We start from the raw sequence: 53,752 nt of genomic DNA, 5'->3' as shown, positions 1-53,752 counted from the left end.
GCGTCGCGGTCCGTGGCGACCACCGCGGCGCCCTCGCGCGCATAGGCGAGCGCCGCGCAACGCCCGATCCCCTGCCCCGCCGCCGTGACGAAGCAGCGCCTGCCCTGCAGCCTTCCGGCCATCCTTCCTCCTCCCCGCCGCGTTTCAACGCCTGCCGCGCTTCAATGATTGTGCCGGCTCTCGCCGCGCGTCTCCAGGATGTTGAGATAGAGCGTCGCCGGCTCCAGGCAGCCGCCGGTGCCGAGCTGCCCAACCATGGAACGGTAGATCTCCTCCCATGGCGTCTTGTGCTGCAGCTTCGGCGGCGTCCAGGCGGCGCGGCGGGCCTCCAGCTCCTCGGCCGGGATGAGCACGTCCACCTTGCGGGTCTTCAGGTCGATGCGGATCGGGTCGCCGGACTTCAGCAGCGCGAGGCCGCCGCCGACGGCCGCTTCCGGCGAGACGTTGAGGATGGAGGGCGATGCGGAGGTGCCGCTCTGCCGCCCGTCGCCCATGGTCGGCAGGCTCTGCAGCCCCGCCTTGATCATGGCGCCGGGGGGCTGCATGTTCACCACCTCGGCGCTGCCCGGATAGCCCACGGGGCCGCAGTTGCGGATCACCAGCACGGTGCGCTCGTCCACGCCGAGATCGGGGTCCTCGATGCGGTCGTGGTAGTCCTCCGGCCCCTCGAAGACGATCACCTTGCCCTCGAACACGTCCTCCGGGTTGGAGAGGAAGCGCTTGCGGAACTCGGCGTCGATGACGCTGACCTTCATCACCGCGCTGTCGAAGAGATTGCCCGAGAGCACGACGAAGCCGGCCTGCTCCTTCAGCGGCTCGGCATAGGGGCGGATGACCTCGCGGTCGGGCAGCGGAGCGCGCTTCAGGTCCTCCGCCAGCGTCTGCCCGGTGACGGTCTTCACGCCGGTATGCAGCTTGCCGGCATCGGCCAGCTCCTTCATCACCGACTGCACGCCGCCGCCGCGATAGAACATCTCGCCCAGGAAGCGACCGGCGGGCTGGCAATCCACCAGCAGCGGGACCTCGGCGCCGATGGTCTGCCAGTCCTCCGTGGTCAGCGCCACGCCCATGTGGCGCGCGATGGCGACGAGGTGCGGCGGGCAGTTCGAGGAGGCACCGATGGCGCTGGCCAGCACGATGGTGTTCTCGAAGGCCTCGCGCGTCATGATGTCGGAGGGGCGCAGGTTCTCGCGCACCATGTCGACGATGCGCATCCCCGTCGCATGCGCCATCTGCCCGCGTTCGCGATAGGCGGCGGGGATGGAGGCGCAGCCCGGCAGCGACATGCCGAGCGCCTCGGCCAGCGAGTTCATGGACAGTGCCGTGCCCATGGTGTTGCAGTGGCCGACCGAGGTGGCCGAGGAGGCCACCATCTGCATGAAGCCGTCATAGTTGATCTCGCCGGCGGCGAGCAGCTTGCGCGCCTCCCAGACGATGGTGCCGGAACCGGAGAGCCGCCCCTTCCAGTGCCCGTCCAGCATCGGCCCGCCGGAGAGGACGATGGCGGGGATGTTCACCGTCGCCGCGCCCATCAGGCAGGCGGGGGTGGTCTTGTCGCAGCCCGTGGTCAGCACGACGCCATCCAGAGGATAGCCGTGCAGGATCTCGACCAGCGACAGATAGGCCAGGTTGCGGTCGAGCGCCGCCGTCGGGCGCTTGCCGGTTTCCTGGATCGGGTGGATGGGGAATTCCAGCGGGATGCCGCCGGCGTCGCGGATACCGGCCTTCACCCGCTCCGCCAGCGCGAGGTGGTGGCGGTTGCAGGGGGCGATGTCGCTGCCGGTCTGGGCGATGCCGATGATCGGCTTGCCCGACTGAAGCTCGCCGCGCGTCAGGCCGAAATTCAGGAAGCGCTCGATGTAGAGCGCCGTCATGCCCGGATCCTCCGGGTCATCGAACCAGCGCTGGCTGCGCAGCTTGAAAGGCTTCTTGGTCTGATCCATGGCGTCCGGTTCCGCTTCTCCCGCTGGGTGAAGCGTCCGTCGCGGCCCTCGCTATGTCAATCGTGGGCTGGAGGGGCGTGGGCTGGAGGGGCGTGGGCCGGAGGCGGAATCAGCGCCGGGGCGGCTTGGCGGGCTTGGGCTGCGGCGAGCGCTGCAGCGTCGCGATCACCGGCCGGGGCAGGCCCGAGGCCTTGGAGATCTCCTCGTCCTGCGCCTCGATGTAGCGGCGCGCCGGCAGGTCGCCGTCCAGGCCGCCGAGCAGCTCCGTCGGGACCTTGCGGTTGGAGCGTCGGCTGCCATCCTCGTACTGGACGTCGAAAAAGACGTAGGTGCCGTTCTGCTTCGCCATGCCGCGATATCCTGCCATGCCACGGGCCATCAGGGCCCCGGCCAGGGCCTATCGCTCCTCGCGGCCGGAGGTTTCATCCTCCGCGTCGAGTGTGACGGGTTCGCCGAGATCGGGGTCCAGCCCGGCGTCGATCGCGGCCTGGCGACGGGCGCGTTCGGCCTCGCGCCGCTGCGCCTTGGCCTCGGCCTTGTCCTGCTTCGAGCGGTTCCGGTCAGCCCGGGCAAGGCCGTAATTGGGGGTGCGTGCCATGGTCGCGTCTCCGCTTTGGCGCCCGGTATCCTGACGGCACCATGACGCGGCCGGAAACCGACCCACGGGGGCGACGCGACGATCCGGGAAGAGGTACGCCCAGGGGTGGATGCCACCCGCGCGGGGCGGAAGAGAACCGGCCACGCCACCGGTCGGCGGCGGGCCGGAGGGTCGGGCCGGGCCAGCTCTGCCCCGGCCCCTTCCAGGCTCAGACCTGCTTCAGATTGCCGGCCGAGAGGCGGCCCTCACGGCCCCGCTGCATCTCGAACTCCACCCGCTCGCCCTCGTTCAGGCCCTGCAGGCCGGCGCGCTGGACGTCGGAGATGTGCACGAACACATCCTTCGAGCCGTCTTCCGGCTGAATGAAACCAAAACCCTTGGTCGGGTTGAACCACTTCACGGTACCGATGGGCATCGCGGTGCTCCGTCAGAATGCGTTGCCACCGCGCAACATGCACGGCGGATCAACTTCGAATGGGAACGGGCACCAGGCACGCAGTGCCCCACCCCGAGGGGCGGGGATAGGCGAGCTGGGACAGCAAGCCGAACCAAAACAGTCGACACCTGCAATGTAGGGGCGCCCGGGGCGATCCACAAGACAATTCCCGCCCCTCTATCCGGGCCCGGCCTCCTCCAGGAACAGCTGCACCGCCTGGAACAGGGCGCCGCGGTTGCGCTCCAGCATGATGCCGTGCGTCCCCTCGCCCAGCAGGACGAGCCGCTTGCCCGGGCTGCGCGTCAGCAGGGGAAACAGCGCCAGGGCCATGGAGGGGGGCGTGTCGCGGTCCCATTCCGCCAGCACGATCAGGGTGGGGGCGGTGATGGCGGCGGGGTCGTACCAGGGCCGGCCGGCCTGCCAGAAGGCCCGGGAATCCGCCAGCACGCCGTTCGGCGCGCGCAGCACCGAGGGCACCTCCCGCATGCCCTCCGGATCGGTCGCGAAGGTCGCGTCCGCCCAGTGCTCGTACCAGCCCGCGGGGAACAGGGCACCGCGCCGCGCCTCCGGCACGCCGTTCAGCCACCGCTCGCGCGCCTGCGCCCGGGTGACGCGACGATAGGCGCCCAGGGCCTCCGCGGCCCCCGCCGCCGCCGGACTCGGCCCCTCGCGCAGCCATTGCGGCGCGTAGAGCACGAGCCGCTCGACCAGCGCCGGATTCTCCGCCGTGAAGCGCGCCATCAGCGAACTGCCCCAGGACCAGCCGAGATGCACCAGCTTCGGCACGCCTCGCCTTTCGCGGATGAAGGCCGCGGCGGCGGCGATGTCGCGCAGCGCCACCTCGCCCGGGGTCAGCGGCGCGGCGCCCTCCGCCGGCTGGGCCATCGCCGCCTCGCGCGTCGAGCGGCCATAGTTCCGCAGGTCCAGGCACCAGACGTCGAAGCCGCGCGCGGCCATGTAGTCCATCCAGGAGACGCCGCCGAGCGGCAGGTCGAAGCCGGTGCTGGCCGGATAGGTGGCCCCGTGCACGCAGAGCACGGTGCGGTCCGGCCGCGCCGGTGCCGAGGCCCCGCGCTTGTTGCGCAGATAGAGCTGGATGCCCGGATCGCCGCCCGGGACCAGCATCTCCTCGAAGGTGACGCCGGCCGGCTGCGCGGCGGCGGGATGCGGGCCGCGCAGCGACGGCGCGGCCAGGAGCGCGGGGGCGGCAAGCACGGTACGGCGAAGCATGGCACAGACCTCCCGAATCGGCCGCCTCTCCGGGGGCGGTCGTGTGGCGCAGGCTAGAGCATCGCCGGCGGGACCGGGGAGCCCCGGCGCGGCGCGGGTGCCTCAGGACTGCTCGTAGCGCGTGTCGAGCCAGGTATGGATGGCCTGATAGGCCTCCGCCCTGCGGGGGAAGCGCCCGGCGTCATAGAGGCAGACCAACAGCCCGCGCGAGAGATGCTTGATCGGCACCTCCTCCAGCCGGACGGGGTTGCCGGCCTCGCGCAGCGCGTCCTGCAGGGCGCCGCAATGCCCCGCCACATGCGCGCCGGGCGGGACGAAGTCATGCTCGTCGGTCAGGAAGCCGGTCCGCGCCAACTCGTCGCCAGCGGCCCTGAGGAAATCCTTCGTCAGCAGTTCGCTCTCGGTCATGTTCGGTGTCTCCTTCTGGCCGTCGGGGAAGCCCACGATCACAGGCTAACGCCGCAGGCACGACAGGGGCTGCCTTCGCCATGGACACGGGAACGTCGCGAGCCTTCGCCTCAATCCTGTGCTACTCGCCCACGCATTATGCAGACGACTCCGAAGCCCCCCCGCCCGCGCGACAGCTGGGCGGGAGAGGCCCGCGCCATGCTGGCGCTGGCCTGGCCCCTGGCGCTGACCAACCTGTCGCAGATCGCGCTGGTGCTCACCGACACCTTCTTCCTGGGCCAGCTGGGCGAGATCCCGCTCGCCGCGGCCACGCTCGGCGGCAACCTCTACTTCATCGCCATGTCGCTGCCCTTCGGCCTCGCCTTCGCCGCCTCGGCCATGCTGGCGCAGGAGCGCGGGCGGGTGACGCGGCATATGCGGGAGATGCGGCGCACCGTCCGTCAGGCCTTCTGGCTGATCGTGCCGATCTTCGTCCTGCTTGGCTTCGGCCTCTGGCACACGGGCGCCATCCTGCTGGCCAGCGGACAGGACCCGGACCTGGCCGCCGCGGCCCAGATCTACAACCGCGCCTTCCTCTGGGGCATGCCCTTCTTCTTCGGCTTCATGCTGCTGCGCGGCTTCCTGGCGGCGCTGCAGCGGCCGGCGCCGGCGCTCTGGATCTCCGGTGCCGCGATCCTGCTCAACGGCCTGCTCGACTACGGGCTGGTCGCCGGCGGCCTCGGCATGCCGGCGCTCGGCGTGCTCGGCGCCGGCATCGCCTCGGCCACCGCCAATGCCAGCATGTTCCTGGGCCTGGCGCTCTGGATCGGCCTGGACCGGCGGCTGTCGCGCTTCCGCCTCGCGGGCCGCTTCTGGCGCGCCGACTGGCGACGCATGCGCGAGATCGTGCTGGTCGGCCTGCCCATCGCCGGCTCGATGCTGCTCGAGATCGGCATCTTCAGCGCCACCGCGCTGGTGATGGGCTGGTTCAGCCCGCGCGCCGTGGCGGCGCATGCCGTGGCGCTGCAGGTGGCCAGCGCCTGCTTCATGGTGCCGATGGGCATCGGGCAGGCCGCCACGGCCCGCGTCGGCCTCGCCACCGGGGCCGGCGACGCCGCGGGGGCCTGGCGCGCCGGCTGGACCGCCATCGGCCTCGGCGCCGGCTTCATGGTGCTGACGGCGCTGCTGCTGCTGACGTTGCCGGAGGCCATCGCCGGCCTCTTCCTCGCCGCCGATCTGGCGGAGACGCGCGCCCTCGCCGTCACCCTGCTGATGATGGCCGGCCTGTTCCAGCTGGCCGACGGGGTGCAGGCCGTGGCCGCCGGAGCCCTGCGCGGGCTGAAGGACACCCGCATGCCGATGCTCTTCGCCGCCCTCGGCTACTGGGGGCTGGGCCTGCCGATCGGCCTCGGCCTCGGCTTCCCCGCCGGCTGGGGGCCGCTCGGCGTCTGGATCGGCCTGGCCTCGGGGCTGGCGATGGTGGCGGTGCTGATGACGCTGCGCTGGTCCCGCATGGCGCGGCGGGGCGGCCTGCGGGCCCGCCACCTGGCACCGCGCCCGGCCTGACGCCCTCTTCCGGCCCCGCCCCGTCCGGCCTACAGCTTGGCTCTGTCTCCGCAGCCAGGATGCCGGATATGACCGCTACCGCCCCCAAGCCCAAGGTCGCCTTCATCGGCACCGGCGGCACCATGGCCTCGCTCGGCCGCGATCCGCTGGACATCCAGGACTACGGCGTGCTCGGCAAGGTCATGGGGGCGGAGGAGATCCTGGCGCGGGTGCCGGAACTCGCCATGGTCGCCGAGGTGGTGGCCCGCCCCTTCAGCGCCCTGATCTCCAGCCGGATCGGCTTCCGCGAGTGGCAGGGCATGGCGCGGGAATGCGCCCGCGCCGTGGCCGAGATCCCGGACCTCGCCGGCATCGTCATCGGCCATGGCACCTCCTCGCTGGAGGAGACCGCCTATGCCCTCTCCCTCGGCCTCCGGGTCGCGGTGCCGGTGGTCATGGTCGGCGCGCAACGCCCGGCCTCCGGCCTCTCCACCGACATGCCGATGAACCTGCTGAATGCCGTCCGCACCGCGGCCAGCCCGGAGGCGCGCGGCCTCGGCGTGCTGACCCTGCTGAACGACGAGATCCACGCCGCGCGCGACGTCTCCAAGACCTCGACCTGGCGGATGCAGACCTTCCGCACCCCGGATTTCGGCGCCCTCGGCCAGGCGGATGGCGACCGGGTGGTGTTCTACCGCAAGCCGCTGCGCCGCGCCGCGCCGGACACCGAATTCGACCTGGCGGGCCTGGCCGCCCTGCCGCGGGTGGACATCGCCTATTCCCACGCCGATGCCGACGGCACGGCGATCCGCGCCTTCGTGGCGGCCGGCGCCCGGGGCATCGTCAGCGCCGGCTTCGCGCCGGGCGCGCCCACCCCGGCCGAGGCCGAGGCGCTGGCCGAGGCGGTGAAGGAGGGCGTGGCCGTGGTGCAATCCACCCGTGTCGGCAGCGGCCGCGTGGTGCGCGGCCACAGGATGCGCGAGGGCGGCATCCTGGCGGCCGACAACCTGACGCCGCAGAAGGCGCGTATCCTGCTGGCCTATGCGCTGACCGTGACGCGCGACCCGGCGGAGATCGAGCGGATCTTCGCGACCTACTGAAGGCGCCAGGGTGTCGGGGGCTCCCCGGCGCCGGACCTCAGCAGGCGGCCGGCACCGGGTCCAGGCTCTGCATCAGCGCGTCCACGGCGAAGTCGCCGAAATCCATCTTCATCTCGTCGGCCACGCCATTGGCGAAGTAGCGCAGCCCGACCTCGTATTCCGGCGCGCTGGCGCCTGCCGCCGCCTCGCGGGAGAAGAAGGCGATGCGCATCCGGGCGCTGTCCTGGCCCTTCAGCAGGGCGAAGCGCGGCTCGGCGAGCGGCTTCGTCCAGGGCGAGAGCAGGGTGGTGCTGTCCTGCGCGCCGTCCTCGCTGGTGCCATCGAAGAGCGGCGCCACCAGCATCCGTTGGCCTGAGCGCGCCATCTCGAGCGCCCGGATGGTGTGCGACATGGGCAGCAGCGTGCCGGGGGGCAGCGCCACCTGCTGCGCGGCCGGCGATTCGTAGCGGGCGGTGCCCCCCTTCTCGCCGTCCAGCTCGGCCTCGCCGGAAATGCGCTGCGTCACCGCCCCCTGCGCCGACTGCGTCAGGGTGTAGCGCAGGCGCCGGCCATCCTTGCTCTCCCAGGTGGAGTAGTCGGAGGCGGTCTCCACCGTCTGGCCGGCGCGGTCGATCACCGTGAGCTGCAGGCGCTGGCGCGTGGTCCAGCCGTCGCAGGCGTCCAGCACCTCGAAGAGCATGGCGCCATCGGCCTGCACCACCTCCCTCCCCTGCCGCGCCCTGTCGAGCGACAGGCGGTAGGCGGCACGGTGCGGCGCCATGGCCTCACTGCCGGGCAGAGCGGCGGCGGCGGCCGCCACGGCCGGTGGCTGCGCCGCCGCGGGGGCCGCGGGCAGGGCCGCCAGCGCCAGGGCCAGCAAGGCCGGGGCGGAGACGGGGGCGGAGAGGAAGGTGGCCCCGGCCAGGGCGTCGCTCAGCCGCATCTGCAAGTCCTTCTCGGGCTGGCCCGGCGGGGGTGCCGCCGGGCATCGTCAGGCAGGCCACGCGGCGGGTGCCGCGCGGGCGTCATGCAGAGTTAGGAAGCCTTCGGCACCGCGGCACCCTTGGCCGGCGGCAGATCGAGCTTGATGGACAGTTCTTTAAGCCGCGCCGGCTCGACCGGCGAGGGCGCGCCCATCATCAGGTCCTGCCCCTGCTGGTTCAGCGGAAACAGGATGACCTCGCGGATGTTCGGCTCGTCGGCCAGCAGCATCACCATGCGGTCGATGCCGGGGGCCGAGCCGCCATGCGGCGGCGCCCCGTAGCGGAAGGCGTTCAGCATGCCGCCGAAGCGGGCCTCGACATCGGCCGCCGTGTAGCCGGCGATCTCGAAGGCGCGGACCATGATGTCGGGGCGGTGATTGCGGATGGCGCCGGAGGAGAGCTCGATGCCGTTGCAGACGATGTCGTACTGGAAGGCCTTGATCTCCAGCGGGTCCATCGTGTTCAGCGCCTCCAGCCCGCCCTGCGGCATGGAGAAGGGGTTGTGGCTGAAATCGACCCGCCCGGTTTCCTCGTTCAGCTCGTACATCGGGAAGTCGACGATCCAGCAGAAGCGGAACTCGCCCTCCTCGATCAGCTTCAGCTCCTCGCCCAGCTTCGTCCGCACCTTGCCGGCGAATTTCGGCGTCTCGTCCGCCTTGCCGGCGGCGAAGAAGACGGCATCGCCCGGCTTCAGGCCGCAGGCGCTCCGGATCGCCTCGACGCGGTCGGCTTCCAGGTTCTTGGCGATCGGGCCCTTCGGCCCGTCCTCGGCGAACTGGATGTAGCCGAGGCCGCCGGCGCCCTCGGCGCGCGCCCACTCGTTCAGCTTGTCGAAGAAGCCGCGCGGGTTGGCGGCGGCGCCCGGGGCCGGAATGGCGCGGACGATGCCGCCCGAGGCCACCACCCTGGCGAAGAGGCCGAAGCCGGATTCGCGGAAGCTCTCGGTGACGTCGGTGATCTTCAGCGGGTTGCGCAGGTCGGGCTTGTCGGAGCCGTAATCCAGCATGGCGGTGTCATAGGCGATGCGCGGAAACGGCGCCTGCGTCACCTTGCGCCCGCCGCCGAACTCCTCGAACACGCCCTGCATCACCGGCTCGATCGCCGCGAAGACGTCCTCCTGGGTGACGAAGCTCATCTCGAAGTCGAGCTGGTAGAACTCGCCCGGGCTGCGGTCGGCGCGGGAGGCCTCGTCGCGGAAGCAGGGCGCGATCTGGAAGTAGCGGTCGAAGCCCGCCACCATCGCCAGCTGCTTGAACTGCTGCGGCGCCTGCGGCAGGGCGTAGAAGGTGCCGGGGTGGTTCCGCGAAGGCACCAGGAAGTCGCGCGCGCCCTCCGGGCTGCTGGCGGTCAGGATCGGCGTCTGGAACTCGGTGAAGCCCTGCTCGATCATCCGCCGCCGGATCGAGGCGATGACGCCCGCCCGCAGCATCATGTTGCGGTGCTGCTTCTCCCGCCGCAGGTCGAGGAAGCGGTACTTCAGCCGCAGCTCCTCGGGGAACTCCTGCTCGCCCGCCACCTGGATCGGCAGCACCTCGGCCGGGCTCTGCACCTCCAGCGCCTTCACCCGCAGCTCGATGGCGCCGGTCGGCAGCCTGTCGTTCACCGTGCCCGCCTCGCGCGCCACCACCTCGCCGGTGACGGTGATCACGCTCTCGGGCCGCACCGCGTCGGCCGCCGCGAAGACTTCCGAGCCGGAGGGAAAGACGCACTGGGTCATGCCGTAATGGTCGCGCAGGTCGATGAACAGCAGCCCGCCATGGTCGCGCTTGCGGTGCACCCAGCCGGAAAGGCGGGCGGTCTGCCCCGCGTCGCTGGCGCGCAGCGCGCCGCAGGTGTGGGTGCGGTAGGCGTGCATCGGTCGGTAAACCCCAGGCTGGATAAGGACGCGGCGTCAGTCGGAAAGGGCCGCAGAAGGGGCGCCGGGCGGCCCCCTGTCAAGGGCGAGTTGCGCCGCCTGGCGAATCGGTCCGGCCAGGGCCGGACTTTGCGCCGCCCGCGCGCTTCGCTAGAACGCTGACAATGAGCCGACGCAGCCAGGCCCAGGACGCCGACCCCGTCCTGATCACCCGTACCGAGGACCTCGCCGCGCTCTGCGCGCGCCTGCGCGAGGAGCCCTTCGTCACGGTCGACACCGAATTCATGCGGGAGAAGACCTATTGGCCGGAGCTCTGCGTCGTGCAGCTCGGCGGCGCCCGGGATGTCGCCGTGATCGACGCCCAGGCCGAGGGGCTGGACCTCGCCCCCCTCGGCGAGCTCCTGGCCGATCCGAAGGTCACGAAAGTGTTCCACGCGGCGCGGCAGGATGTGGAGATCTGCATCCTCCGCTTCGGCGCCCCGCCCCGCCCCCTCTTCGACACGCAGATCGCCGCCATGGTGGCCGGCTTCGGCGACCAGGCGAGCTATGACAGCCTGGTGCGCGGCCTCGCCAATGCCTCGATCGACAAGGCGCACCGCTTCTCCGACTGGTCGGCGCGCCCCCTCTCCGCCGCGCAGATCGCCTATGCGGCGGCCGATGTCACCCACCTCCGCCGGGTCTATACGGCGCTGGTCGAGCGCCTGACCGAGGAGGGCCGGCTCTCCTGGGTGGCCGAGGAGATGGCGGAGCTGACCGACCCCGCCACCTACCGCCAGGACCCGGAGAGCGCCTGGGAACGGCTGAAGCCCCGCAGCGGCAACCGCCGCTTCCTCGCCGCCGTGCGCGCCGCCGCCGCCTGGCGCGAGCGGGAGGCCCAGCGGGTGAACATCCCGCGCCAGCGGCTGGTGCGGGACGAGACCTTGCTGGAGATCGCCGCCACCAGCCCCGCCTCCCCCGCCGAACTGTCCCGCGCGCGGGGCATCAGCAAGGGCTTCGCCGACGGCAAGGCCGGGGCCGGTCTGCTGGCCGCGCTGGCCGCGGCCCGCGATTTGCCGGAGGCCCAACTGCCCGAGGCGCAGCGCGACAACCGCCAGGGTCCGCCGGCCTCGCCGGCGCTGATCGCGCTGCTCAAGGTCCTGCTGGCGGCCAAGGCCGAGGAGCATCATGTCGCCCCGCGCCTGATCGCCAGCAGCGACGAGCTGGAGCGGCTGGCCACCGAGGCGGAGCCGCAGATCCCCGCCCTGCATGGCTGGCGGCGCCAGATCTTCGGCCAGGCGGCGGTGTCGCTGAAGAGCGGGCGGCTGGCCCTGGGCGTCGAGGGCCGCAAGGTCAAGCTGATCCCGAGCTAGAGCGGAACCCGATCCGGTGGAATCACCGGATCGGGTGAGGACGCTCGAGAAAAACAGACGCTCCAGGCCGGGACTGCCGCGGGGCCTCGGCCGTGAGGGGGGAATCCGTCAGGCCGCCGGCGGCGCCGGCTCCAGAGGGTCGGGCCCATAGCGGTTGGGGCCGCGCTGGCCATCGCGGCAGAACAGGCTGACGAAGACCCAGATCCAGCCCAGCACCGGCACCAGCAACAGCAGGCTCCACCAGCCGCTGGCGCCACGGTCGTGCCAGCGCTTCGTCATGCCGGCGAAGCCGGGCACCAGCGAGACCCACCACCAGAGACCCGAGAGGGGTCCTTGCAGCGTCAGCGTGGTGGCGTGGAGCCGATAGGTCCCCTCCAGCGCCGCACGGGCCGTCGGCACGATCTCCGGCCCCAGGCTCCGCACGTTCCAGCCGAACAGCAGGATATCGGCCAGGATGGCGGCGAGCTGGAGCGCGGTCAGGGGCAGCACATAGGTCAGCCAGTAGCGGCCGAGCGGGATCCGGCCCCGGAAGCTGATCCAGTCTCCGAGCGCCCCTCCGAGCCCCCGGCCGATCCGCGCCATCATGACGCCCTCCGCCCGCGCCTCAGGCCGCCAGTTCCACCACCGCGGTCAGGCCGAGCGCCGCCGCCAGGGCCTCGACGCGGCGTTGCACACTGTCCCCGGCGAAGACGCCACCCCCCTGCACCAGCCGCAGGCGAAGCTCCTCGCCGGTCATCTCCAGCCGCGCCTCGCCCAGCAGCGCCGGCGTGCCGCCCGAAAGCGTATAGGCGAGGCGCAGCGCCGCCCCCAGCACCTCCGCCCGGCGCAGCGTCACGCTGTCCAGCAGGATGCGCGCCGTGGCCAGCCAGGGGGCGGCCAGCTCGGGCTCGTAGCGCAGCGCCACCACCAGGGCGAGAAAGGCGCGCTCGTGGTGGTCGAGGCCGATGCCCGGCTGGCGCAGCACGCGCAGGAAGGATTGCTCGGCGCGATAGTCCGGATGGTCGTGGCTGCCGATGTCGGACAGCCAGCAGGCGGCCTCGCGCAGCGCCGCCTCGGCCGGGCGCTCCTCGGGGAAGAGCGGCGCGGTCCAGGCGGCGAGCGCGAGGGGCAGGGCCGTGTCGCGCCCGTAGCGCGCCGCCATCTCGCGCCCGGCGGCCAGCAGCGGGTCCTCGCGCCGCACCTCGGGCGCCAGGTGGCGGGCATACCAGCCTTCCCGCAGCCCGTTGGCGCTGAAGACGACGCGGCAGGCGCCGGTGGCGCGCAGCAGGCGGCGCAGCGCCACGGCGGCGAAGGGCAGGTCCTGGAGCCGCTTGGAGGGAACCCCGGGCAGCTTCTCGAGGGTCCGCCGCGTCGCCGCCGCCACCAGGCCGCAGAGGTCGCGCGCCTCCTCCCGCCGCAGCACGTAATGATGCACGATGGACAGCGGATAGGAGGTCTGCGCGATGTGGATCTTGGCCAGCGCGCGCCAGGCGCCGCCCACCAGGTAAAGGTCGCGGTCCTTGCCATGCGCCAGCCAGGGCAGCCGGCCCAGCTCGGCCTCGGCGATGCCGCGCGCCCGGCCGACATCGCCGCCGGCGCGGTCGGAGAGGCGGATGGCGCCGAGCGGCAGGGACTCGCTGGCCCCGGCGCGGCCCTGGGTCAGCTCCACCACCTCCAGCGAGCCGCCGCCGAGATCGCCCAGGATGCCGTCCGCCTGGGGAAAGCCCAGCAGCACCCCCTCGGCGGAATAGGCCGCCTCCTCCTGCCCGTTCAGGATCTTGACCGGCACGCCCGGCATCCGCTCGGCCAGGGCGGCGGCGAAGGCGGGACCGTTCTCGGCATCGCGCACCGCGGCGGTGGCCAGCACCTCCAGCGGCGCCGCCCCCATGGCGCGCGCCACGGCGTGGTAACGCTCCAGCACCATCAGCGCCTGCGGCACCGCCTCCTCGTTCAGCCGCCCCGTGGTCTGCAACCCCCGGCCGAGACCCAGGACCGCCTTCTCGTTGAAGATGGCGGCCGGGTTCCGCCCGCGCCCCTCGAAGACCACCAGACGCACGGAATTCGAGCCAAGGTCGACGATGCCGCAGCGGGCATCCGGCCCCATTCCCACGGCGGCGGCGATATGCGGCAGATCCAAACGCGGGCTTCCTTCTGTGGAGTCAGTCCTGGGAGACACGGTCCTGCCGCCGGCGCGCGCGGGCGGCGGTCCGCTGCAGGGCGCTGCCCCGGCCGGACAGCGACGGGTTGGTCATGAAATACTCGTGGGCGGACACCGGTTGCGCCCCCGGATGCAGGCGCCGCCAGGAACCGTCCGGCCTCAGCTGCCAGGATTGCTCGGTGTCCCGCAGATTGGTCACCATGATCTGATCGAGGATCTGCGCATGCACGGTCGCGTTCTCGACCGGCACCATGGTCTCGACCCGCCAGTCCATGTTGCGCGCCATCCAGTCGGCCGAGGAGATGAAGACCCGCGCCCGGCGCGAGGGCAGCCGGTGGCCATTGCCGAAGACCAGGATGCGCGAATGCTCCAGGAAGCGGCCGACGATCGACTTCACCCGGATATTGGTGGAGAGGCCCGGCACGCCGGGGCGCAGGCAGCAGATGCCGCGCACCACGCAGTCGATCCTGACCCCCGCCTGGCTGGCGCGGTACAGCGCGTCGATCAGCTGCTGGTCGACCAGGGAGTTCATCTTGAGCCAGATCTGCGCCGCCTTGCCCTCCCGCGCGAAGGCGATCTCCTGCTCGATCAGGCCGAGGATCGAGGGGCGGATGGTCAGCGGCGAGAAGGCCAGCTTCTCCATCGTCTCGGGGCGGGCGTAGCCGGTCATGTAGTTGAACAGCTTCTGCGCGTCCCGCGTCAGCGCCGGGTCGGCGGTGAAGTAGCTGAGGTCGGTGTAGATGCGCGCCGTGACGGGGTGGTAGTTGCCGGTGCCGAAATGCGCGTAGGAGCGCAGCGAGCCGCCCTCGCGCCGCACCACCAGGCTGACCTTGGCATGGGTCTTGAGATCGACGAAGCCATAGACGACCTGCACCCCGGCCGCCTCCAGCTCGCGCGCCAGCGCGATGTTGCGCTCCTCGTCGAAGCGGGCCTTCAGCTCCACCATGGCGGTGACGGACTTGCCCATCTCGGCCGCCTCGATCAACGCGCGGGCGATCGGGCTGACGCGGCTGGTGCGGTAGAGCGTCTGCTTGATGGCCACGACATTCGGGTCGCGCGCCGCCTGCCGCAGGAACTGCACCACCACATCGAAGGATTCGTAGGGGTGGTGGACGACGATGTCCTTGGCGCGGATCGCCGCGAAGCAGTCGCCGCCGAAATCCAGGATGCGCTCGGGGAAGCGCGGCGTATAGGGCGTGAACAGCAGATCGGGCCGGTCGTCGACGATCAGCTGCTTGAGGTCGGCCATGCCGAGCAGCCCGTCGACGACGAAGATCTCGGCGCGCGGCGCGTCCAGCTCCTCGACCACGAAATCCACCAGATCAGCCGGCATGCCGGCATCGACCGAGAGCTGGATGGCGCGGCCGCGCCGGCGCCGCTTCAGCGCGCTCTCATAGGAGCGGACCAGATCCTCCGCCTCCTCCTCGAATTCCACGTCGGTGTCGCGGATCAGCCGGAACAGCCCCTGCTCGGCATTGATGAAGCCTGGGAAGAGGCGCGGCAGGAAGAGGGTGATCAGGTCCTCGAGCACGACGAAGCGGATCGGCCCGGTGCCGGGGGTGATCTGCGGCGCGTCATCGGCCGGCGGCAGGCGGACGAAGCGCTCGATCTGCGGGGGCAGCGGCAGCAGGGCGCGCATGGTGCCGCCATCCTCCTCCCGCACCAGCTTCAGCACCATGCAGAGCGCCAGGTTGCTGATGAAGGGAAAGGGATGCGCCGGATCGACGGCCAGCGGCGTCAGCACCGGGAAGACGCGCTCCAGGAACCAGCTCTCGAGCCAGGCGCGGTCCGCTTCCGACAGCTCCTCGATGCCGGCGACGCTGATGCCCGCCTCGCGGATGCGGGCGCGCAGCTCGCGCCAGGTCGCCTGCTGCTCGTCGATCAGCGCCGCGGCGCGGGCATGGATGGCGACCAGCTGCTGGCCCGGCGTCAGCCCGTCCGGGGAAGCCGGCAAGATGCCCGAGCGCTCCTGCCCGACCAGCCCGGCGACGCGCACCGAATAGAACTCGTCCAGGTTCGAGGCCGAGATGGCGACGAAGCGCAGCCGTTCCAGCAGCGGGTGCTGCGGATTGGCCGCCTCCTCCAGCACCCGGGCGTTGAAGTCCAGCCAGGAGAGCTCGCGGTTGATGAACCGCTCGGGCGAGGTGGCGATGGCGGCGGCCTCGGCGGGCGGTTCCGCATCAGCGGGGAGGGTGGCGTCTGGGGCGTCCATGGGGCGAGACTACAACAGCGCCGGCGTGTCGAGGGAGCCGGCCTCGCCGGATTCCATGGAAACGTCATCGAGAGGCTCGAAGCCGGGCCAGTCGGCGAGCGCGGCGCGGGCCAGGGCCCGGGTCACGGCGCCCCCGGCGGCCAGGGCGGCGCGGTCCAGCCGGGCGGCGGCGGCGGCGATGGCCGCGGCCTCGCGCGGCAGGCGGGCCAGCAGCCAGTCCTGCACCGCCTCGGGCACGCGCAGCTGGCGCTCGGCGAAATGCCGCGCCAGCAGGGTCGCCAGCAGGGCGTCCGACGGCTCGCCGATGCCGGCCGCGGTGGTGGCGCGCAGCCGCGAGCGCAGGTCGGGCAGCGCCACCGCCCAGCGGGCCGGCGGCGCGCGGCCGGCCAGCAGCAGCGGCAGGCCCTGCGCCGCGCAGGCGTTGATCAGATGGAACAGCGCCGTCTCCTCGGCCACGCAGTCGGCATCGTCCAGCACGCTGGGGGCCGGCTCGGGCACGCCGCGCAGCAGCGGGCCCTGCAGCAGCCGCCAGCCGCGCTCCGCCGCCACCCGCCGCAGCAGGTGCGACTTGCCCACCCCCTCGGGCCCGAAGACCGCCAGCCGCCCGGCCGGCCAGGCCTCGTGGCGCGCCAGCCAGGCGCGCGCCGTGGCATTGGAGGGATCGGCCAGCAGCTCGCCGCGGAAGGCCTGCGGCAGATCCAGCGGCAGGGCCAGCTGGCGGGTCGGGGTATGGCCGGGGGCGGACATCACGGGCCGGTGCGGGGCGGGTCCAGGTAGAGCGGACTTTCCAGATACCGCCGCAGCCAGTAGCGCGCCAGCACGCCGAGCGTCGCCGCCATCGGCACCGCCAGGAGCACGCCCAGGAAGCCGAAGGCGACGCCGCCGGCGAAAAGGGCGAAGATCACCCAGACCGCGTGCAGCTCCACCCGGTCGCCCAGCAGCCTGGGATAGATGATATAGCCCTCGACGATCTGCCCGGTGACGAAGACCGCCGCCACCAGGCCGACCCCGTTCCAGGTGCCGAACTGGCCGACCGCCAGCAGCAGCGCGGCGGCCAGGCCGGTCATCGAGCCGACATAGGGGATGAAGGTCAGGAAGCCCGCCGCCAGCCCGACCATCAGCCCGAGCTCCAGCCCGACGGCGGAGAGCGCCATGGCGTAGTAGGCGGCGAGCAGGGCGCAGCAGATCAGCTGCCCGCGCAGCCAGGCGGAGAGTACGCGGTCGGTGTCCATGGCCAGCTGGCGCAGGGTGGCGGCGGAGCGGCGCGGCAGCCAGCTCTCGAGACGCAGCATGATGCGCGGCCAGTCGCGCAGCAGGTAGAAGGCGACCACCGGCGTCACCACCACCAGGGTGAAGACATTGACCAGGGCATAGCCGCCGCCGATCAGCCGCGTCGCCGCCGTGCCGAGATAGGAGAGAATGGCGCCGAGCTGGCTGACCGCGAGGTCGCGCAGCCGGGCGTCGAAGACCTCCGGCCCGAACCGCGTCTCCAGCGCCGTCATCGCCTCCTGCGCCGCGGCGCCGACGCCGGCGATGTAGCTCGGCAGCCGCGCCAGCAGGGTGCCGACCTGGCCGATGATCAGCGGATAGAGCAGCAGCAGGCCGAGCAGCGCCAGGGCCATCAGCCCGGCGATGAGCAGCAGCGAGGCGAAGCCGCGCGGCAGGCCGAGGCGCGCCATGCGCGTCGCCACCGGGTCCAGGAAATAGGCGATGCAGCCGGCCAGGACGAACGGCGTCAGGATGGCCGAGAACAGCCAGAGCAGGAACAGCCCCGCCGCCAGCAGGCCCAGCACCAGGCCGAGGCGCTGGTTGCGCGTGGCGCTGCGTGGCCCCGCCGGCGCCGGCGGGGGCGTCGTCAGGCGCGGCGGCTGCCGCAGGTCCGGGGGCGAGATGGGGGGCACGGCGGGCGGCAGCTTCACGGCGACGGCCTCGCGGTGACACTCTGAGGCGGCACTCTCACGGGGGCGCTCCGGGTCGCAGGGCGTTGAGGAGATAGGCGATGCCGGAGGCGAGCGTCAGCCCGGCCACCAGCCAGCACGCGACCAGCAGCAGGCCCGGCGCCGGCAGGCCGAAGCCATGCAGGAAAAGGGCCAGCCCGGCGAGCAGGATCTGCCCCAGGGTATTGACCTTCGAGATCAGCAACGGCCGGATCGCCGGCGGCGGGCCGAGCAGGCTGAGCAGGGCGACGCCGCCCAGGATCAGCACGTCGCGGAACACCACCAGGATGGCCAGCCAGTCCGGCAGCACGCCGATGACGGCCAGGGTGACATAGGTGCAGACCAGCAGGGCCTTGTCGGCCACCGGATCGAGCATGGCGCCGAGCGCCGAGCGGCTGTTCGTGCGCCGCGCCAGCCAGCCGTCGATGCCGTCCGACAGGCCGGCGGCGGCGAAGACGTAGAAGGCGATGTCCAGCCGCGCGTGCAGGATCAGCCAGACGGCGGCCGGCACGGCGCAGAGCCGCGCCAGGGTGATGGCGTTGGGAAGAGTGAGGGCGCCGGCGTCCCGGGGCGGAGCAGCCCCTTCCCCGGGCCCGCCGCGGCCCGTCTCCGCCGGCGGGAGCGGCTCCGGCTCAGGCGCCGCCGGCAAGGCCGATGTGCCACATCCCCGCCGCGCCGCCCGCGGTGGCGCCGGGCGCCGCCGGGACGGGCAGCGCCGCCCCGCCGATCGGCACCGGGGGGGCCAGCATCCCGGCGGGCCGCGCCGGCACGGTGACGGCGGGGGGCACCAGCGCCAAGCCGGTGGCGTTCAGCGCCTGCTGCGCCTGCTCGGCCCCCTGCCGCAGGCCGATGCGCAGCCGGGCGCCATCCACCGCGATGGCCTGGATCTGCACCGAGGCGATCTCCGGGCTGGCGGCCAGCCGGCGGCGCAGCTCCAGCCATTCGCTCAGGCCGAGGAAGCGGGCCCGGGCCTCGATATGGCTGGCGGCCGGGCCGCTGTGCGGCATGACCGGCGGCGCCGCGTCGCTCGGGGCCGCGCCGGCGGTGCCGCCGCTGGCGAGGCTGCGGCCCGGGCCGCCCGCCCGGTTGGGATTGAAGTTGACCGTCAGCCGGCCGGTATAGCCGGTGCGGGTGGTCCGCTCCTGCTCCACCACGATGCTGCTGACCATGCTTTCGATCTGCGAATCGCTGACGCCGCGCGGCAGGCCGAGCTCGCTGGCCATCCGCTCATAGGCCAGGCGCTGCGCCGAGGCGATGGCGCGGGTGCGGGCCACCACGGCGTTCTCCGCCGTGGCCTCCGCCGGAACGCCGCGCTGGGTGTAGGCGGCCATCGGGTCGGCCATCGGCGCGGCGCCGGCCGCCGCCGTGTCCGCCGGCAGGGGAGAAGGCGGATTGGGCAGCTGGGCGCCCGCCGGGGCAGCACCGATCCCCGCGCCGATCAGGGTTCCCAGGACAATGGTTGCGGCGAGACGCCGAAAGTGTTGCATTCCGCCCCCTTGGATGGCCCGGCATAGCGGTCTGACTGCGTCCGGGTCTTTTGCGCATAGCCGATCGGGCCCCCTGATGACCAGTCTGACCTACCGTGATGCCGGCGTGGATATCGAAACCGGCGATGCCCTCGTGGACGCCATCAAGCCGCTGGCCCGCTCCACCGACCGCAGCGGCACGATGGGGGGCCTCGGCGGCTTCGGCGCGCTCTTCGACCTGAAGGCGGCGGGCTTCGCCGATCCGGTCCTGGTCTCCTCGACCGACGGCGTCGGCACCAAGCTGCGCCTCGCCATCGACGCCGGGCTGCACGACACGGTGGGCATCGACCTCGTCGCCATGTGCGTCAACGACCTCGTCGTGCAGGGTGCCGAGCCGCTGTTCTTCCTCGACTACTTCGCCACCGGCAAGCTGCGGCTGGAGCAGGCCAGCGCCGTGGTGTCCGGCATCGCCGAGGGGTGCCGCCAGGCCGGCTGCGCGCTCGTCGGCGGCGAAACGGCCGAGATGCCCGGCATGTACGCCAAGGACGACTACGACCTCGCCGGCTTCTCGGTCGGCGCCGCCGAGCGCGGCGCGCTGCTGCCGAAGCCGGATGTCGGCCCCGGCGACGTGGTGCTGGGGCTGGCCGCCTCCGGCGTGCATTCCAACGGCTTCTCGCTGGTCCGCCGGGTGCTGGCCGGGACCAACCAGGGCATCGACACCCCCGCCCCCTTCGCCGCCGGCCAGACCGTCGGCCAGGCGCTGCTGGCGCCGACGCGCATCTATGTGAAGTCGGTCCTCGCGCTGCACCGCGCCGGGCTGCTGAAGGCGGCGGCGCATATCACCGGCGGCGGCCTGCCCGGCAACCTGCCGCGCGTGCTGCCCCGCGGCACGGTCGCGGTGCTGGATGCCGGCGCCTGGACGGTGCCGCCGGTCTTCGCCTGGCTGGCGCGCCAGGGCCATGTCGCGCCCGAGGAGATGCTGCGCGTCTTCAACTGCGGCATCGGCATGTGCCTCGTGGTGCGCGAGGCCGATGCGGCGGCGGCGACCGAGCTGCTGGCCGGGGCCGGCGAGACGGTGTTCCGCCTCGGTGCCATCGCCGCCGGTGCGGCGGACGCGGCGCCCGAGGTGCGGATCGACAATTTGCCGGCCGGCTGGCCCCTCCCCCGGTCCACCCCGTGACCGGCGGCGCCCCCGCGCGGCGCCGCACCGCGATCCTGATCTCGGGCCGGGGCAGCAACATGGCCGCCCTGCTCGCCGCCGCCGCCGACCCGACCTATCCGGCCACCATCGCCCTGGTGCTGTCGAACCGCGCCGACGCCGCCGGCCTGGCCCGCGCCGCCGAGGCCGGCATCCCGGTGGCGGTGGTGGAATCCCGCCCCTTCGGCCGCGACCGCGCCGGCTTCGAGGCGGCGATGGAGGCGGTGCTGGCGGAGCACGGCGTGGAGCTGATCGCCCTGGCCGGCTTCATGCGCGTGCTGACCGAGGGTTTCACCGCCCGGTGGGAGGGCCGGTTGCTGAACATCCACCCCTCCCTGCTGCCCGCCTTCCCGGGCCTCGACACCCATGCGCGGGCCCTCGCCGCGGGCGTCCGCCTGCATGGCTGCACGGTGCATCTGGTGACGCCGGGCGTGGATGAGGGACCGATCCTGGCCCAGGCCGCCGTGCCGGTTCTGCCCGGCGACGGCGAGGCCGAGCTCGCCGCCCGCGTCCTGGCCGAGGAGCACCGCCTCTACCCCGCCGCCCTGGCCTGGCTGGCGGCGGGCCGGGTGCGGCTGGAGGGCGGCCTCGCCCGGCTGGAGGCGGCGCCGGCGCCGAGTGCCGTGGCGCTGCGCAACCCCGGCTGAGCCGCTCCCGTCCCGGAAGGCCCTGAGCGGCGGCCCCCGGCGGCGAATGCCAGCTATCCGTTGCCTCCCCGTCGGAAATGCCCTAATGGCCCGCGCTGCGCTGGCACCCCTGGAGGCCGGCGCAACTGTTTTCGGGCATGGGTCCGGGAGCGGTGGGCGGGGCGCCCCGGTGCGAGCCGGCGCGGTGCCCGACGAGCCCGAGAGACAAGCGGAGCACGGACAGATGGTCCAGACGATTCGGATCGAGGCCGAGGCGCGCGAGTTGGCCGGTAAGGGGGCGGCGCGCGCGACTCGGAGGGCGGGGCTGGTTCCCGCCGTCATCTACGGCGCGAAGGAGGAGGCGACGCTGATCGCCCTCGACCCGCGCGACGTGATGAAGGAGCTGCACAAGGGCGGCTGGCAGTCGCACCTCTACGAGGTGGCGGTGAAGAACGGCCCGACCGTGCGCACGCTGATGCGCGACGTGCAGTTCCACCCGGTGAAGGACAGCCCGCTGCATGTGGACTTCCAGCGCCTGGCGCCGGGCCAGCTGATCCGCGTCAAGGTGCCGGTCGTGTTCCTCAACGAGGAGACCGCGCCGGGCATCAAGGAAGGCGGCGTGCTGAACGTCGTCCGCCGCGAGCTCGAGGTGCTGTCCGATCCCGACCAGGTGCCGGACCAGTTCGAGATCGACATGGGCGCCGCCGCCATCGGCGACAGCCTCCGCTGGTCCAACGTGCTGGACCACAAGGGCACCAAGCCGGTGATCGTCGGCCGTGACTTCGTCGTGGCGACCATCGCGCCCCCGACGGTCGAGGAAGAGGTCATCGTCCAGGCCCCCGCCGCGCCGGCCCCCGAGGCCAAGGGCAAGGGCAAGGGCAAGAAGTAAGGAGGCCGCACGGTGCTGCTCTGGGTCGGCCTCGGCAATCCGGAGCCGGGCCAGGCGCGGCACCGGCACAATATCGGCTTCATGGCGCTCGACGCCATCGCGCGGCGCCATGGCTTCCCGCCATGGCGCAGCCGCTTCAAGGGGCTGGTATCGGATGGCGTCATCGCCGGGCGGAAACTGCTGCTGCTGAAGCCGCAGACCTACATGAACCTTTCCGGCGAGGCGGTGCAGCCGGCCGCCGCCTTCCACAAGATCCCCGTCTCCGACATCACCGCCTTCCATGACGAGCTCGACCTCGCCCCCGGCCGCATCCGGGTGAAGCAGGGCGGCGGCGCCGCCGGCCATAACGGCCTGCGCGACATGGATCGCAGGCTCGGCACGCCGGACTACTGGCGCGTCCGCCTCGGCATCGGCCATCCGGGGATGAAGGAGAAGGTCACCGGCCATGTCCTTGGCAACTTCGCCAAGGTGGACACCTGGCTGGAACCGATGCTGGATGCGGTGGCGGAGGCCGCGCCGCTCCTGGTCCAGGGCGAGCGGGAGGCCTTCATGACCCGCGTGGCCTTGCTGACCCAGGAGAGTTGATACCATGGCGATCGAAGACGCCGCCGCCGATCTGGCGGCCGAGTTCGGCGGCCCCGGCCCCGAGGATCTGGCGAACGGCGCCGCGGCGCTCGCCGCCGCCCTGCTGGCCCAGGCGCAGACCCTGGCCAGCACCGCCGCCGCCCTGGAAGCCAGCGACACCGGGCATGGCGGGGCGATCGAGGCCGCCGCCGCCCGCGCCGCGCTGGCGCTGGCCATCGCCCAGGCGGTGTCGGAGGCCAAGGGCCCGGCCCGGGCCGGGCTGATCCGCGCCGCCGCCGGGACGCTGGATGTCTCGCAGGCCGGCGCCGTGACGCAGCTCCGCGCCGCCGCCCTCAGCCTGCCCACCGACGACGCGGCCGCCCGCATCGCCGCCGCGCAGATCGCCCAGGACATCGCGGCCGCCCTGGCCGGCGAGGGCTAGCGTCCCACCGAGCTCCACCACTGGCCGGGCGACAGCCGCGCCCGGCCGGCTTCTCCTGCCGTTCCGAGGACTGTCATGGGTTTCAACTGCGGTATCGTCGGGCTGCCGAATGTCGGCAAGTCCACCCTGTTCAACGCGCTGACCCAGACAGCCGCCGCCCAGGCCGCGAACTACCCCTTCTGCACCATCGAGCCGAATGTCGGCCGCGTGGCGGTGCCGGACCCTCGCCTCAACGAGATCGCCCGCATCGGCAAGAGCCAGAAGATCGTGCCGACCAGCCTGGAATTCGTCGACATCGCGGGCCTGGTGCGCGGCGCCAGCCGGGGCGAGGGCCTGGGCAACCAGTTCCTGGGCAATATCCGCGAATGCGACGCCATCGTTCATGTGCTGCGCTGCTTCGAGGATGGCGACGTCACCCATGTCGAGGGCAGCGTCGATCCGATCCGCGATGCCGAGACGATCGAGACCGAGCTGATGCTGGCCGACCTCGACAGCCTGGAGAAGCGGCAGACGGGCCTGCAGAAGCGGGCGCGCGGCGGGGACAAGGAGGCGGCGGCGCAGATGGCGCTGATCGAGCCGATCCTGGCCGGGCTGCGCGAGGGCCGGCCCGCCCGCGCCTCGATCCCGAAGGGCGAGGAGGAGGCGGTCCGCCGGCTCCAGCTGCTGACCTCGAAGCCGGTGCTCTACGTCTGCAACGTGGAGGAGGAGAACGCTGCCAGCGGCAACGCGCACAGCGAGAAGGTCTTCGCCCGCGCGGCGCTGGAGGGCGCCAAGGCGGTGGTGGTCTCCGCCGCCATCGAGGCCGAGATCAGCCAGATGGACGAGGCGGACCGGGGCGAGTTCCTGGAAGGGCTGGGCCTGGCCGATTCCGGTCTCGACCGCGTCATTGCCGCCGGCTACGGGCTGCTCGGCCTGATCACCTATTTCACCGTGGGACCGAAGGAGGCCCGCGCCTGGACCATCGTCAAAGGCATGAAGGCCCCCCAGGCCGCCGGCGTGATCCATGGCGATTTCGAGCGCGGCTTCATAGCCGCCGAGACCATCGCCTATGAGGACTATATCGCGCTGGGCGGGGAGCAGGGCGCCAAGGAAGCCGGCCGGATGCGCGTCGAGGGGAAGGAGTACCTCGTCAAGGACGGCGATATTATGCTTTTTCGATTCAACGTTTGATTGCATTCAACCTGTCATTGCAATTTACGGTGCCGATTCTCGCTCTTTCCTCTAGTTGAGAGCGGCACCGCCACGTAGAATGGCCGCTTCGGAAAAGGGTTCCGGAACACAGCGGGAAACCGGGCGGCCAGCACATCCGTGGCGTTGGACAGTAAAACACTTCTGCTCCTCAGCACGCTGATCTGCCTCGCCCTGGGCATCGGCTGCATGTTGCTGTCGCGCGCGCGCAACCACGTCGAGGGCTATGGGGAATGGGGCGCGGCGCTGATCGCGCTGGGTCTCGGCAGCGCCCTGGCCGGGCTGCGCGGCTTGCTGAGCGACGCCCTTTCAATCTCGCTGGCCAATGCGCTGGTGCTCGGCGGCTGCGGCCTTTGCTGGGTCGGCGCCCGCCGCTTCAGCGGCCGCACGGCGCGGCTCTGGATCGTGCTTCCGGCGCCGCTGCTCTGGCTCACGCTGCGGCAGTTCCCCGGGGCGATGGACACGGTCGAGGCGCGGGTGATCCTGGCCTCCCTGCTGTGCGGCCCGCTCCTGCTGGCGGCCGGCTTGGCCTTCTGGCGGGCGGCCGGCATCCGCTGGGGCCTGCGCCTGTTCCTCTCCCTCTCCTTCACCTTGCACGGCCTGCTGGTGCTGGGCCGCGTGCCCTTCGCCCTCCTCCGCCCGCAATGGCAGGCGGGCAGCCAGCTGCCCAGCGACATGGCGGTGCAGCTGGTCATGCTGCTGACGGCGCTGCAGGGCATCGGCACCACCATGGCGCTGCTCCTCGCCACCCGCGAGCGGCAGGATGAGGAGATCCGCCTCGCCCTGGCCACGGCCCGCGACGCCGCGCAGCAGGCCAATGCCGCGAAATCGCGCTTCCTCGCCCGCATGTCGCACGAGCTGCGCACGCCCCTGAACGGCGTGCTGGGGCTGTCGCAGGCGCTGCGCGAGAACGGCGCGCTGCCGCCCGCCGCCCGCGAGCAGGCGGCGGTGATCGGCCGCGCCGGGCAGCACATGCTCTCCCTGGTCAACGATGTGCTGGACATCGCCCTGGTCGAGGCCGGCCGCCTGACCCTGCGCGAGGAGGCGGTCGCGGTGCGGCCGCTGCTCGAGGAGGCGCTGGAGCTGCTGCGGCCGGAGATCCAGCGCAAGACCCTCACCGTCGAGACCGAGGTCGCGGCGGAGGCCGCGCCTTCGGTGCGGGCGGATCATCGCCGGCTGCGCCAGATCCTGCTCAACCTGCTCGGCAACGCGGTGAAGTACACGCCGCCCCGCGGCCAGGTTCGCCTGGTGGTTAGGCCGCTCGCACCACAGGGCCTTCGCATCAGCATCATCGACAGTGGCCCCGGCATCCCGCCCGACCAGCAGGCCCGGCTCTTCGCCGAGTTCAGCCGGCTCGACAGCGCGGAAAGCCTTACCGCCTCGCAGGAGGGACATGGCCTCGGCCTGGCGATCTGCGCCGGCCTGACCCAGGCGATGGGCGGGCGGATCGGCGTCGCCGCCGGCGTGGCCGGGCTGGGCAGCCACTTCTGGGTGGAGCTGCCGCTTCAGCCGTCCACGCCGCCCCGCACCGCCGCCGCCCAGCCGCCGCCGTCGGTCATGAACGGCCTGTGCAGTGTGCTCGTGGTGGACGACGTGGCGGTGAACCGCATGGTCGCCCAGGCGCTGCTGCAGGCCGCGGGACATGTCGTGTGGCAGGCGGCGAGCGGCGAGGCGGCGCTGGCCCTGCTGGCGCGGGAGCCCGTCGACCTGGTGTTGATGGACGTGCAGATGCCGGGAATGAGCGGCCTCGAGGCCACCCGCCACATCCGCGCGGCGGAACGGGCGGACCCGTCCCGGCGCCGGATCGGCATCCTGGCCCTGACCGGCGAACTGGAGCAGGAGAATGTCGATGCCTGTCTGGCAGCGGGCATGGACGGCCATCTCGCCAAGCCGGTGGACCGGCAGAGCCTGCTCGCCGCCGTGCAGCGCTGGCCGGCCGCCGGATCGCCGGCGATGCCGCACGACCTCGCCCGGCCGGAGCCTCAGCGCGCCTGAGGTGGCGGGCCGGGAGGCGCGGGCTCCGCGCCGGTCTCGCCGGACGGGTCCTCCGCGCGGCGGGCCCCGTCGAGCAGCGCCTGGCGGCGCGCCTCCTCGGCCCTGTCGCGCTCCTTCTCCGCCTTGCTGCGCCCGTGGCTGGCGCGATTGACGGCGGCCTGCCGCTCCGCCGCGCCACGAACCGCGGCTTTCCGGTGCTTGTTCAGATTGATGATCTCTGCCATGCGCCGAGGATAGGATGAAACGGGCCCCGGGGAGAATCCCGCCGCCCTGTTCCAGGGAAGCCGCCATGCAGATCGAACTCGCCGCCGCCGATGGCCACCGCCTCTCCGCCTGGCGGGACGGGCCGGAGGAGGCCAGCCGGGCGCTCGTCGTGGTGCAGGAGATCTTCGGCGTGAACCGTCATATGCGGCATGTCTGCGAGGGCTTCGCGCGGCGCGGCTATGCCGTCATCGCCCCCGCCCTGTTCGACCGCGCCGAGCCGGGGGTGGAGCTGGGCTACACGCCGGATGAGGTGAAGCTCGGCCAGGCGCTGCGCGCCCGCATCGACCCGGCCGATACGCTGCTCGACATCGAGGCCGCCGCGGCCGCCCTGCCCATGGCGGCGCGGCGCGGCATCATCGGCTACTGCTGGGGCGGCACCGTCGCCTGGCATGGCGCGACGCGCAGCCAGAGCTTCGCCGCGGCGGTGGGCTATTATGGCGGCGGCATCGCGGCGGCGCGCGAGGAGGTGCCCAACTGCCCGGTGCAGCTGCATTTCGGCGAAACCGACCACGGCATCCCGATGGACGACGTGGCGGCGATCCGCGCGGCGCGGCCGGAGGTGGAGATCCACACCTATCCCGGCGCCGGCCACGGCTTCGCCTGCGAGGAGCGGGCCGCCTATGATGCCGCGGCGGACGCGCTGGCGCTGCGGCGCAGCCTCGACTTCCTGGCCCGGGCGCTGGGCTGAGCGGCGCCGATGCTCACCTACATCGCCCTCGCCGCCGCCATCCTGGCCCTGCTGGCCTGGCTGCCGCAGCTCTATGCCGAAGGCTTCGGCGCGCCGCCCATCCTGGTCTGGCTGCTGCTGGCGCTCGCCGCCCTGGTCATGGTCTTCCGCGGGCGGCGGCGCGGCGAGGACTGAGCGGCCGCCCTCACTCGGCCGGGGCGGGCGCCGCCGCCGGCCACAGCTCGGGCCGCAGCTCCTCTTGACGGTCGGGGAAGAACAGGGCGCAGACCAGGGTCACGCTGCCGAAGCCGGACAGCACCAGGATGGTCAGGGTCAGGTTTCCCGTCGCCTGGTGCAGCAGGCCGACCAGCGGCGAGGCCGCGGCGGCGCCGAGGAAGCCCACGAAGAAGCGGATGGAGTAGAGCTTCACCCGCAGCGGCGGCGCGATGTAGCGGGCGGTCATGGTCTCGTTCACCGTCACCTGCCCGAAGATCGAGGCGGCCAGGATCGCCGCCAGCGGCAGCACCATCCAGCCCTGCACCACCGAGAGCGCCAGCATGGCCGGCAACTGGATCAGCGCCATCGGCAGGAAAACGCGCCTCAGCGTGGTGCGGTCGATCATCCGCCCCACGGTGAACTGCGTCAGCCCGCCGCAGAGCGTCACCAGGAAGGCCAGCAGGCCGATCACCGGCAGCAGGTCGGGGCTGCCCGCCAGCCGCTCCTGCATCAGCTTCGGCAGCAGCAGGGTGAAGGCGTTGAAGACGAAGCCCGAGGCGGCGGCGATGGAGAGCAGCACGATCACCGCCCGCCGCACCACGGGGCGGGGAATGGCCGGGAAGGACCGCGCCGCGCCGCGCGCCGTGGCCATGTCGATCGGCGGCTCGCGCCAGTAGAGCAGGCCGGCCAGCACGGTCAGCACGCCCGGCACCAGGAAGGCCCAGCGCCAGCCGAGCGTGATGGCGAGGAAGGCGGTCAGCACCGGCGCCGTGGCCACGCCGAGATTGCCGAACACGCCGTTCAGCCCGACGGCGCGTCCCACCTTGTCGCCCGCCGCCTCGACCAGCATGGCGGTGCCGACGGGATGGTAGATGGCGGAGAAGGCGCCCATCCCGGCCAGCGCCAGGGCCAGGCCGAGCGGGGACTGCATCAGCCCCGCCAGCGCCATGCATCCCCCGGTGCCGAGGAAGAAGGCCAGCATCAGGTTGCGCCGCCCGAAGCGCGCGGCGAGCCAGCCCATGGGCAGCGAGCCGACGCCGTAGAGGACGAACATGGCGGTGCCGAGCGCCAGGATCGGCCCGTATTCCACGCCGAAGGTGCCGGTCTCCTGCCGCACCATGCTCAGCACCGCGGTGGCCAGGATCAGCAGGCTGAAATGGGTGATGCCGTGCGCGGTGTTGATGAAGGCGATCTGCCGTGTGGCGGGATGCAGGGCCATGGCCGGGTCTCGGTGCTTGCTGTTGCTTGCCGGCGAGGATAGCCTGTCCGCTTATCGACGTTCGGCCAGATTATGTCGCCATCGCGCCAAGTCGTGCCCATCCGGCAGGATCTGCCGCAGGACGAGGTGGACCGGCCCCTGGCCGGCTTCCGCCGCGACTACGCGGATGGCGACACCACCATCGTCCATGCCCATCGCCGCGCTCAGCTTATCTACGCGACCCATGGCGTGATGCGCATCGCCACCGACAACACCGCCTATGTGGTGCCGCCCGGCCGCGCGCTCTGGGTGCCGGGCGGCACGCCGCACAGCGTGGCGATGCAGGGCGAGGTCGCCATGCGGGCGCTGTTCCTGCGCGGCGACGCCGCCCGCGCCGGGCCGCCCGCCGTGGCCGTGCTGGTGGTGCCGCCGCTGCTGCGCGAGCTGATCCTGGCCGCCTGCGACGAGCCGCCGGACTGGGACCCGCGCGGGCGGGGCGGCCATCTGGCGGCGCTGATCCTGGACGAGATCGCCCATGCCCCCACCCTGCCGCTCGGCGTGCCGCAGCCGCGCGACCCCCGCCTGCTGCGTCTGGCCGAGGCGCTGCGGGCCGATCCCGCGCGCGACCTCTCCCTGGAGGGCTGGGCCGAGGCGGTGGGCGCCAGCCCACGCACCCTCTCCCGCCTGTTCCGCGCCGAGACCGGCATGAGCTTCGCCCAGTGGCGGCAGCAATGGCGGCTGGCCGAGGCGGCCGCCCTGCTGGCCCGCGGCCTGGCGCCGGCACAGGCGGCGGCGGCGGTCGGCTATGCCAGCGCCCCGGCCTTCGGCGCCGCCTATCGCGCCGCCTTCGGCCTCACCCCGGGCGCGGCGCGGCGCAAGGGCCTGGCGCCCGGATAGCGTGCCCCGGACAGCGCCATGGGGGGCCATGCCGAATCGGCGCATCTGGCGCGCAAGGCCTCGTCTGGACGCCGCCCGGGCGGGCTGGTCTGCTTCCCGGCGTGATGCAGACCCAGACGCCCTCGCGGGCCCCCATGCCGGTCACGCCCGCGCCCCTGCTGCGCCGGGACGGCTATGTCCTGCTGCCCTCGGCCCTGGCCCGGGCCGGCTTCGATGCCTCGGGCGAGGCCCTGCAGGGGCCCGGCTGGGCGCGGTTCGCCGCCTCCTGGGAGGATCTCCGGCCGGACGAGCACATGGCCGATCGCGGCCGCTACCGGCTGCGCCGCCATGCGGTCTACACCCTGGAGCATGGCCATGCCGGCATCACCCGCGCGCCGCACCGGCCGCATTTCCAGAGCCTCGACTTCAATCCGCTGAATGGTGGCCGGGAGCGCTGGTTCGCGCCGGTCGAGGCGGCGGTCGGCGAGGGGCCGGCGATGACCGCCCTGCTGAACGGCGCCCGCGCCGTCTTCGACGTCATGCGCCCGCGCAGCGACTGGCTGGTGGAGGCGCACCAGTTCCGCATCCAGGCCCGCCCCGAGGAGGCCGGCCGGCCCACCCCCGAGGGCATGCACCGCGATGGCGTCGACTATGTCCTCGTGACGCTGATCGGCCGGGAGAATGTCGAGGGTGGCGTCACCGGCATCCGCGTCGACGGGCAGGAGGGCGAGGCCGCCAGCTTCGCCCTGCGCGACCCGATGGACAGCGTGCTGCTCGATGACCGGCGCGTCTGGCACGGGGTGACGCCGGTGGTGCCGCTGGACCCCGCGCGCCCCGGCCACCGCGACGTGCTGGTGCTGACCTTCCGGGCCGGCGGGTAGAAGCCGGCGGGGAGGTGGCGCCGCTTGCCTTCCGCCGCCGCCGCGCCCTAGCCTCCGGGACGCGGGACAGGACGGTGGGCGTGGCACAGGCCGGGCGGGAGATGTGGCGGCAGACGGGGCGGGACTTCATCGCCGCCCTGCTGCTGCTTGCGCTCCTGCTGCAGGGCCCGCCCGTCGCCAGGGCGACCCTGGCCGGCCCCGCCGCCTTCGACCCGATGTCCGCGCTCTGCGCTTTCCCGGCGCATGACACGGCGCCGCTCCCGGACGCGCCGGCGGGCGAGCCGCAGCACGCGCTCTGCTGCCAGCTCGCCTGTCAGGCCGGCCTGGCCCTGCCGGCCCTGCCCGCGGGCGCGCCGCATCTCCTGCCGCCGCCGCGCGCCGGGCCGGCCGCGGCCGCCTTCCGCCCCACCCCGCCTCCGCCTGCCGCGCGGCCGCCGCGATACGCCCGCGCCCCTCCCGCCCTGGCCTGATCCCCGCGCCCCCAACCCGCTTTCCGCCATCCGGCCGGCGAGGCGGCGCCGCCTGTCGCGCGCCCCCGCCGTCCCCTGGGAGCCAGGCCTTCCATGAGCCTTTCGCACACCGCCCCGCGCCGCGCGCCCGCGCGCGCCGCCGCCGGGCCCTCCGACCTCTACCGCGCCGTCTGGCGCTGGCATTTCTATGCCGGCCTGCTGGTGCTGCCCTTCCTGATCCTGCTGGCCGTGACGGGCGGGGTCTATCTGTTCCGCGCCCAGCTCGACCCGCTGATCCATGCCGATCTCATGCGGGTGGAGGCGCGCGCCACGCCGTCCCGCCCGCCCTCCGAGCAGGTGGCGGCGGCGCTGGCCGCCAGCCCCGGCACGGCCTTCCGCTACATCCCGCCCGCCGCGCCCGATGCCGCCGCCGAGGTGGGGATCAAGGCGCCGGACGGGGCCCGCACCGTCGTCTATGTCGATCCCCACGAGGCCCGGGTGCTCGGCAGCCTCTCCGACAAGGGCACCGCCATGGGCTTCGTCCGCCGGCTGCACAGCCTGGCGGTGGCCGGCCCGCTGGCCAATGCGCTGATCGAGGTCGCCGCCGGCTGGACCATCCTGCTGGTGCTGACCGGCTTCTATCTCTGGTGGCCGCGGCGCGCCGGAACCGGCGGCGTCGTTACCCTGCGCGGCCGGCCGCGCGAACGCGTCTTCTGGCGCGACCTGCATGCCGTGACCGCTGCCGCCATCGGCGGCGTGCTGCTGTTCCTGGCGATCACCGGCATGCCCTGGTCGTCGGTCTGGGGCCGCTACGCCAATGAATGGGCCAACGGACACAATTTCGGCTACCCGGCGGGGCTGCGCGTGGCGCTGCCGATGTCGGACGAGCACCTGGCCCATGCCGGCCCGACCAGCTGGAGCCTGGAACAGGCGCGCCTGCCGCTCTCGGCCGGCGAGGGCCAGCCGATCGGCCTGGACGCCGCCGTGGCGCGTTTCGACGCGCTGGGCCTGGCGCCGGGCTACGTGGTGGCCCTGCCGGGCGGCCCGCAGGGCGTCTTCACCGGCTCGGTCTATCCGGCGGAGCTGGAGCGCCAGAGGGTGATCCACCTCGACCAGTATTCCGGCCAGCCGCTGCTCGACATGAGCTACGCCGACTACGGGCCGCTCGGGCGGCTGCTGGAATGGGGCATCAACATCCATCTCGGCCAGCAATGGGGGCTGGCCAACCAGCTCGTGCTGCTCGCCGTCTGCCTCGTTACGGTGGCCTTCTGCGTCGCGGCGGCGGTGATGTGGTGGAAGCGCCGTCCGGCCGGGCGCCTCGGCGTGCCGCCCCTGCCGCATGAGGCCGGGGTGCTGCGGGGCGTGGTGGCGCTGCTGGCCCTGGGGGGCGTGCTCTTCCCCCTGGTCGGGCTGTCGCTGCTGGTGATGCTGGGGGCCGACCTCCTGCTGACCCGGCGCCGCCGGCCGCGCGCCGCGCGGGCCTGAACGCCGTGGAGACGCGGCGCCTCAGCCGGCGAGGCGGCGCAGCGTCTCCGGGCAGCCCTGGCCGCCGAAGAACTGCTCCAGCGCGGCGCGGAACTCCGCCTCCGGCCGCGCCGCGTCGAACAGCGTCATGCAGGAGCGGAACTTCAGGTCGTCCGGGCTGCCGAAGATCTCGTGCGCCGTGCGGGCCCGCTCGACATTCACCAGGGCGGTGCAGTCCTGCAGGCGCGGCCCCAGCACCGGATGCGCCAGATAGGCCCGCGCCTCGTCGAGCGAGGCGATGGCGTAGTGCTGCGCCATCTCGCTGCGCCCGAGGCCGGCCAGCTGCGGAAAGACGAACCACATCCAGTGCGTGCGCTTGCGCCCCTCGGACAGTTCGCGCAGCACCTGGGGCATGACCGGAGCCTGCGCCTCGAGGAAGCGGGCGAGGCCGAAGGGGTCCACCGTCCCGGTCGCGGGGCCGGTCATGGCGCCGGCTCCAGCCGCAGGACGCGGCCGCGCGATTCGTCGGTCAGCAGGTAGAGCAGGCCATCCGGGCCGGCCACCACATGGCGCAGCCGCGTCTGGCCCCAGAGCAGGCGCTCCTGCCCGGTGATGCGGTCGCCCTCCAGCGTCAGCCGCATCAGCCCGGCGCTGCTCAGCGTCGCCAGGAAGAGGTTGCTGCGCCAGCCAGGGAAGGCCGCGCCCTCGTAGAAGGCGGCGCCGGAGGGGCTGATGGAGGGCGTCCAGTGCACCAGCGGGTCCTGCATGTCCGGCCGCGAGCTGCCCTCATGGATCGGCAGGCCGCTATAGGCCCGGCCATGGCCGACCACGGGCCAGCCGAAATTGGCGCCGGGGCGGACGATATTGACCTCATCGCCGCCACGCGGCCCCATCTCGATCTCGAACAGCGTGCCGGTGGCGGGGTTGAAGACCAGGCCCTGCGGGCTGCGGATGCCATAGGCGTAGATCTCGGGCCGCACGCCCGCGCGGCCCTGGAAGGGATTGCCGGCGGCCGGGCGGCCGTCGCGCTCCAGCCGCAGCAGCTTGCCGGCGAGGTCGTCCAGGCGCTGGGCCCGCTCCGGCTCCGACTGGCGGTCGCCGCTGGTCAGGAACACCTTGCCATCCGGCGCGAAGGCGATGCGGCAGCCGTAATGCCCGTTGCCGGACTGCGCCGGCGTGGCGTCGAGGAGGGGCTGGACGGTGTCCAGCGCCCGGCCGTCGGCGGCGAGCCGCGCCCGCGTCAGGCGCATGACGTTGCCGCCCTGGATCCGCGCCGCCTGGCAGAGATAGATCTCGCGGGTCGTGGCGAAATCCGGGGCCACCTGCACATCCAGCAGCCCGCCCTGCCCGGCGGCCGCCACCGCCGGCAGGCCGGAGAGCGGTGGAGAGACGGCGCCGTCGCGCCCGATCAGCCGCAGCCGGCCCGGCCGCTCGGTGACCAGGAGCCGGCCATCCGGCAGGAAGGCGGCCCCCCACGGGTGCTCTAGCCCGGCGGCGAAGGTGGTGACGCGGAAGCGCGCGGCCTCGCTCTCCACCACCTCGCCGCCACCGCGCAGACCCTCGGCGCAGGCCGGGGTGGCCAGCAGGGCCGCCAGCGCCCCGGCGAGGACCAAGGCACCGCGGCGACGAAGGCCCCGGGCGGCCGTCAAGGCACTACTTGCCCAGCGCGCCGGCGAGCCAGTCCTTCAGCGCGCTCTTGGGCAGGGCGCCGACCTTGGTGTCCACCGGCTTGCCATCCTTGAACAGGATCATCGTGGGAATGCCGCGCACCGCGTACTCGTTCGGGGTGCCGGGGTTCTCATCGATATTGACCTTGGCGATGGTCAGCTCGCCTTCGTAGTCCCGGGCGATCTCGTCCAGGATCGGCGCCACCATGCGGCAGGGGCCGCACCATTCGGCCCAGAAATCAACCAGAACGGGGCCGGAGGCCTCCAGGACGTCCTGCTTGAAGCTCTCGTCGCTGACGGCCTTGGTGAGTTCGCTCATCGATGGATTCCTATCGCAGCCCCGAGGGAGCATCCTCCGGGGCGCCCGCAGGCGGCGGGCGCGGTCCCGCTACAAATCGTGTCGGCCGGGCATCCGGTCAAGCGGGTCGCCGCCAAGCAGGTCGCCGCTCAGCGGGTCGCCGCTCAGGGGCGGAAGCCGCCGATGTCGCGGCGCAGCGCATCCGCCCGCCCCGCCCGCGTCACCTCCCAAAGGGGATTGTCCACCGCCAGGCGCTGGCCACCGTCCCGCTGCACCGGGCGGATCACGGCCCCGCCCACGGCCCGGCTGCGGCGGCCGAAAAGCTCCAGCGGTACGCGGATGTAGAGGCCCTTGTCGAAGGAGCCCTCGCCGAAGCGCGCGGCGGAGACGTTGGTCAGGGTGAAGAAGCCGCCGATCTCGATGCCGCTGTCGAAGCGGCGCCCCACCTCCACCGTGCCGCCCCAGTCGCCGGCCAGGTAGCGGCCGGCGCGCAGCACGCCATAGAGGTTCCACCAGGGAAGGTCGGCATAGAGCGAGGCGTGGCCGGTGGCGACGCTGTAGCCGAGGAAGCCGAGCTTCTGGTCATATGCCCGCTGCGCCACCCAGTTCAGGTCGAGGCCGAGGGCGAGGCCGCGCTCCTGCGGCCGCCACAGCACCTCGCCCGACAGGCCGCCGAACATCGGCTCCAGATAGCCCGCCGAGGCGCGGGCGAAGACATCCGGCGCCAGGTTCCAGATCCGCTCGCCATAGAGGGCGGTGATCGCTGTTTGGCCTTCCCGGGCATAGTGCGCGTAGTCGCTGCGGACATGCGGCAGGCGGCTGTCGGACGGCAGGCCGCCGGAGAGATTGCCGAGCAGGGCCTGCTGCACCCCGCCGGCCAGCGCGAAGCCGGCGCCGAGGGAGAGGCGCGCGCCCGCCCCGATGCCGGCCTGCCAGCGCAGCGTCCGGCTGGGATCGCCCAGCTGCAGCGCGAGCGTCGGCGCGACGGTCCAGTCCAGGGCCGGGCTGGCCAGGGAGGGACCGGCGGGATGCAGGGTGCCGGGCGGCAGGGCGGCGTCCGGCGGCAGGAGGCGGCTGGCCAGCCAGGCCTCCTCCGGGCTGCCGGCGGGGCCGCGCGCCGCCTCCAGCGCCGCCCGCGGCACCTCCAGCACGGCGATCTCGACGCCCATCTGCCACCAGCGCAGGCGCAGCAGCGCGACCTCCGGCGGCAGGGCGGCCTGCACCGCGCCGAGCGCCAGCGCCGCCATCTGCGCCGGGGTGCGGGCATCGCCGCCTTCCAGCGCGATCTCGGCCAGCATCCCCTCCCGGCGGAAGGCGAGCGGGCGGAACCCGGCCTGATCCAGCCCGGCGAAGACCGCGGCCGCGACCTCCGCCTCGCCGGCGGGCGCCGCGCCGAGGGCGGCGCCCCGCGCCGGCAGCGGCGGCATGGGCGGCGGCGGCAGGCGCGGAGGGTCGGCCGGGTTCATCCGCAGCGACAGGCGGAAGAGCAGGTCCGTGCCGTGCACCCAGTGCAGCCCGGCATCCATCCAGCCGTTCGACCATTGCAGGCCGAGGTTGACGCGGGAGGCCGCCTCCCCCCGCGAATCCACCCGCCGCGCCGGCCAGCCGCCGCGCTCGTCGCGCAGGGCGTCGCCGTTCCATTCGGCCTTGGCACGCAGCCCCGCCACCGGGCCCCAGGGCGTCGGCAACGGCGGCACCGACCATTCGAGGCCGAGGAAGGGCGCCATCTCCTCGCCGCGGAACCAGTTGCGCTGCACCGTGCCGCCGCGCCCGACATCGCGCGGCCGGTCCCGGAAATGGCCGCTCAGCGAGGCCAGCGGACTGTTCCATTCGCCGCCCGTGCCGAGCCGCCCCCAACCCAGCCCGGCGGTCAGGTCCAGCCCGTGCCACCGCTTCGAGGCGACGAGGTATTCGCCGGCGTAGAGGCCGGTGCCGATGAAGTCCTGCAGGCCGACCGCGACGGCCGGCAGCCATTCGCTCTCCTCGACCAGCCGCAGCTTCAGGTCGAAGGAGCGGTCGGTGGTCATGCCCTGGCCGGTGGTGGCGTTCAGCCGCTCGCTGACCCGGAAGGTGGTCTCCAGGAAGGGCAGCGCCTGGAAATTGACGAACCAGAAGCGGCGCTGGTGACGCAGCGCGCCGCCCAGCTCGACGGTGCCATCGTCGCGCATCCGCGCGTTGCGGGTCTCGATCAGCCCTACCCCGCCCCAGTCGCCGCCGCTGGGCGGCACCTCCTCGGCCCGGACTGGCCCGACCCTGGCCGGGGCAGCGGCGGCGGCCAGCAGGAGCCCCGCCAGGCACAGGCGATGAGTCATCTTCACAATGGCGTGATTCTAGCCTGGGTTGCATCGTCCCGCCATCGGAAAGCCCATCGGGACGCCGCCTGGGACGCCATCGCTTGCGCGTGGATGGACAAGCCGGGGGGCCGCCCCAAGAATGCCGCCCATGACCTTCTCGCTTCTCGGTCGCTGCGCCCGCAGCGGCCAGTTCGGCGCTGTCGCCACCACCTCGGGCCTCGCCATCGGCGCCCGCGTGCCTTTCCTGGCGCCGGGGCTCGGCGGCGTACTGACCCAGCATCGCACCGACCCCCGCCTCGGCCCGCGCGGCCTCGACCTGCTGCGCAGCGGCTGCGATGCCGGGCAGACGGCCGCCGCGCTGGAGGCCAGCACGCCGGATTTCGGCTGGCGGCAGATCGCCGTGATCGACGCCGCCGGCCGCACCGCCCACCGCGACGGCGCCTGGGTGAAGCCCGCCCGCGGCGCAGCGCATGGCCCGGATTGCGTCGCCATCGGCAATATCCTGGCCGATGAGGGGGTGCCCGCCGCCATGGTCGCGGCCTTCCTGGCCTCGCCCGCATCGCCGCTGGGCGACCGGCTGGTGGCGGCGCTCCGGGCCGGCGAGGCGGCGGGTGGCGAGGGCCGCCCGCTGCTCTCCGCCGCGCTGCTGATCGTCGGGCGCGAGAGCTTCCCCTATGCCGACCTGCGCGTGGACCGCGATACAGATCCGATCGGTGCCCTCGCCAGCCTCTGGCACGACTACGCCCCGCAGGCCGACGACTATGTCCTGCGCGCCGTCGATCCCATGACCTTCAGCCCGACCTGACCGGGGACCCTCCTGCCATGCCGATCCCGAACCGTATCGCCGACTTCGTGCCCGAGATGACCGCCTGGCGGCACGACTTCCACGCCCATCCCGAACTCGGCTTCCAGGAGACGCGCACCAGCGAGGCCGTCGCCCGCCTGCTGGAGGGGTGGGGGATCGAGGTGCATCGCGGCCTCGGCCGGACCGGCCTCGTCGGCGTGCTGAAGGGCCGCCAGGCGGGGGGCGGCAGCATCGGTCTGCGCGCCGACATGGACGCGCTGCCCATGCCGGAGATCAACGACTTCGCCCACCGCAGCACCAACCCCGGCGCCATGCACGCCTGCGGCCATGACGGCCACACCGCCATGCTGCTCGGCGCCGCCAAGTACCTGGCCGAGACGCGCAACTTCGCCGGCACGGTGCACTTCATCTTCCAGCCCGCCGAGGAGGGGCTGGCCGGCGCCCGCGCCATGATCGAGGACGGGCTGTTCGACCGCTTCCCCTGCGATGCGGTCTACGGCATCCACAACGACCCGACCATGCCGCTCGGCCAGGTCCGCGCCGTCGCCGGCGTGGTCATGGCGGCCTCGGATTCCTTCGGCCTGACCGTCCGCGGCCGCGGCGGGCATGGCGCCATGCCGCACCTCGCCATCGACCCGGTGCTGATCGGCGCGCAGATCGTCGGCGGGCTGCAGGCCATCGCCAGCCGCCGCGCCGATCCGCTGGCCAGCGTCGTCGTCTCGGTCACGCAGTTCCACGCCGGCAGCGCCGACAACGTGATCCCCGACGAGGCCGAGATCCGCGGCACGGTGCGCACGCTGACGCCGGAGATGCGCGACATGGCCGAGCGGCTGATCGGCGAGATCGCCACCGGCACCGCCGCGGCGCACGGCGCCGTGGCCGAGCTGCGCTACAACCGCCGCTACCCGCCGACCGCGAACCATGCCGAGCAGACCGAGCGCGCGGCCGCGGCGGCGGCCGAGGTGGTGGGCGCGCGGAACCTGCTGCGCGAGGCGCCGCCGGTGATGGGCGGCGAGGACTTCTCCTTCATGCTGGAGAAGCGGCCGGGCGCCTTCCTCTTCGTCGGCCAGGCGGAGGGGGCGAAGGGCGCCACCTCGGTGCACCACCCGGCCTATGACTTCAACGACAACCTGCTGCCGATCGGCGCCGGCTACTTCGCCCGCCTGGTGGAGCGGGAACTGGCGGGCTGAGCCGCCGCCGGGAGGGGGCGGGCCCCCTCCCGCGCCGCCCTGGAGCATCTTCCGTTCGCACGGGCTCACGGCATACGCTCCGGCCATTTGTTCTTGCGAGCATCTTCACCCGATCCAGTGATGCCACCGGATCGGGATCTGCTCTATCGCCCGACGGCCTCCCGGACGATCGCCGGCACGTCCCGCTGCGCCGCCGCGCGGGCCTCGGGATGACCGCCGACATGCGGGCCGAGCGCCACGCAGTCGTCGGTATAGGCGAAGGTCCGCCCGGTCGCGGTGTTGATCAGCACGCCCGGCCGGCGCTCCTCGATGCTGCAATCCCGCACCGACTGCGACCGCGCGGCGCGGCTGTGCGTGTCGGAGAGCGGCGTGTCGAAGCCGTGATGCGCGCCGGGATAGCTGGTGATGGTGACATCCGCGCCAGCCGCGCGCAGCCGCTCCACCTGGGCGGCGCAGCTGCGGAGCGGGTTGTAGTCGTCCGCCTCGCCATGGATCAGCCGCACCGGCCGCGCCACCAGCTTCGTGTCGTCGATGTAGCGCGTGGCGCAATCCGGGTAGAAGGGGATGTAGGCGGCGAACTGCGCGCCGCTGTGGTTCCACAGGCGGTGGAAGCGCTCCATCGCCGCGTAGAAGGCGGCCTGCCCGCCGCGCGAGAAGCCGATCAGGATGATGCGCTCGGGATCGACGCGCGGGTGTCTGGCCAGGATGTCGAGCGCGCCATAGATGTCGAGGATCAGGTTCAGCCGGCCGAGCCTCGCCTGGTCGGCGCTGGTGCTGACCAGGCCGCGCCCGGTGAAGCCGTCGATCGCGAAGGTCGAGACGCCCTGGGCGTTCAGCAGCCGCGACCACATCTCGATATTCGGCCCGATGCCGCCCGAGCCATGCATCAGCACCGCGACCGGCCGCCGCCCTTCCCCCTGGCTCTCCCCCTGGGCGATGCGGAACTCGCCCGCCACCGTGACCGGCGTGCCGGCCCGCGCGGCGCCGCGCAGGAAGTCGGCGTCGCTCATCGTGCGGGAGGCGTAGGGGTGCAGTTCGACACGGGCGGCGATGGCGGCCCGGTCGTCGGGCGCCGCCGCCGCGGTGGCGTCGGTCACGGGAGCGGGCGCCTGACAGGCCGTCAGGAGCAGGGTCGCGAGCGGCAGCAGGGCCAGGGCCATGCGGCGGGCGGGTCTGGGCATCGTCATCCTCCTGGATCGTCCTTTGGGCCGGCGCGGTCCGTGCCGCCATGTCCGGCCAGCTCCATGAGAACGGCCAGGCCCTAGCCTGGCAAGCCGCGCCCGACCCTCAGGCCGCGCGCCGCCGCGCCGCCAGTGCCCAGAGCTTCGGCCCGACCAGCCCGATCAGCGCCAGGATCAGGATGCAGAGCGAGACCGGACGGGTCAGGAAGGTGGTCCAGTCGCCCTGGCTGATGGTCAGCGCCTGGCGCATCGCCTGCTCGGCCATGGGCCCCAGGATCATGCCGATCACCACTGGCGCGGTGGGAAAGTCGAAGCGCCGCATGAACATGGCGATGATGCCGATGCCGTAGAGCAGCATCAGGTCGACCACGCTGTTGCTGATGCCATAGGTGCCGATGGTGGCGAAGACCAGGATGCCGGCGTAGAGCTGCGGCGTCGGGATCTTCAGGATGCGGGCCCAGAGCCCGACCAGCGGCAGGTTCAGCACCACGAGCATGATGTTGGCGATGTAGAGCGAGGCGATCAGCGTCCAGACCAGCTCGCCCTGCGTGGTGAAGAGCATGGGCCCCGGCTGGATGCCGTAGGACTGGAAGGCGGAGAGCATGATCGCCGCCGTGGCCGAGGTCGGCAGGCCGAGGGTGAGCATCGGCACCAGGATGCCGGCGGCGGCGGCGTTGTTGGCGGCCTCCGGCCCGGCCACGCCCTCGATGGCGCCCGTGGTGCCGAACTCGTGCCGGTGCTCGGGCTTCACCAGCTTCCTCTCGGCGTAGTAGCTCAGCATGGTCGGCATCTCGCTGCCGCCGGTCGGCATCACGCCGAAGGGAAAGCCGAGGCCGGCACCGCGCAGCCAGGGGCCGATGCTGCGCTTCCAGTCCTCCTTCGACATCATCAGCCGCCCGACCTCGCGCACCTCCTGCCGGCCCTCGACATGGCGCCAGGCGAGGTAGAGCGTCTCGCCCACCGCGAAGAGCGCGACCGCGACCAGCACGACATCGACGCCGTCCAGAAGCTCGGGGATGCCGAAGGTCAGGCGCGGCTGGCCGGTCTGCAGGTCGATGCCGATCAGCCCGATGGTCAGGCCGAGGCCGAGCGAGGCCAGGCCGCGCAGCGCCGAGCCGCCCAGCACCGCCGAGACGGTGACGAAGCAGAGGATCATCAGCGCGAAGTACTCGGCCGGGCCGAGCTGCAGGGCCAGCTCGACGACGATCGGGCCGAGGAAGGAGATGCCCAGCGTGCCGATGGTGCCGGCGACGAAGCTGCCGATGGCGGCGGTGACCAGCGCCGGCCCGGCACGGCCGTTCCGCGCCATCTTGGCGCCTTCCAGCGCGGTGATGATGGAGCCGCTCTCGCCCGGCGTGTTGAGCAGGATCGAGGTGGTCGAGCCGCCGTACATGGCGCCGTAGAACACGCCGCAGAACAGGATGAAGGCGCCGGTGGCCGAGACCTGGAAGGTGATCGGCAGCAGCAGGGCGATGGTCAGCGCCGGGCCGATGCCCGGCAGCACGCCGATCGCGGTGCCGAGGAAGCAGCCGAGCAGCGCCCAGCCGAGATTGGTCAGCGTCAGCGCGTTGCCGAAGCCGAAGGCCAGTCCGCTCCAGACGTCCATGGCTCAGAGGATCCCGTCGAGGATGCCGGCGCCGATGTTCACGCCGAGCAGCTTGTCGAAGGCCAGGAAGGCGCCGAGCGTCACGGCGAGGCCGATGGCGAGGTCGCGCAGCGGATGGCGGCTGCCGAAGCCCATGGCGACCAGCACGAACTGCGCCGTGGCGGCGAAGACGAAGCCCAGCGTGTCGATCAGCGCCAGGTTGGCCACCAGCCCGGCGCCGACCAGCCCGAGGGCGCGCCAGTTGACCGGCGGCGCCTCCCGCACCTCCTCCAGCGAGGCGGACCAGCCGCCGCGCAACGCGGTCCCGACCAGCCCGAGGCCGACCAGCGTGACCAGCCCGCCGATCAGGTAGGGCATGAACTTCGGCCCGACCTGGGCGTAGAGCGGCGTGACCGGGATGGCCCAGGCCTGCCAGATGCAGAGCAGGCCGAGCAGCGTCACGAAAAGGCTGGCGGCGAGGTCAGCGCCGCGCTCCGCTGTCCCGCTGGAGGGTGCCATGGTCAGATCAGCCCGATCTCGCGCAGCACCTCGGCGGTGGCGGCCTCGTCCCGCTTCAGGAAGGCGTCGAAGTCGTCGCCGGAGAGGAAGGCGTCGTCCCAGCCCTGGCGCTGCAGCATCTCCTTCCAGGCCGGCAGCGCATGCAGATCCGTGACGAACTTCACCAGCCCCTCGCGCGCCTCGGGCTTGATGCCGGGCGGGCCGAAGACGCCGCGCCAGTTGCCCATGACGATATCGACGCCGCTCTCCTTCAGCGTCGGCACGCCCTCGAGGCTGCGCGTCTCGCCGGTGGTGGCCAGGGCCCGCATCCGCCCGGCCTTGATCTGCTCGGCGAACTCCGAGATGCCCGAGATGCCGGCCTTCACCTGCGCGCCGAGGATCGCCGCCTGGGCCGGGCCGCCGCCGGCGAAGGCGACGTAGGAGGCCTCCTTGGCCGAACGGCCCTGCGACTTCAGCAGCAGGCCCAGGATGATGTGGTCCATGCCGCCGGCGCTGCCGCCGGCCACCGAGGTGCCGCCCGGATTGCTCTTCAGCGCCGCCAGGAAGGCGGGCAGGTCCTTCAGGTCGCTGCTCGCCGGCACGACGATGACGGCGGGCTCGGTGGTCATGCGCGCGATCGGCGTCACGTCCCTAAGGCCGACCGGCGACTTGTTGGCCAGCACCGAGCCGACCATGACGCCGCCGGACACCATGATGCTGCCTTCGCGGCCGCGGCGCTGCGAGACGAAGCGCGGCAGGCCCACCGTGCCGCCGGCGCCGCCGACATTCTCGAATTGGAAGTTGCCGACCATGCCGGCCTGGCGCGCCACCTGCTCGATGGCGCGGCCGAGTCCGTCCCAGCCGCCGCCCGGGCCGCCGGGGATGAAGATGTGCATCGAGGCGTAGCGCTGAGCGGATTGCGCCAGGGCAGATTGCACCAGGGCCGGCGCGCCCCGGGAGGCGCCGAGCCAGGGCAGGACGGCGCCGGCGGCGGCGAGGGTCAGGAGATCACGGCGCAACATGGCTCTTCCTCAGGACGATTTCTTGGCGTTCGAAGTTGCGCGATAACCACACTTCCGGCAAAGCGCAAAATGCGTTTTGGAAACCGCCGGTTGCGGCTTGCGCCACCCCTCCCCGCCCCGCATTCTCCGCCGCGCGGTCTGGGGGTGTGTGCTGAATGCGGCTTTGTCTGGGAATGGTGCTGGCGCTGCTGGCCGCACCCTTGCCGCAACCGGCCGGGCACGGTTTTCCCGGCAGCGTCCTTCCCTGGAGCCTTCCCGCCTTCCGCCCCGCCCTGGCGCAGCGCCCGGCACAGCCGCCCGCCCGGCCACCGGCCCGCCCGGATGCCGTGACGGAGGCGGTGATCGCCAATGAGCTGGGCCTGGCGCTGAGCGAGCTGTACGTCGTGCCGGCCGGCAGCACCGAGCAGGGCGAGGACCGGCTGGGCGCCTCCGACACCCTGCCCTCCGGCGCCAGCCTGCGCGTGCCGCTCGGCCGCGCGCGGCTCTGCCTCCACGACGTGCGCGGCGTGCTGGCCGATGGCAGCGTCGAGGAACGGCGTGGCGTCGATCTCTGCCGCAACCCGAGGCTGACGCTGGGGGATCCCTCGGCACCCCTGCGCGAGGCCGATGTGGTGAACGACACCGACCTGGCGCTCCGTGAATTCTATGCCATGCCGGCCGGCGCGGGGGCACGGGGCCCCGACCGGCTGGGCGCCGAGATCGTGGCCCCCGAGGCCACCTTCCGGCTGCGCCTGGGGCGCGCCCGGCAGTGCCTCTACGACCTGACCGCGGTCTTCGAGGACGATTCGGTCGAGGAGAAGCGGCGTGTCGATCTCTGCCGCCGCAGCCGGGTGAGCTTCGGCGACGCCGCCATCCCCTGGCGCCAGGCGGAGGTCGAGAACGCCAGCGGGCGCGCCATGCGCAATCTCTACGCCGTGGGCCGCGGCACCGCGCCCGAGGGCGCGCCGGAGGGGGCGCGAGAGGGCGGCGGGCCACGCTGGGGCCCCGACCGGCTGGGCGCCACCCTGCTCGACTCCGGCGAGAGCCTGCGCCTGCGGCTGCGCAGCCGGAGCTGCCTCGCCGACCTGCGCGCCGTCTATGAGGACGACGCGGCCGAGGAAAAGAGCGGCGTCGATCTCTGCGATGGCGGCGCCATCCGCTTCGACGGCGGCGGCATCCCGCGCGCGCCCGAGCGCGCCGTCACCCTGGTCAACCGCCACGGCGCCGCGGTGCAGGAGATCTACGCCTCGCCGGTCAATGACAGCGACTGGGGGGAGGACCGGCTGGAGGGGCGGCCGATGGAGCGCGGTGCGCGCACCGAGCTGGTGCTGCGCAGCGCCTGCGAGGCGGATCTGCGCATCGTCTTCGCCAATGGCGGCGCCGAGGAGCGGCGCGGCCTCGACATCTGCGAGAACAGCCTGATCGTGCTGCGCCCGGGCTGGACCCTGGCGGAGCGGCTCGGCCAGGGCGCCGGGCCGGTCGAGCAGGGGCCGCCGCGCGAGGGCAGCGTGCGCTTCCGCAACACCGGCGGCGTGCCGCTGGTCGAGCTCTATGCCGATGCGCCGGGGGCGCCCCGCGGGCCGGACCGGCTGGGCGCCACGGTGCTCGGCCGCGGCGAGACCCTGGACTTCGCCCCGCCCGGCGGGCTGGGCTGCACCGTCCACCTGCGCGGGGTGTTCCGCGACGGGCGGCTGCTGGACCGGCCGGATTTCGACCTCTGCGCCGGCACCGAGGTGAACCTGCCATGATCCGCGCTCGTCTCCCCATCCTGCTCGGCCCCCTTCTGCTCGGCCTTTGCCTCGCCGGCCTCGTCCCGCCCCAGGGTGCCCGGGCGCAGCCGGCCGCGCCCGCCGCCGAGGCGCCGCCGCTGGCCACCCCGGCGGGGCTGCGCGGGGCCTGGTTCGCCGGCGACTGCGCCGCCCCCGGCGCCATGCTCCAGGTCACCGCCCGCGCCGTGGCCCGCCTGCCGGCCGATGGCCCGGCCCGGCTGGTGCGCTTCACCGGCATGCGGCAGGCGGAGGGCTGGAGCATCGGCACCGGCCGGGGGGCGGAGGCGCCGCGGATGATGCTGCGCGGCGATCCCGCCAGCCTCGAGAGCGCCGAGCCGGACGCCAAGCTGCGCGATGACCGGTTGCCGGGCGAGACCCCGATCCGCAGCTGGCGGCGCTGCCCCATCCCGCCACCGGCTTTCGCCGCCCGCCATGGCGAGGGTCTGGCCGTGCTCTCCAGCCTGGAGGTGCTGGAGGCGGCCTGCGGCGGTCCGGCCGCCTCCATGGCGGGCTGCATCGCCGCGCTGATGGGCGAGGCGGACGTCTCGGGGGACCGGCTGCTCTCCCCGGCCGAGATCTCGCGCCTGGTGCGCGGCATGGCCTGGGTCCTGGCCGCCGCCGAGGACGCGGCGCCCGAGGCGCTTGTGGCGGCCGGAGGCGGCGGCGTGATCGCCGGCATGGCCGTCGCCCGGCTGACGCTGGAGAGCCTGGACTATGATGGCGACGGCAAGCTCTCCGCCACCGAGCTGGCGCAGGACCGCAGCAGCTTCAGCCGCGCCACCGGCAGCGAGGCCGGGCGGCCGCTGCGGCTGGAAGGGGTGCAGGAGGGCATGAGCCTGATGCGCAGCCTTCTGGACAGCCTGTTGCTTGAAGATTAACTTTCTGGCGATTCGTTTCGCGGTGCATCATAAATGATGCGCGGCCGGCCCGATCTGCGATAGGAGGGTTGGTTTCGGGAGGCGCAACTCTCACGCCCCCCATCGCGACGATGGAGCCCGCGCAGCATGTCCCCGCCCCCAGCCCCTCCCGGGCGCTGCGCCGTCCTGTTGCAGACGCACTTCTACAACCCCTCGCTCGCCCGCGTGTTCCGCAAGCTGAAGGCCGAGTGCCCGCCCGGCTATGACGCCTTCGTGCTGCTGCACACGCCGAGCCGCAAGGGCATCCCCGCCCGGCTGGAGCGGGAGCGGCATCATGTGGCGCTGACCGCCGAGTGTCGCCTGCCCGCCTACGGGCGCAAGGCCGGCATCGACGCCGAAGGCCGGATGGTGCCCGGCTGGAGCGTGCGCGACGACGGCCACTCTGACCTGATGCCGCTGCATTTCCACGCCCGGCATCCGGAATACGATTACTACTGGATCATCGAGTACGACGTCCGCATCTCCGGCTCCTGGACCCGCTTCCTGCAGCATTTCGAGAGTTCGGCCGCGGATCTGCTGACCACCACGGTGCGCAGCGGCGCGGAGCACCCGAACTGGCTCTACTGGGACACGCTGCGCACGCCGCCGGCCGTGCCGCCCCTGGCGCCGGAGGACCGCCTGTGCTGCTTCCTGCCGGTCTACCGGCTCAGCCGCTCCGCCATGCAGGCGATCGACCTCGCCTATCGCCAGGGCTGGGCCGGCCATGCCGAGGTCACCCTGCCGACCATCCTGCGCCAGGCCGGGCTGACGGTGGAGGATCTGGGCAGCGACGGCCACTTCGTGCGGGCCGACAACCGGGGCCGCTGGTACAGCAACGCGCCCCAGGACCTCGCCGGCACCGCCGGCAGCTTCGTCGCCGCGCCGCCGCGCTTCGTCATCGGCCGCCAGCCGGACATGCTGTGGCATCCGGTCAAGCCGCTCGGCCCCATGCTGATGGACAAGCTGCGCAAGATCCCCGCCCGGCTGCGCGGCCTGCTCCCCCGCCTCGGCGTCGGGCGCCGCCGGGCGCTCGCCGCGGAGCAACCGAAGCTCCCCGGCTGAGGCCGGCGCTCAGCCATCCGGCCGGGGCAGCGCCGGCGCGACGCCGGACCCCAGCATCAGCGCGCCGGTGACGGGGCCGAAGCCCATGGCGCCGCGGGCGAAGAACCGCTTCAGCGGCGGCATCCGCTCCACGGCGGCGAGGCCGAGGCGGCGCGCCAGGCGGAGCGGCGGCAGGCCGTTGCCGAACAGCCGCTCCAGCGCATGGGTCGCGCCCAGCATCAGCATGGCATCCGGCCGCCGTGCCGCCTGATAGCGGGCCAGCAGGCCGGGAGCGCCCGGGTCCCCGCCCAGCCGCACCGCCTCGATCACCATCTCGGCCAGGGCGGCGACATCGCGGAAGCCGAGGTTCAGCCCCTGACCGGCGATCGGATGGATGCCATGCGCCGCGTCCCCCACCAGGGCAAGGCGGGTATCGGCATAGCGCGCCGCCTGCATGGCGGTCAGCGGATAGGACCAGCGGCGGCCGATCGGCGTGACGCGGCCGAGGTGATCCCCCATGCGGCGCTGGATCTCGTGCCCGTAGGCGGCATCCGGCAGCGCCAGGAAGCGCTCGGCCAGATGGCGCTTCTCGGACCAGACGATGGCCGAGGCGTTCGGGTGGTCGGGCGTCGGCGCCAGCGGCAACTGGGCGAAGGGGCCGTTCGGCAGGAACTGCTCCAGCGCCGTGCCCCCGTGCGGCCGCTCATGCGCGATGGCGCCGACGATCCCGGTCTGGTGGTAGTCGAAGCTGGCGGCACCGATGCCGGCCTGCCGGCGCAGGGGCGAGCGCCGCCCCTCGGCCGCCACGACCAGCCGGGCGCGCAGCCGCTGCCCCGTCGAGAGGCGGATCTCCACCCCGGCCGGCCCGCGTGACACCTCCGCCCGCGCCGGGGCGAGGACCGTCAGATGCGCCAGCGCCGCCATGCGGGCATTCAGCGCCATGCGCAGCGCCCGCGCCTCGACCATCCAGCCGAAGGGCCCCTCCCCCGTCTCGGCGGCGTCGAAATGCAGCGCCATCCGGCTCGCGCTCTCCCCCGGCCGGCCATCGGCGCAACGGATGCGCTCGATTGGCCCCGGCGCCCAGGGCAGCAGCGGCCAGACCCCAGCCGCCTCCAGCAGGTTGCGGCTGGTGAGCGCGATGGCATAGGCGCGGCCATCGAAATCCGGCAGTTCCATGGGCGGCAGCGGCGCGCTGTCCACCACCGCGGCCGTCACGCCATGCGTGGCCAGCACGGTGGCCAGCGTGGCGCCGACCGGCCCGGCGCCGATGATGCAGACATCCACCGCGCGCGGCGGGGCCTCGGGGGATGCGGGGTCGCTCTGGGTCATGGCCCATGATGCCGCCTCGGACCCGGCGCCGGAAGGCCGGGGCGGGAACAAGGGCCGGCGAGCGCGACAAGCAGGCGCATCTGCCTAAATTCCGGGCATTCGGAGGTACCTGGCTTGGCCTTGAGGGTCCTGGCGCCTGTTACGCAGTGTGGCACGCCGCTCGCATTGGCGGCTTCGGCTACGCGGATAACAGAGGGGGCCGCAGCGCATGAAGCTGGTGATGGCAGTCATCAAGCCCTTCAAGCTGGACGAGGTGCGCGAGGCGCTCACCCCGCTCGGCGTGCAGGGGCTGACCGTGACCGAGGTGAAGGGCTTCGGCCGGCAGAAGGGTCAGACCGAGATCTACCGGGGCGCGGAGTACCACGTGTCCTTCCTGCCGAAGCTGAAGATCGAGGTGGCGGTGCCCGACGACATGGTGGACGCGGTGGTCGAGGCCATCGCCAACACCGCCCGCACCGGCAAGATCGGTGATGGCAAGGTCTTCGTCCTCGATGTGGAGCGCGCGCTCCGCATCCGCACCGGCGAGACCGACGATTCGGCGCTGTGACCGCGCGCCCCGAGACCCAGAAGCCCGAGAAGCAGAAGAAAGTGGAACCGAGGATCATGCGAATCCTGGCACGCGGCGCATCCGCGTCCCTCGCCGTCCTGCTGCTGGCCGCGCCGGCCTTCGCGCAGGAGGAGGCCACGGTCAACGCCGGCGACACCGCCTGGATGCTGACCAGCACCGCCCTGGTGCTGATGATGACCATCCCGGGCCTGGCGCTCTTCTACGCGGGCATGGTCCGCAAGAAGAACGTGCTGGCCACCATGATGCAGTCCTTCTTCCTGGCGGCGCTGTGCAGCGTCATCTGGATGGTGGCCGGCTACAGCATCGCCTTCGGTGAGGGCGGCGCCTATATCGGCGACCTGTCGAAGGTCTTCCTCTCGGGCGTCGCGGCGAACTGGGACCAGCCCTTCACCCTGGGCAGCGGCGACGGCGCGGTGGCCTTCACCGTGCCCGAGACCGTCTTCATCATGTTCCAGATGACCTTCGCCATCATCACCCCGGCGCTGGCCACGGGCGCCTGGGCGGACCGCGCCAAGTTCTCGGCCGTGGTGGTCTTCACCATCCTCTGGTCGCTGCTGATCTACAGCCCGGTCGCGCACTGGGTCTGGCATCCGAACGGCTGGATCTTCGGCCTCGGCGCGCTCGACTTCGCCGGCGGCACGGTGGTGCACATCAATGCCGGCGTGGCGGGCCTGGTCGGCGCCGTGGTGCTCGGCAAGCGCATCGGCCTCGGCACCGAGAACATGTCGCCCTACAACCTGTCCCTGGCCGTGATCGGCGCCGCCCTGCTGTGGGTGGGCTGGTTCGGCTTCAACGCCGGCTCCGCCGCGGCGGCCGGCGGACGCGCCGGCATGGCCATGCTGGTGACGCAGATCGCCGCCGCCGCCGCCACCCTCGCCTGGGTGTTCGCCGAGTGGATGCTGAAGGGCAAGCCCTCGGTGCTGGGCGCCATCTCGGGCGCGGTGGCGGGCCTCGTCGCCATCACCCCGGCCGCCGGCTTCGTGCTGCCCTTCCCGGCGCTGATCATCGGCGTCGTCGCCGGCCTCGCCGGCTTCTGGGGCGCCACGGCGCTGAAGCACTGGTGCGGCTATGACGACAGCCTGGACGCCTTCGGCGTGCACGGCATCTGCGGCATCGTCGGCGCGCTGCTGACCGGCATCTTCGCCTATGGCCCACTCTCGGCCACGCCGGGCCTGCCGGAAGGCATCGCCGGCTCCTTCGCGCAGTTCATGCTGCAGCTCTACGCGGTGGTCGCGACCTTCATCTTCACCGCCATCGGCACCTGGATCCTTCTCAAGGTGGTCGATGTGGTGATCGGATTGCGCGTCACCGAGGAGGAGGAGCGCGAGGGCCTCGACGTCTCGCTGCACGGCGAACGCCTCGGTTGAGGCCACCGCCCAGGACCGCGACAGGCGCCGGGGGGAGACCTCCGGCGCCTTCTCCATGACCGCCCGCCGATCTCGCGACGACGCCCCGGACGCCGTGCTCTCAGCGCAGGCGCCGGACATTGCCGGCCACCGTCCGGCGGACCGGGCGCAGCGAGGCCTCCGCCACGCCGAGGCCCGCCGTGACGCAGGCGGTGCCGAAGCCGGCGGCCCGGCCCATCGCCCCCGCCGCCCATTCCATCTGCGCCATCGACCATCCCAGCGGCGAGCGGCTGGCGGCGGCGCGCAGCATGGCGCGGTGGGCCGCCTCCATCTCCGTCAGGGAGTATTCCAGCGCGCGCCGGGACAGATCCGCCCCGCCCTGCGCAAGGGCCATGCCGCCGGCCGAGAAGGCCAGCATCTTCTCCGGCACCATCCGCGCCGCCTCGAGGCCGTTGGCGAGCGGCGTGCGGCCCTGCGCCGCCTCGGCGGACAGCCGCGCCTGCACCACCCGGCGCGCCTGATCGAGCGTCGTGACGACGGCACCGGCGTGGCGGAGGGCGCGGGGACCGCTCCTGGGATCGAAGGTCATCGGCGGCCTTTCCGGAAATGCGCGAAGCAACAATCGTAACGCGCCGGCCGCCGCCGGGTTGTGCGCCGGCGCTCAACCCGGCTCGCGCAGCTGCGGATTGTCGAAGACCGGCGAGCGGTACGCCGCAAGCGCCGCGCCGAGGGCATCGGCCAAGTCCCGCTGCTCGGGCTCGGAGAGGTAGCGGCCGATCGCCACCCGGCGGCCGCGCTGCCGGAGTGCCAGCCCCTCCCGCTCGCTCCATTCCACCCGGCTCCAGTAGGGGTCGAGCTCCGCCACCTCCAGCCGGCCCCGCCCATCGGTGCGGCGCACCACCAGCCGGCCGGCGCCGAGCGAGACCACCTCCCGCGCCCGGGCCGACCAGCGGTGGTGCAGCAGGACCAGGACCAGGACCAGCAGGGTCTCGACGCCGAGGAAGGGCACCACCGGCCAGGCGCCCAGCACCAGGAAGACGACGCTGCCGATCAGGGCCCAGCCCAGGCACATCGCCGCCAGCAGGGCGAGCGCCAGGGGCCGCAGGCTGCGGTGCGGCACGCTGATCGCCTCGAAGATCAAGGGTTCGGGACTTGCCGTCATCGCCAGGAAACATAGGCTGCTCCGGCACCGCGGCCAGATGGCGGCGGGGCCTTTCTTCTCCCTTGCCGCCCCGCCCGGCGGAGCTCCGCGAGTGCCATGACCGCCAACCCCTCCCGCCGCCGCCGGGCCGCCCCCGCCGGCGCCGCCTCTCCCCCCGCCATGGCCCCGCCCCAGGCGGCACCGGAAGTCACGGCACCGGAAGTCACGGCACCGGAAGTCACGGCGCCCGAGATCACGGCGCCGCCCGCCACCCGCGCCACCCCGCGCGCCAGGCCAGCGCGCGCCACTCCGACGGCCTCGCGGCATGGCTCGGCCGAGGCGCCGCGCCGCGCCCGGAAGATGTCCGCCGCTCAGGCCGCCGCCTTCGTCCGCGCCCTCGCCGCCCACAACCCGGCGCCGCGAACCGAACTGAACTACACCTCCCCCTACACGCTGCTGGTCGCGGTGGCGCTGTCCGCCCAGGCGACCGATGTCTCGGTCAACAAGGCCACGGCCACGCTCTTCCCGCTGGCCGACACGCCGCAGAAGATGGTGGCGCTGGGCGAGGCGGGGCTGGCCGAGCACATCCGCCGCATCGGACTGTGGAAGGCCAAGGCGCGCAATGTCATCGCCCTGTCGCGCCTGCTGATCGAGCGGCACGGGGGCGAGGTCCCGGCGGACCGGGCGGCGCTGGAGGCCCTCCCGGGGGTCGGCCGCAAGACCGCCAATGTCGTCCTGAACGTCGCCTTCGGCGAGGAGGCCATGGCGGTGGACACGCATATCTTCCGCCTGGGCAACCGCACCGGCCTCGCCCCCGGCCGGACGCCCCGCGCGGTGGAGGACGCGCTGATGAAGCGCGTCCCGCCCGAGCTGCTGCGCGACGCGCATCACTGGCTGATCCTGCACGGGCGCTACATCTGCAAGGCGCGGCTGCCGGAATGCTGGCACTGCGTGGTGCGCGACCTGTGCAACTACGGCGACAAGGTGCTGTGGCCGCCGCCCCGCGCGGCGTGAGCGCCATGCGCCGCAAGCGGAACGATCGCGCCCGCGGCCACGCGGCGGCTTCCCCGCGGGCGCGGGAAATGTCATCACGCCCGCGCCTGCCGCGCATCCGGCCCTGGCTTTGCGCGGTTGCCCCACCGCACCCCGAACCCTTATGTGACCGCCATGACCCGGCTCCTCCCTCTGCTGATGCTGCTCGGCGCGCCGCTCGCCGTGGTGGCCTCCCCGTCCTCCGCCCAGGCCCAGCAGCCGCGCCCGCAGGCGCTCGGCAGCTTCCAGGACTGGACCGCCGCGACCCTCGGCTCGGGCGCGCAGAAGGTCTGCTACGCCTTCTCCCGGGCCAGCAAGAGCGAGGGCGCCGGCAACCGGCAGAACGTCATGCTGACGGTGACGCACCGCCCGCAGGGCCGCGACCAGGTGGCGCTGCGCCCGGGCTACAGCTACGCTCCCAAGGCCGAGGTGGAGGTCGCGGTCGGCGGCACCGCGCTCGATTTCTACACCGCCCAGGAGAACGCCTTCGCCCGCGAGGGCTCGCGGGCCGTGTCCGCCTTCCGGGGCGGCGCGACGGCGGTCGCCAAGGGCCCCGGCCCCGGCGGCCGCGGCACCGCGACCGACACCTTCTCCCTCTCCGGCTTCACCGCGGCCTATGAGGCCATCAGCAAGGAGTGTCCGGCGGGCCGCCGGTAAAGTCCGAATGAGCATCTCCGCCCCCGCCGGACCCCTCCCCGCCGCGACGGCCACGCCCGACCTCACCGAGGCGGAGCGCGCCCGCATCCTGGCCAAGGCCGCGCTCTTCGCGCCGCCCGCGGCCACGCTGCCGGACGGCCGCCGCGACCTGGTCGGCCTGTCGCGCGAGGAGCTGGCGGCGGAGATGCTCGCGATCGGCGAGAAGCCGTTCCGCGCCAAGCAGCTCTGGCACTGGATCTACCACCAGGGCGAGACCGACTTCGCCCGCATGCCGAGCATCGCCAGGACCCTGCAGGCAAGGCTCGCCGAGCGCTTCGTCGTCGGCCGCCCCGGCCTCGACACCCAGCAGACCAGCGAGGACGGCACCCGCAAGTTCCTCTTCCGGTTCCGCGACGACCAGAAGGTCGAGACGGTCTATATCCCCGGCCTGCAGGAGGACCGCGGCGCCGTCTGCGTCTCGACCCAGGTGGGCTGCACCCTGTCCTGCCGCTTCTGCCACACCGGCACGCAGAAGCTGGTGCGCAACCTCGGCGCCGCCGAGATCGTCGGGCAGTTCATGGCGGCGCGCGATTCCTATGGCGAGTGGCCAAGCCCGACCGACGGCACGCCGCGGCTGCTCTCCACCATCGTCATCATGGGCATGGGCGAGCCGCTCTATAACTACGAGAACGTCGCCAAGGCGATGAAGATCATCATGGACGGCGAGGGCATCGCCCTGTCGCGCCGGCGCATCACCCTCTCCACCTCCGGCGTGGTGCCGATGATGGACCGCTGCGGCGAGGAGCTCGGCATCGGCCTGGCCGTCTCGCTGCACGCGGTGCGCAACGACATCCGCGACGAGATCGTGCCGCTGAACCGCAAGTACCCGATCGAGGAGCTGATGGCGGCCTGCCGCCGCTATCCCGGCGCCTCCAACGCCCGGCGCATCACCTTCGAATACGTCATGCTGAAGGGCGTGAACGATTCGGAGGCCGACGCGCGCGAGCTGGTGCGGCTGCTGAAGGGCATCCCGGCCAAGGTGAACCTGATCCCCTTCAACCCCTGGCCCGGCAGCCCCTACGAGACCTCGTCGAACAACGCCATCCACCGCTTCGGCCGGATCGTCATGGAGGCGGGCTATTCCTCGCCGATCCGCACCCCGCGCGGGCGCGACATCCTGGCCGCCTGCGGCCAGCTGAAGACCGAGAGCGAGCGGGCCCGCCCCGCCCGCCGCGCCCAGGCGCCGAAGGCCGACGCGGCGTGAGCGCCGCGGCCGGGGGCGGCGCTCCGCGACCCGGTGGAGCCCCTGCCCGGCCTCCCCTCACCATCCTGCCGCTGCTGGCCGCCGCCGGCTTCGCGACCGGCGCCGGCATGCGGATGCTGGACCCCGTGCTGCCCATG

Annotated in this window: 56 protein-coding genes (2 of these 56 only partly in view); 27 read left to right on the top strand and 29 right to left on the bottom strand. The window is 73.0% G+C overall.

Translation table 11 applies throughout. The features are described from left to right. The 7 genes from ACF3NH_RS11300 to ACF3NH_RS11270 all read right to left on the bottom strand — a co-directional run. Window positions 1-122: the 5' end (the start) of an SDR family oxidoreductase gene (locus ACF3NH_RS11300; RefSeq protein WP_198366335.1), read on the bottom strand. It extends 628 nt beyond the left edge of the window; only the first 122 of its 750 coding nucleotides appear in the window; its start codon is at window positions 120-122; its stop codon lies beyond the left edge, outside the window. 39 nt (window positions 123-161) lie between these two features. After that, window positions 162-1,943 (bottom strand): IlvD/Edd family dehydratase, encoded by a 1,782-nt coding sequence (locus ACF3NH_RS11295; protein ID WP_198366334.1) that lies wholly within the window; start codon window positions 1,941-1,943, stop codon window positions 162-164. A 109-nt stretch (window positions 1,944-2,052) separates the two neighbouring features. Beyond that, complete coding sequence (locus tag ACF3NH_RS11290) at window positions 2,053-2,292, bottom strand: hypothetical protein (protein WP_198366333.1); 240 nt, start codon at window positions 2,290-2,292, stop codon at window positions 2,053-2,055. A 48-nt stretch (window positions 2,293-2,340) separates the two neighbouring features. Further along, entirely contained in the window at window positions 2,341-2,541 is a 201-nt protein-coding gene (locus ACF3NH_RS11285; RefSeq protein ID WP_198366332.1) for a hypothetical protein, read from the bottom strand. Between the two features lie 208 nt (window positions 2,542-2,749). Then, the gene (locus ACF3NH_RS11280; protein ID WP_198366331.1) at window positions 2,750-2,956 is read right to left on the bottom strand and encodes a cold-shock protein; all 207 of its coding nucleotides are present in this window, start codon (window positions 2,954-2,956) and stop codon (window positions 2,750-2,752) included. A gap of 198 nt (window positions 2,957-3,154) precedes the next feature. Further along, window positions 3,155-4,207, bottom strand: coding sequence for an alpha/beta hydrolase (locus tag ACF3NH_RS11275; protein ID WP_422922862.1), 1,053 nt, complete (start codon window positions 4,205-4,207; stop codon window positions 3,155-3,157). A gap of 102 nt (window positions 4,208-4,309) precedes the next feature. Next, on the bottom strand, window positions 4,310-4,615 hold the full coding sequence (locus tag ACF3NH_RS11270; RefSeq protein ID WP_198366329.1) for a hypothetical protein: 306 nt from the start codon (window positions 4,613-4,615) through the stop codon (window positions 4,310-4,312). A gap of 198 nt (window positions 4,616-4,813) precedes the next feature. Between ACF3NH_RS11270 and ACF3NH_RS11265 the strand changes: the two genes are divergently transcribed. Next, window positions 4,814-6,160 carry an MATE family efflux transporter gene (locus ACF3NH_RS11265; protein ID WP_198366328.1) on the top strand — a complete coding sequence of 449 codons (1,347 nt, stop codon included), beginning with the start codon at window positions 4,814-4,816 and terminating at the stop codon, window positions 6,158-6,160. A 68-nt stretch (window positions 6,161-6,228) separates the two neighbouring features. Then, window positions 6,229-7,239 (top strand): asparaginase, encoded by a 1,011-nt coding sequence (locus ACF3NH_RS11260; RefSeq protein ID WP_422922860.1) that lies wholly within the window; start codon window positions 6,229-6,231, stop codon window positions 7,237-7,239. 37 nt (window positions 7,240-7,276) lie between these two features. On the opposite strand, the gene ACF3NH_RS11255 is transcribed toward ACF3NH_RS11260, so the two are convergent. Both ACF3NH_RS11255 and aspS read right to left on the bottom strand, forming a co-directional pair. Next, window positions 7,277-8,161, bottom strand: coding sequence for an EipB family protein (locus ACF3NH_RS11255; protein WP_198366326.1), 885 nt, complete (start codon window positions 8,159-8,161; stop codon window positions 7,277-7,279). A gap of 92 nt (window positions 8,162-8,253) precedes the next feature. Next, on the bottom strand, window positions 8,254-10,056 hold the full coding sequence (gene aspS / locus ACF3NH_RS11250) for an aspartate--tRNA ligase (protein ID WP_198366325.1): 1,803 nt from the start codon (window positions 10,054-10,056) through the stop codon (window positions 8,254-8,256). Between the two features lie 164 nt (window positions 10,057-10,220). Between aspS and rnd the strand changes: the two genes are divergently transcribed. Continuing rightward, window positions 10,221-11,405, top strand: a complete 1,185-nt coding sequence (gene rnd, locus ACF3NH_RS11245) for a ribonuclease D (RefSeq protein ID WP_198366324.1) — start codon at window positions 10,221-10,223, stop codon at window positions 11,403-11,405. Between the two features lie 108 nt (window positions 11,406-11,513). On the opposite strand, the gene ACF3NH_RS11240 is transcribed toward rnd, so the two are convergent. From ACF3NH_RS11240 to ACF3NH_RS11210, 7 genes are read right to left on the bottom strand one after another with little or no spacing between them, the layout of a single operon-like run. Next, window positions 11,514-11,990 carry a DUF805 domain-containing protein gene (locus tag ACF3NH_RS11240; RefSeq protein ID WP_422922857.1) on the bottom strand — a complete coding sequence of 159 codons (477 nt, stop codon included), beginning with the start codon at window positions 11,988-11,990 and terminating at the stop codon, window positions 11,514-11,516. Window positions 11,991-12,009: 19 nt separating this feature from the next. Further along, a complete protein-coding gene (locus tag ACF3NH_RS11235) occupies window positions 12,010-13,488 on the bottom strand; it encodes a Ppx/GppA family phosphatase (RefSeq protein WP_198366586.1) in 1,479 nt (492 codons plus the stop codon). A gap of 55 nt (window positions 13,489-13,543) precedes the next feature. After that, on the bottom strand, window positions 13,544-15,754 hold the full coding sequence (locus tag ACF3NH_RS11230; protein WP_198366323.1) for an RNA degradosome polyphosphate kinase: 2,211 nt from the start codon (window positions 15,752-15,754) through the stop codon (window positions 13,544-13,546). Window positions 15,755-15,763: 9 nt separating this feature from the next. Then, window positions 15,764-16,504: an HdaA/DnaA family protein gene (locus tag ACF3NH_RS11225; protein WP_422922855.1), complete on the bottom strand. Its 741-nt coding sequence runs from the start codon at window positions 16,502-16,504 to the stop codon at window positions 15,764-15,766. Continuing rightward, complete coding sequence (locus ACF3NH_RS11220) at window positions 16,501-17,673, bottom strand: AI-2E family transporter (RefSeq protein WP_422922854.1); 1,173 nt, start codon at window positions 17,671-17,673, stop codon at window positions 16,501-16,503. The genes ACF3NH_RS11225 and ACF3NH_RS11220 overlap by 4 nt, the downstream gene beginning before the upstream one ends. A gap of 37 nt (window positions 17,674-17,710) precedes the next feature. Continuing rightward, complete coding sequence (locus ACF3NH_RS11215) at window positions 17,711-18,340, bottom strand: CDP-alcohol phosphatidyltransferase family protein (RefSeq protein ID WP_198366321.1); 630 nt, start codon at window positions 18,338-18,340, stop codon at window positions 17,711-17,713. Next, window positions 18,324-19,178 (bottom strand): hypothetical protein, encoded by an 855-nt coding sequence (locus ACF3NH_RS11210; RefSeq protein ID WP_422922853.1) that lies wholly within the window; start codon window positions 19,176-19,178, stop codon window positions 18,324-18,326. The genes ACF3NH_RS11215 and ACF3NH_RS11210 overlap by 17 nt, the downstream gene beginning before the upstream one ends. A 76-nt stretch (window positions 19,179-19,254) precedes the next feature. Here ACF3NH_RS11210 and purM point away from each other — a divergent pair, with 76 nt between their 5' ends. The 7 genes from purM (at window position 19,255) to ACF3NH_RS11175 (ending at window position 26,059) form a co-directional block, all read left to right on the top strand. After that, window positions 19,255-20,337: a phosphoribosylformylglycinamidine cyclo-ligase gene (purM, locus tag ACF3NH_RS11205; protein WP_198366319.1), complete on the top strand. Its 1,083-nt coding sequence runs from the start codon at window positions 19,255-19,257 to the stop codon at window positions 20,335-20,337. A 59-nt stretch (window positions 20,338-20,396) separates the two neighbouring features. Then, window positions 20,397-21,002 (top strand): phosphoribosylglycinamide formyltransferase, encoded by a 606-nt coding sequence (gene purN / locus ACF3NH_RS11200; protein WP_198366584.1) that lies wholly within the window; start codon window positions 20,397-20,399, stop codon window positions 21,000-21,002. Window positions 21,003-21,225: 223 nt separating this feature from the next. Then, window positions 21,226-21,870 (top strand): 50S ribosomal protein L25/general stress protein Ctc, encoded by a 645-nt coding sequence (locus ACF3NH_RS11195; RefSeq protein WP_198366318.1) that lies wholly within the window; start codon window positions 21,226-21,228, stop codon window positions 21,868-21,870. A 12-nt stretch (window positions 21,871-21,882) separates the two neighbouring features. Next, window positions 21,883-22,455 carry an aminoacyl-tRNA hydrolase gene (gene pth, locus ACF3NH_RS11190; RefSeq protein WP_422922852.1) on the top strand — a complete coding sequence of 191 codons (573 nt, stop codon included), beginning with the start codon at window positions 21,883-21,885 and terminating at the stop codon, window positions 22,453-22,455. Between the two features lie 4 nt (window positions 22,456-22,459). Continuing rightward, window positions 22,460-22,876, top strand: a complete 417-nt coding sequence (locus tag ACF3NH_RS11185) for a hypothetical protein (protein ID WP_198366316.1) — start codon at window positions 22,460-22,462, stop codon at window positions 22,874-22,876. Between the two features lie 75 nt (window positions 22,877-22,951). Then, window positions 22,952-24,046, top strand: coding sequence for a redox-regulated ATPase YchF (gene ychF, locus ACF3NH_RS11180; RefSeq protein WP_198366315.1), 1,095 nt, complete (start codon window positions 22,952-22,954; stop codon window positions 24,044-24,046). A gap of 144 nt (window positions 24,047-24,190) precedes the next feature. After that, window positions 24,191-26,059, top strand: coding sequence for an ATP-binding protein (locus tag ACF3NH_RS11175; RefSeq protein ID WP_422922851.1), 1,869 nt, complete (start codon window positions 24,191-24,193; stop codon window positions 26,057-26,059). On the opposite strand, the gene ACF3NH_RS11170 is transcribed toward ACF3NH_RS11175, so the two are convergent. Next, window positions 26,047-26,283: a DUF4169 family protein gene (locus ACF3NH_RS11170; protein WP_422922850.1), complete on the bottom strand. Its 237-nt coding sequence runs from the start codon at window positions 26,281-26,283 to the stop codon at window positions 26,047-26,049. The two genes, ACF3NH_RS11175 and ACF3NH_RS11170, sit on opposite strands and share 13 nt — an antisense overlap. Window positions 26,284-26,348: 65 nt before the next feature. On the opposite strand from ACF3NH_RS11170, the gene ACF3NH_RS11165 reads away from it, so the two are divergent. Both ACF3NH_RS11165 and ACF3NH_RS11160 read left to right on the top strand, forming a co-directional pair. Then, window positions 26,349-27,011 carry a dienelactone hydrolase family protein gene (locus ACF3NH_RS11165; protein ID WP_198366312.1) on the top strand — a complete coding sequence of 221 codons (663 nt, stop codon included), beginning with the start codon at window positions 26,349-26,351 and terminating at the stop codon, window positions 27,009-27,011. A 9-nt stretch (window positions 27,012-27,020) separates the two neighbouring features. Next, the gene (locus ACF3NH_RS11160) at window positions 27,021-27,185 is read left to right on the top strand and encodes a hypothetical protein (protein ID WP_198366311.1); all 165 of its coding nucleotides are present in this window, start codon (window positions 27,021-27,023) and stop codon (window positions 27,183-27,185) included. A 10-nt stretch (window positions 27,186-27,195) separates the two neighbouring features. On the opposite strand, the gene ACF3NH_RS11155 is transcribed toward ACF3NH_RS11160, so the two are convergent. Further along, on the bottom strand, window positions 27,196-28,425 hold the full coding sequence (locus ACF3NH_RS11155; protein WP_198366310.1) for an MFS transporter: 1,230 nt from the start codon (window positions 28,423-28,425) through the stop codon (window positions 27,196-27,198). A 93-nt stretch (window positions 28,426-28,518) separates the two neighbouring features. Between ACF3NH_RS11155 and ACF3NH_RS11150 the strand changes: the two genes are divergently transcribed. The 4 genes from ACF3NH_RS11150 to ACF3NH_RS11135 all read left to right on the top strand — a co-directional run bounded on the left by ACF3NH_RS11150 (window position 28,519) and on the right by ACF3NH_RS11135 (window position 32,095). Beyond that, window positions 28,519-29,301, top strand: coding sequence for an AraC family transcriptional regulator (locus tag ACF3NH_RS11150; protein ID WP_370591984.1), 783 nt, complete (start codon window positions 28,519-28,521; stop codon window positions 29,299-29,301). A 104-nt stretch (window positions 29,302-29,405) separates the two neighbouring features. After that, complete coding sequence (locus ACF3NH_RS11145) at window positions 29,406-30,161, top strand: 2OG-Fe dioxygenase family protein (RefSeq protein ID WP_232477122.1); 756 nt, start codon at window positions 29,406-29,408, stop codon at window positions 30,159-30,161. A gap of 14 nt (window positions 30,162-30,175) precedes the next feature. Beyond that, window positions 30,176-30,631 (top strand): hypothetical protein, encoded by a 456-nt coding sequence (locus ACF3NH_RS11140; protein ID WP_198366308.1) that lies wholly within the window; start codon window positions 30,176-30,178, stop codon window positions 30,629-30,631. 93 nt (window positions 30,632-30,724) lie between these two features. After that, the gene (locus tag ACF3NH_RS11135) at window positions 30,725-32,095 is read left to right on the top strand and encodes a PepSY-associated TM helix domain-containing protein (protein ID WP_422922849.1); all 1,371 of its coding nucleotides are present in this window, start codon (window positions 30,725-30,727) and stop codon (window positions 32,093-32,095) included. Between the two features lie 21 nt (window positions 32,096-32,116). On the opposite strand, the gene ACF3NH_RS11130 is transcribed toward ACF3NH_RS11135, so the two are convergent. The 4 genes from ACF3NH_RS11130 to ACF3NH_RS11115 form a co-directional block, all read right to left on the bottom strand. After that, entirely contained in the window at window positions 32,117-32,560 is a 444-nt protein-coding gene (locus ACF3NH_RS11130; RefSeq protein ID WP_198366306.1) for a DUF1810 domain-containing protein, read from the bottom strand. Next, a complete protein-coding gene (locus tag ACF3NH_RS11125; RefSeq protein ID WP_232477099.1) occupies window positions 32,557-33,723 on the bottom strand; it encodes a PQQ-dependent sugar dehydrogenase in 1,167 nt (388 codons plus the stop codon). Before ACF3NH_RS11125 ends, ACF3NH_RS11130 begins: the two co-directional genes overlap by 4 nt. 4 nt (window positions 33,724-33,727) lie before the next feature. Further along, a complete protein-coding gene (gene trxA, locus ACF3NH_RS11120; protein WP_198366305.1) occupies window positions 33,728-34,060 on the bottom strand; it encodes a thioredoxin TrxA in 333 nt (110 codons plus the stop codon). Between the two features lie 143 nt (window positions 34,061-34,203). After that, window positions 34,204-36,351 carry a YjbH domain-containing protein gene (locus ACF3NH_RS11115; RefSeq protein ID WP_422924777.1) on the bottom strand — a complete coding sequence of 716 codons (2,148 nt, stop codon included), beginning with the start codon at window positions 36,349-36,351 and terminating at the stop codon, window positions 34,204-34,206. A 130-nt stretch (window positions 36,352-36,481) separates the two neighbouring features. On the opposite strand from ACF3NH_RS11115, the gene ACF3NH_RS11110 reads away from it, so the two are divergent. Together ACF3NH_RS11110 and ACF3NH_RS11105 are read left to right on the top strand one after the other, a co-directional pair. Further along, window positions 36,482-37,138 carry a DUF1028 domain-containing protein gene (locus ACF3NH_RS11110; RefSeq protein ID WP_422922848.1) on the top strand — a complete coding sequence of 219 codons (657 nt, stop codon included), beginning with the start codon at window positions 36,482-36,484 and terminating at the stop codon, window positions 37,136-37,138. Between the two features lie 17 nt (window positions 37,139-37,155). Continuing rightward, window positions 37,156-38,328, top strand: a complete 1,173-nt coding sequence (locus ACF3NH_RS11105; protein ID WP_422922847.1) for a M20 aminoacylase family protein — start codon at window positions 37,156-37,158, stop codon at window positions 38,326-38,328. Between the two features lie 143 nt (window positions 38,329-38,471). On the opposite strand, the gene ACF3NH_RS11100 is transcribed toward ACF3NH_RS11105, so the two are convergent. The 4 genes from ACF3NH_RS11100 to ACF3NH_RS11085 all read right to left on the bottom strand — a co-directional run bounded on the left by ACF3NH_RS11100 (window position 38,472) and on the right by ACF3NH_RS11085 (window position 42,614). After that, window positions 38,472-39,509, bottom strand: coding sequence for a dienelactone hydrolase family protein (locus ACF3NH_RS11100; RefSeq protein WP_422922846.1), 1,038 nt, complete (start codon window positions 39,507-39,509; stop codon window positions 38,472-38,474). Window positions 39,510-39,615: 106 nt separating this feature from the next. Next, a complete protein-coding gene (locus ACF3NH_RS11095; protein ID WP_198366301.1) occupies window positions 39,616-41,115 on the bottom strand; it encodes a tripartite tricarboxylate transporter permease in 1,500 nt (499 codons plus the stop codon). A gap of 3 nt (window positions 41,116-41,118) precedes the next feature. Beyond that, complete coding sequence (locus ACF3NH_RS11090) at window positions 41,119-41,613, bottom strand: tripartite tricarboxylate transporter TctB family protein (RefSeq protein WP_198366300.1); 495 nt, start codon at window positions 41,611-41,613, stop codon at window positions 41,119-41,121. 2 nt (window positions 41,614-41,615) lie between these two features. Next, on the bottom strand, window positions 41,616-42,614 hold the full coding sequence (locus ACF3NH_RS11085; protein WP_198366299.1) for a Bug family tripartite tricarboxylate transporter substrate binding protein: 999 nt from the start codon (window positions 42,612-42,614) through the stop codon (window positions 41,616-41,618). A 155-nt stretch (window positions 42,615-42,769) separates the two neighbouring features. On the opposite strand from ACF3NH_RS11085, the gene ACF3NH_RS11080 reads away from it, so the two are divergent. The 3 genes from ACF3NH_RS11080 (at window position 42,770) to ACF3NH_RS11070 (ending at window position 46,320) form a co-directional block, all read left to right on the top strand. Continuing rightward, window positions 42,770-44,341, top strand: coding sequence for a hypothetical protein (locus ACF3NH_RS11080; RefSeq protein ID WP_198366298.1), 1,572 nt, complete (start codon window positions 42,770-42,772; stop codon window positions 44,339-44,341). Next, on the top strand, window positions 44,338-45,240 hold the full coding sequence (locus tag ACF3NH_RS11075) for a hypothetical protein (RefSeq protein ID WP_422922845.1): 903 nt from the start codon (window positions 44,338-44,340) through the stop codon (window positions 45,238-45,240). The genes ACF3NH_RS11080 and ACF3NH_RS11075 overlap by 4 nt, the downstream gene beginning before the upstream one ends. A 126-nt stretch (window positions 45,241-45,366) precedes the next feature. Then, window positions 45,367-46,320 (top strand): DUF3405 domain-containing protein, encoded by a 954-nt coding sequence (locus tag ACF3NH_RS11070; protein WP_422922844.1) that lies wholly within the window; start codon window positions 45,367-45,369, stop codon window positions 46,318-46,320. A 9-nt stretch (window positions 46,321-46,329) separates the two neighbouring features. Here ACF3NH_RS11070 and ACF3NH_RS11065 read toward each other — a convergent pair whose 3' ends face one another. Beyond that, the gene (locus ACF3NH_RS11065; protein ID WP_422922843.1) at window positions 46,330-47,628 is read right to left on the bottom strand and encodes a UbiH/UbiF/VisC/COQ6 family ubiquinone biosynthesis hydroxylase; all 1,299 of its coding nucleotides are present in this window, start codon (window positions 47,626-47,628) and stop codon (window positions 46,330-46,332) included. A gap of 208 nt (window positions 47,629-47,836) precedes the next feature. Here ACF3NH_RS11065 and ACF3NH_RS11060 point away from each other — a divergent pair, with 208 nt between their 5' ends. Next, window positions 47,837-48,175 (top strand): P-II family nitrogen regulator, encoded by a 339-nt coding sequence (locus tag ACF3NH_RS11060; protein WP_198366294.1) that lies wholly within the window; start codon window positions 47,837-47,839, stop codon window positions 48,173-48,175. 56 nt (window positions 48,176-48,231) lie between these two features. Beyond that, the gene (locus ACF3NH_RS11055; protein WP_198366293.1) at window positions 48,232-49,563 is read left to right on the top strand and encodes an ammonium transporter; all 1,332 of its coding nucleotides are present in this window, start codon (window positions 48,232-48,234) and stop codon (window positions 49,561-49,563) included. Window positions 49,564-49,663: 100 nt separating this feature from the next. Here the strand turns inward: ACF3NH_RS11055 and ACF3NH_RS11050 are convergent, their stop codons facing one another. Together ACF3NH_RS11050 and ACF3NH_RS11045 are read right to left on the bottom strand one after the other, a co-directional pair. Next, complete coding sequence (locus ACF3NH_RS11050; protein WP_198366292.1) at window positions 49,664-50,131, bottom strand: hypothetical protein; 468 nt, start codon at window positions 50,129-50,131, stop codon at window positions 49,664-49,666. A 72-nt stretch (window positions 50,132-50,203) separates the two neighbouring features. Then, window positions 50,204-50,704, bottom strand: a complete 501-nt coding sequence (locus ACF3NH_RS11045) for a DUF2244 domain-containing protein (RefSeq protein WP_198366291.1) — start codon at window positions 50,702-50,704, stop codon at window positions 50,204-50,206. A gap of 339 nt (window positions 50,705-51,043) precedes the next feature. Here ACF3NH_RS11045 and nth point away from each other — a divergent pair, with 339 nt between their 5' ends. The 4 genes from nth to ACF3NH_RS11025 all read left to right on the top strand — a co-directional run. Beyond that, complete coding sequence (gene nth, locus ACF3NH_RS11040) at window positions 51,044-51,697, top strand: endonuclease III (protein ID WP_422924775.1); 654 nt, start codon at window positions 51,044-51,046, stop codon at window positions 51,695-51,697. A 153-nt stretch (window positions 51,698-51,850) separates the two neighbouring features. Continuing rightward, entirely contained in the window at window positions 51,851-52,372 is a 522-nt protein-coding gene (locus tag ACF3NH_RS11035; protein WP_422922842.1) for an invasion associated locus B family protein, read from the top strand. Between the two features lie 7 nt (window positions 52,373-52,379). Beyond that, window positions 52,380-53,615: a dual-specificity RNA methyltransferase RlmN gene (rlmN, locus tag ACF3NH_RS11030; RefSeq protein WP_422922841.1), complete on the top strand. Its 1,236-nt coding sequence runs from the start codon at window positions 52,380-52,382 to the stop codon at window positions 53,613-53,615. Next, window positions 53,612-53,752: the beginning of an MFS transporter gene (locus tag ACF3NH_RS11025; RefSeq protein ID WP_422922840.1), read on the top strand. It continues 1,077 nt past the right edge of the window; the window shows 141 of its 1,218 coding nt (coding positions 1-141); its start codon is at window positions 53,612-53,614; its stop codon lies beyond the right edge, outside the window. Before rlmN ends, ACF3NH_RS11025 begins: the two co-directional genes overlap by 4 nt.

The organism is Pseudoroseomonas sp. WGS1072, assembly GCF_049340465.1.
In the GTDB taxonomy this organism is placed as follows: domain Bacteria; phylum Pseudomonadota; class Alphaproteobacteria; order Acetobacterales; family Acetobacteraceae; genus Pseudoroseomonas.
This window is presented reverse-complemented; position numbering and strand designations above follow the sequence as displayed.

Bases quoted from the DNA above. Each gene is read 5' to 3' on its own strand.
- ACF3NH_RS11095 (WP_198366301.1), bottom strand. From the start codon at position 41,115: ATGGACGTCTGGAGCGGACTGGCCTTCGGCTTCGGCAACGCGCTGACG.
- ACF3NH_RS11265 (WP_198366328.1), top strand. From the start codon at position 4,814: ATGCTGGCGCTGGCCTGGCCCCTGGCGCTGACCAACCTGTCGCAGATC.
- ACF3NH_RS11270 (WP_198366329.1), bottom strand. From the start codon at position 4,615: ATGACCGAGAGCGAACTGCTGACGAAGGATTTCCTCAGGGCCGCTGGC.
- ACF3NH_RS11060 (WP_198366294.1), top strand. From the start codon at position 47,837: ATGAAGCTGGTGATGGCAGTCATCAAGCCCTTCAAGCTGGACGAGGTG.
- ACF3NH_RS11290 (WP_198366333.1), bottom strand. From the start codon at position 2,292: ATGGCGAAGCAGAACGGCACCTACGTCTTTTTCGACGTCCAGTACGAG.
- ACF3NH_RS11285 (WP_198366332.1), bottom strand. From the start codon at position 2,541: ATGGCACGCACCCCCAATTACGGCCTTGCCCGGGCTGACCGGAACCGC.
- ACF3NH_RS11155 (WP_198366310.1), bottom strand. From the start codon at position 28,425: ATGGCCCTGCATCCCGCCACACGGCAGATCGCCTTCATCAACACCGCG.
- ACF3NH_RS11085 (WP_198366299.1), bottom strand. From the start codon at position 42,614: ATGTTGCGCCGTGATCTCCTGACCCTCGCCGCCGCCGGCGCCGTCCTG.
- ACF3NH_RS11195 (WP_198366318.1), top strand. From the start codon at position 21,226: ATGGTCCAGACGATTCGGATCGAGGCCGAGGCGCGCGAGTTGGCCGGT.
- ACF3NH_RS11275 (WP_422922862.1), bottom strand. From the start codon at position 4,207: ATGCTTCGCCGTACCGTGCTTGCCGCCCCCGCGCTCCTGGCCGCGCCG.
- ACF3NH_RS11055 (WP_198366293.1), top strand. From the start codon at position 48,232: ATGCGAATCCTGGCACGCGGCGCATCCGCGTCCCTCGCCGTCCTGCTG.
- purN (WP_198366584.1), top strand. From the start codon at position 20,397: ATGGCCGCCCTGCTCGCCGCCGCCGCCGACCCGACCTATCCGGCCACC.
- ACF3NH_RS11105 (WP_422922847.1), top strand. From the start codon at position 37,156: ATGCCGATCCCGAACCGTATCGCCGACTTCGTGCCCGAGATGACCGCC.
- ACF3NH_RS11255 (WP_198366326.1), bottom strand. From the start codon at position 8,161: ATGCGGCTGAGCGACGCCCTGGCCGGGGCCACCTTCCTCTCCGCCCCC.
- ACF3NH_RS11240 (WP_422922857.1), bottom strand. From the start codon at position 11,990: ATGATGGCGCGGATCGGCCGGGGGCTCGGAGGGGCGCTCGGAGACTGG.
- ACF3NH_RS11080 (WP_198366298.1), top strand. From the start codon at position 42,770: ATGCGGCTTTGTCTGGGAATGGTGCTGGCGCTGCTGGCCGCACCCTTG.
- ACF3NH_RS11045 (WP_198366291.1), bottom strand. From the start codon at position 50,704: ATGACGGCAAGTCCCGAACCCTTGATCTTCGAGGCGATCAGCGTGCCG.
- ACF3NH_RS11145 (WP_232477122.1), top strand. From the start codon at position 29,406: ATGCAGACCCAGACGCCCTCGCGGGCCCCCATGCCGGTCACGCCCGCG.
- nth (WP_422924775.1), top strand. From the start codon at position 51,044: ATGTCCGCCGCTCAGGCCGCCGCCTTCGTCCGCGCCCTCGCCGCCCAC.
- ACF3NH_RS11295 (WP_198366334.1), bottom strand. From the start codon at position 1,943: ATGGATCAGACCAAGAAGCCTTTCAAGCTGCGCAGCCAGCGCTGGTTC.
- ACF3NH_RS11100 (WP_422922846.1), bottom strand. From the start codon at position 39,509: ATGCCCAGACCCGCCCGCCGCATGGCCCTGGCCCTGCTGCCGCTCGCG.
- ACF3NH_RS11035 (WP_422922842.1), top strand. From the start codon at position 51,851: ATGACCCGGCTCCTCCCTCTGCTGATGCTGCTCGGCGCGCCGCTCGCC.
- ychF (WP_198366315.1), top strand. From the start codon at position 22,952: ATGGGTTTCAACTGCGGTATCGTCGGGCTGCCGAATGTCGGCAAGTCC.
- ACF3NH_RS11090 (WP_198366300.1), bottom strand. From the start codon at position 41,613: ATGGCACCCTCCAGCGGGACAGCGGAGCGCGGCGCTGACCTCGCCGCC.
- rnd (WP_198366324.1), top strand. From the start codon at position 10,221: ATGAGCCGACGCAGCCAGGCCCAGGACGCCGACCCCGTCCTGATCACC.
- ACF3NH_RS11135 (WP_422922849.1), top strand. From the start codon at position 30,725: ATGAGCCTTTCGCACACCGCCCCGCGCCGCGCGCCCGCGCGCGCCGCC.
- purM (WP_198366319.1), top strand. From the start codon at position 19,255: ATGACCAGTCTGACCTACCGTGATGCCGGCGTGGATATCGAAACCGGC.
- ACF3NH_RS11235 (WP_198366586.1), bottom strand. From the start codon at position 13,488: ATGGGGCCGGATGCCCGCTGCGGCATCGTCGACCTTGGCTCGAATTCC.
- ACF3NH_RS11110 (WP_422922848.1), top strand. From the start codon at position 36,482: ATGACCTTCTCGCTTCTCGGTCGCTGCGCCCGCAGCGGCCAGTTCGGC.
- ACF3NH_RS11075 (WP_422922845.1), top strand. From the start codon at position 44,338: ATGATCCGCGCTCGTCTCCCCATCCTGCTCGGCCCCCTTCTGCTCGGC.
- ACF3NH_RS11260 (WP_422922860.1), top strand. From the start codon at position 6,229: ATGACCGCTACCGCCCCCAAGCCCAAGGTCGCCTTCATCGGCACCGGC.
- ACF3NH_RS11070 (WP_422922844.1), top strand. From the start codon at position 45,367: ATGTCCCCGCCCCCAGCCCCTCCCGGGCGCTGCGCCGTCCTGTTGCAG.
- ACF3NH_RS11185 (WP_198366316.1), top strand. From the start codon at position 22,460: ATGGCGATCGAAGACGCCGCCGCCGATCTGGCGGCCGAGTTCGGCGGC.
- rlmN (WP_422922841.1), top strand. From the start codon at position 52,380: ATGAGCATCTCCGCCCCCGCCGGACCCCTCCCCGCCGCGACGGCCACG.
- ACF3NH_RS11160 (WP_198366311.1), top strand. From the start codon at position 27,021: ATGCTCACCTACATCGCCCTCGCCGCCGCCATCCTGGCCCTGCTGGCC.
- ACF3NH_RS11065 (WP_422922843.1), bottom strand. From the start codon at position 47,628: ATGACCCAGAGCGACCCCGCATCCCCCGAGGCCCCGCCGCGCGCGGTG.
- ACF3NH_RS11170 (WP_422922850.1), bottom strand. From the start codon at position 26,283: ATGGCAGAGATCATCAATCTGAACAAGCACCGGAAAGCCGCGGTTCGT.
- ACF3NH_RS11210 (WP_422922853.1), bottom strand. From the start codon at position 19,178: ATGCAACACTTTCGGCGTCTCGCCGCAACCATTGTCCTGGGAACCCTG.
- ACF3NH_RS11230 (WP_198366323.1), bottom strand. From the start codon at position 15,754: ATGGACGCCCCAGACGCCACCCTCCCCGCTGATGCGGAACCGCCCGCC.
- ACF3NH_RS11130 (WP_198366306.1), bottom strand. From the start codon at position 32,560: ATGACCGGCCCCGCGACCGGGACGGTGGACCCCTTCGGCCTCGCCCGC.
- ACF3NH_RS11280 (WP_198366331.1), bottom strand. From the start codon at position 2,956: ATGCCCATCGGTACCGTGAAGTGGTTCAACCCGACCAAGGGTTTTGGT.
- aspS (WP_198366325.1), bottom strand. From the start codon at position 10,056: ATGCACGCCTACCGCACCCACACCTGCGGCGCGCTGCGCGCCAGCGAC.
- trxA (WP_198366305.1), bottom strand. From the start codon at position 34,060: ATGAGCGAACTCACCAAGGCCGTCAGCGACGAGAGCTTCAAGCAGGAC.
- ACF3NH_RS11050 (WP_198366292.1), bottom strand. From the start codon at position 50,131: ATGACCTTCGATCCCAGGAGCGGTCCCCGCGCCCTCCGCCACGCCGGT.
- ACF3NH_RS11165 (WP_198366312.1), top strand. From the start codon at position 26,349: ATGCAGATCGAACTCGCCGCCGCCGATGGCCACCGCCTCTCCGCCTGG.
- ACF3NH_RS11115 (WP_422924777.1), bottom strand. From the start codon at position 36,351: ATGACTCATCGCCTGTGCCTGGCGGGGCTCCTGCTGGCCGCCGCCGCT.